Raw genomic sequence first — 56,650 nt, 5'->3', positions numbered from 1 at the left:
CATCACCAATACGATGCCCAGTTCCGCTGCGATACGTTGCGCGCCTGCTTTGGTAGTGAAATTCTCATCATTGCAGGTTAACCCGGACAACCAGTACAGCACCGGAGGCGGTTCATTATCCTGAGTCGGCGGAAGAAAAATGCTGAATGTCATGGCGCAGTTTAGCGTGGCGGCATGATGACGCCAGCGCTGCTGCCAGCCGCCAAAACATCGGTGCTCTTCGAGCATTTCCATGCGGGGGCTCCTTTTATAGTGAACCTGATAAGGTATGCAGATTCTTCATAATACAGATTATTCACCGCGTTGTGAGTAACTTTTACTTCCGTAATACATTAACTTGCTTCATCATTTAAATAACGTTGTGTTAACAAATAGGGGCTTTGTTCTACCATCATTCTCTCGCCGGATAAAGATGTCATGAAAGGCCGTGACAATTTCAACAATTATGGGTGTGAATACTGGATTATGTGCGCTACCTCACGCACAATAATCACACTGTCACAATATTGACAAACTTTGCCCCATGCAGGGCAGAGGCGCCACACCTGCAGGAGAACACGATTAATGCCATCACTCAGTAAAGAAGCGGCCCTGGTTCATGACGCGCTGGTGGCCAGGGGGCTGGAAACGCCGCTGCGACCGCCTATGGATGAATTAGATAATGAAACGCGAAAACGCCTTATCGCAGGGCATATGACTGAGATTATGCAGTTGCTGAATCTTGATTTGAGCGATGACAGTCTGATGGAAACGCCGCATCGTATCGCGAAGATGTACGTTGACGAGATTTTCGCCGGTCTCGACTATGCCAATTTCCCAAAAATTACCCTCATTGAAAATAAAATGAAGGTAGACGAAATGGTCACCGTCCGCGATATCACGCTGACCAGCACCTGTGAACATCACTTCGTGATCATTGATGGCAAAGCGACCGTCGCATATATCCCCAAAGATTCCGTGATTGGCCTGTCAAAAATTAACCGTATCGTGCAATTTTTCGCCCAGCGCCCGCAGGTTCAGGAACGTTTGACCCAGCAAATTCTGACGGCGCTGCAAACTTTGCTTGGCACCAATAATGTGGCGGTATCCATTGATGCGGTACATTACTGCGTGAAAGCGCGCGGCATTCGTGATGCGACCAGCGCCACGACGACGACCTCACTGGGCGGATTGTTTAAGTCCAGCCAGAATACGCGCCAGGAGTTCCTGCGCGCCGTTCGCCATCATCACTGAGTAAGGCGGAGACGATGGAGCGTAATGTCACGCTGGATTTTGTACGTGGCATCGCCATCCTCGGTATCCTGCTTCTTAACATTAGCGCCTTTGGATTGCCGAAGGCGGCTTATCTCAATCCCGCCTGGTATGGCGCGATCGTTCCCGAAGACGCCTGGCCTTGGGCGATTCTCGATATCGTGGCGCAGGCTAAGTTTCTTACGCTGTTCGCGTTGTTGTTTGGCGCGGGGCTACAAATGCTGCTTCCGCGTGGTAAACAGTGGATTCAGTCGCGCTTAACGCTATTGGTACTGTTAGGTTTTATCCATGCGTTATTCTTTTGGGACGGCGACATTCTGCTGGCCTACGGTCTGGTCGGGTTAATTTGCTGGCGACTGGTACGCGACGCGCCTTCGGTAAAAAGCCTGTTCAATACCGGCGTACTCCTTTATCTGGTCGGGATTGGCGTACTAGTGCTGCTGGGCGTGGTATCGACTAGCGAAACCAGTCGCGCCTGGACGCCGGATGCTTCGGCAATATTGTATGAAAAATACTGGAAGCTGAACGGCGGCATGGAGGCTATCAGCAACCGGGCGGAGATGCTGTCGAATAGTTTACTGGCGCTCGGCGCGCAGTATGGCTGGCAACTGGCGGGTATGATGCTGCTGGGCGCCGCGCTAATGCGTAGCGGCTGGCTGAAAGGTCAGTACAGTCTGCGGCACTATCGCCGTACCGGGTTTCTACTGGTGGCGTTAGGGCTAATGATCAACCTGCCTGCGGTCATTTTACAATGGCGGCTGGACTGGGCGTACCGCTGGTGCGCCTTCTTATTGCAGGCGCCGCGCGAACTGAGCGCGCCGTTGCAAACGCTGGGCTATGCCGCGCTGATGTTTGGCTTCTGGCCGCAGCTTAGCCAATGCAGACTGACGCTTGCCATTGCCTGCGTAGGGCGCATGGCGCTGACCAATTATCTGCTACAGACGATCATCTGTACCACGCTGTTTTATCAGTTTGGCTTATTTATGGAATTCAATCGGCTGGAACTCTTGTTCTTTGTCGTTCCGGTATGGGCAATAAACCTTCTCTTTTCCGTCATCTGGCTACGTTTCTGGCGACAGGGACCGGTCGAGTGGTTATGGCGCCAACTCACGTTGCGCGCGTCAGGATCATCCAGATAACGCTCTGGATCACATTCATTAACAAAATGGCTGTAACCGTTTCCATCCCTGTGATGTTTCTCACGCAGTCCTGTGCAGGGTGCTGACAAAATAGCCGCCTGCTAACGGGGCATTTGTGAGCATTTTTGAACTCAAACAGGGCAGTGAATATGATCACCATTCGTGATGTAGCGCGCCAGGCTGGCGTGTCTGTAGCGACCGTCTCCCGTGTACTGAATAACAGCGCGTTGGTCAGTCCCGACACCCGTGACGCCGTCATGCAGGCTGTCACGCTATTGGGATATCGGCCAAATGCGAATGCGCAAGCGCTGGCCACGCAGGTGAGCGACACCATCGGCGTCGTGGTCATGGATGTTTCCGATGCCTTTTTCGGCGCTCTGGTGAAAGCTGTGGATCTGGTCGCGCAGCAGCACCAGAAATATGTTCTCATTGGCAACAGTTATCATGAGGCGGAAAAAGAGCGTCATGCGATAGAAGTCTTGATCCGCCAGCGTTGTAACGCATTGATTGTTCATTCAAAAGCCTTAACCGATCGCGAGCTGGGCGACTTCATGGATCAGATCCCCGGCATGGTGCTAATTAACCGTATCGTTCAGGGTTATGCGCATCGTTGCGTCTGCCTCGACAACGTGAGCGGCGCCAGAATGGCGACCCGAATGTTGCTGAATAATGGACATCAGCGCATCGGCTACCTGGCCTCCAGTCACCGTATTGAAGATGACGCGATGCGCAGAGAAGGGTGGTTAACCGCGTTGCAAGAGCAGGGGGTTTCTGCGCCGGAGAGCTGGGTTGGTACCGGCACGCCGGATATGCAGGGCGGCGAGTCGGCAATGGTTGAATTGCTGGGGCGTAATCTGCAATTGACAGCGGTATTTGCTTATAACGATAACATGGCCGCGGGTGCGCTGACGGCGTTAAAAGATAACGGTATCGCCATTCCCTTGCATCTGTCCATCATCGGTTTCGATGATATCCCTATCGCGCGTTATACCGATCCTCAGTTGACGACTGTGCGCTATCCTATTGCTTCTATGGCGAAAATCGCGACGGAACTGGCGTTACAGGGCGCAGCAGGCACGCTGAATATCACAGCGACGCACTGCTTTATGCCGACGCTGGTGCGACGCCATTCAGTGGCGTTGCGGCAAAATGCGGTCATGATCACTAACTGATTACTCACCCCATGTAACCGTTTTCAATCTGTGAGTAAATTCACAGTTTATTAACATTGTGATGGCTATGATGACAACGTTTGTCGCACTGTAACTGATATGTAACAGTTTCTGATCAGTTTTGCTGGGGTATTTCGCTTATAAAAATCATTATCACGATATCCCGCGACTACCGGACACAAAATAAAGAGTTGAATAAATAGGCTACGGCGTTCAGTAACACGACGTTAACTTCCTGAACCGCCGGGCATTTTCTTACGCTATACCCTACATAATAAAACCGGAGCTACCATGAATAAGAAGGTACTGACCCTTTCTGCCGTGATGGCAAGTCTGTTATTCGGCGCGCAAGCGCACGCGGCTGATACCCGTATTGGCGTGACGATTTATAAATATGACGATAACTTTATGTCCGTCGTGCGTAAGGCTATTGAAAAAGATGGCAAATCCGCGCCGGATGTTCAGCTACTGATGAATGACTCGCAAAACGATCAATCCAAACAGAATGATCAAATTGACGTTTTATTGGCGAAAGGGGTTAAAGCTCTGGCGATTAACCTGGTCGATCCGGCAGCCGCCGGTACGGTAATTGAAAAAGCGCGCGGGCAAAATGTGCCGGTGGTGTTCTTTAACAAAGAGCCTTCCCGCAAAGCGCTGGACAGCTATGACAAGGCGTATTATGTCGGGACTGACTCTAAAGAATCCGGCGTGATTCAGGGCGACTTGATTGCCAAACACTGGCAGGCGAATCAGGGGTGGGATCTGAATAAAGACGGTAAAATTCAGTATGTTCTGCTGAAAGGCGAACCGGGGCATCCGGATGCTGAAGCCCGTACGACGTATGTGGTGAAAGAGTTAAATGCTAAAGGTATTCAAACCGAGCAACTGGCGTTAGACACCGCCATGTGGGATACCGCGCAGGCAAAAGATAAGATGGATGCCTGGCTGTCTGGCCCGAACGCTAACAAGATTGAAGTGGTTATCGCGAATAACGATGCGATGGCGATGGGCGCGGTAGAGGCGCTGAAAGCGCATAATAAATCGTCGATTCCGGTCTTTGGCGTCGATGCGTTACCGGAAGCCCTGGCGCTGGTGAAATCGGGCGCGATGGCCGGTACGGTACTGAATGACGCCAACAATCAGGCGAAAGCGACATTCGATCTGGCGAAAAACCTCGCCGAAGGCAAGGGCGCGGCTGACGGCACCAACTGGAAGATTGAGAACAAAATTGTGCGCGTGCCTTATGTCGGCGTGGACAAAGACAATCTGAGCGAATTTACCCAAAAATAACTTTTCCGTTTGTGGGCGCAATTTTGTTGCGCCCTGAAACTGTGGAAGGGTGACGCGCCGTAGAGCGGATAAGGTATTTCCTCTGCCATCCGGCACGGATAGCAATAATTAAAAAGGCCGACAAGGTATCATTATGGTCAGCACGATCTCTCCGTCGTCGGGTGAATATTTGTTGGAAATGCGTGGCATCAACAAATCATTTCCCGGCGTGAAAGCGCTTGATAATGTCAACTTAAACGTTCGTCCGCACTCTATTCATGCATTAATGGGCGAAAACGGCGCAGGCAAATCAACATTATTAAAATGTCTTTTCGGGATTTATCAAAAAGATTCCGGCAGCATTATATTTCAGGGAAAAGAAGTGGATTTCCATTCCGCGAAAGAAGCGCTGGAGAATGGGATTTCGATGGTACATCAGGAGTTAAACCTGGTATTGCAGCGTTCGGTCATGGATAACATGTGGCTGGGACGTTATCCCACTAAAGGTATGTTTGTCGACCAGGATAAAATGTACCAGGATACCAAAGCGATATTTGATGAACTGGATATCAATATTGACCCGCGCGCACGCGTGGGAACGTTATCCGTTTCGCAAATGCAGATGATCGAAATTGCGAAGGCGTTTTCCTATAACGCTAAAATCGTTATTATGGACGAACCAACCTCATCGTTAACCGAGAAAGAGGTTAATCATCTGTTTACCATTATCCGCAAGCTGAAAGAGCGCGGCTGCGGTATTGTCTATATCTCGCATAAAATGGAAGAAATTTTCCAGTTGTGCGATGAAATTACTATCCTGCGCGACGGCCAGTGGATTGCCACCCAGCCGCTGGAAGGGCTGGATATGAATAAGATCATTGCAATGATGGTCGGGCGTTCCCTGAACCAGCGCTTTCCGGATAAGGAAAATAAACCGGGCGAGGTGATTCTGGAGGTGCGTAACCTGACCTCTCTGCGTCAGCCTTCTATTCGCGATGTCTCCTTCGATCTGCACAAAGGCGAAATTCTGGGCATTGCCGGTCTGGTTGGAGCAAAGCGTACCGATATTGTCGAAACGCTGTTCGGTATTCGTGAGAAGTCGTCCGGTACGATCACTTTACATGGCAAGAAAATTAACAATCACAATGCGAACGAAGCGATTAACCACGGTTTTGCGCTGGTGACGGAAGAACGTCGCTCCACTGGAATTTACGCCTATCTTGATATCGGCTTTAACTCATTAATTTCGAATATCCACAATTATAAAAATAAAGTGGGGTTACTGGATAATTCCCGGATGAAAAGCGATACCCAATGGGTCATTGATTCCATGCGAGTAAAAACGCCGGGGCATCGTACGCTAATTGGTTCGCTTTCCGGCGGCAATCAGCAAAAAGTGATCATTGGTCGCTGGCTATTAACGCAGCCGGAAATATTAATGCTGGACGAACCGACCCGTGGTATTGATGTCGGCGCGAAATTTGAAATTTATCAGCTTATTGCGGAGCTGGCGAAAAAAGGGAAGGGAATCATCATTATCTCTTCTGAAATGCCGGAGCTATTAGGAATTACCGATCGTATCCTGGTGATGAGCAACGGTCTCGTTTCCGGCATTGTCGATACTAAAACAACAACGCAAAACGAAATTTTGCGTCTTGCTTCTTTGCACCTTTAAGATCAGGGGCTCCTTATGAGTGTGTTAAATAAGAAAAGTTTTCTTACTTATCTGAAAGAGGGCGGAATTTACGTCGTTCTTTTAGTTTTGCTGGCAATTATTATTTTCCAGGACCCGACTTTTTTAAGTTTGCTGAATTTAAGTAATATTCTGACGCAATCTTCGGTACGTATCATTATCGCGCTGGGCGTGGCGGGATTAATCGTCACCCAAGGGACAGATCTGTCGGCAGGGCGTCAGGTAGGACTGGCGGCGGTGGTGGCGGCAACGTTACTTCAATCGATGGAAAACGCCAATAAAGTGTTTCCGGAAATGGCGACCATGCCGATTGCGGTGGTCATCCTGGTTGTCTGTGCGATTGGCGCTGTGATTGGCCTGGTAAACGGCATCATCATTGCTTACCTGAATGTGACGCCGTTTATTACTACACTCGGCACGATGATTATCGTTTACGGGATCAACTCCCTTTACTATGACTTTGTCGGCGCTTCGCCCATTTCTGGCTTTGACAGCGGCTTTTCCACCTTTGCGCAGGGCTTTGTGGCGATGGGCAGTTTCCGGCTCTCATACATCACCTTTTACGCCCTGATTGCGGTAGCGTTTGTCTGGGTACTGTGGAATAAGACCCGCTTTGGTAAAAACATTTTTGCTATTGGCGGCAATCCGGAAGCGGCGAAAGTTTCTGGGGTAAACGTGGCGCTGAACCTGCTGATGATTTACGCGCTCTCCGGTGTGTTTTATGCTTTCGGCGGCTTACTGGAGGCGGGGCGTATTGGTTCTGCAACCAACAACCTCGGCTTTATGTATGAGCTGGACGCGATTGCCGCGTGCGTCGTCGGCGGCGTATCGTTTAGCGGCGGGGTGGGTACGGTCTTCGGCGTGGTGACTGGCGTCATTATCTTTACCGTCATCAACTATGGTCTGACCTATATCGGGGTAAACCCATACTGGCAGTACATTATCAAAGGGGGCATTATCATCTTCGCCGTGGCGCTGGACTCGCTGAAATACGCGCGTAAGAAGTAGTGGCTAACCCGGCGCAGCGAAACTTTGCGCCGGGCTTCACGCCATGAGCTACAGCGTCAACGCGTGCTCTTTTTCACCTTTTTTAACTCTGACCTCGCCTAAATCAATACAGGCTACCGGGCAGACATGGCCGCACAGCAGACAGCCGACGCATTTTTCAGTGTTGCAGTGCTGGGTGCGGCTGTATTCATCCCACTCCATCGCCTGATGGCCGCCGTCATAACATGAGATATAGCAACGTCCGCAACCGACGCATTTTTCCTGATTAATCTGCGGATAGACGATATAGCTGCGATCCAGATCTTCTGCAGGGATAATATTGTTATTCGCCAGCCCGATTGTAGTCCCTCCGGTTTTTAGTACCACTGCCAGTTAGAGTCTCCGGCCAGTTTTTGCCTTGCATAGGTAACCGGCGGTATGCCGCCAGGTGAGCTATGCGGGCGTTCCTCGTTATATTCCGTTCGCCGGTTTTCTGTTAACTCTCGGACTTCAGACAGCGTTCGGAACAGATACATATCGAGTATTTCTGTTCGTAATGTCTTATTGAACCGTTCGATAAATCCGTTCTGCATTGGCTTTCCCGGTTGAATAAAATCCAGTATGACTCCATGCTGCTCGGCCCACTCCGACAGGACGGCGGCGGTAAGTTCCGGTCCATTATCACTTCGGATAAACGCCGGATAGCCTCTTTCGGCGCTGAGCCGCTCCAAAACGCGCACTACGCGATGCGCCGGGATATTTAAGTCCACTTCGACTGCCTGCGCTTCCCGATTAAAATCATCGGCTACGTTAAACAATCTGAACCGCCTTCCATCCATCAGCGCGTCACTCATAAAATCCACTGACCAACAGGGATTCATGTTAATGGGGACCGCCAAAGGCTGCGGGTTCCGGTTGGGCAAGCGTTTTTTACCCTTGCGTCTGAGGTTTAGTTTTAACCGACAATATATCCGGTAAACGCGTTTCTTATTCCACGATAACCCTGCCTGACGCAGCTTGTTGAACATCAAGCCAAATCCATAGGCCGGATAGTGATGCGCCAGATCCTGTAGCGCCTCGATCACCGGAATATCCCGTTCGGCATTCGGGCGATAATGCAAAAGGCTTTGGCTAATACCAATAATTCGGCCCCCGCGTCGCTCGCTGGTCTGATGTTCCGTCATGACATAGCGCACCAGTTTACGTTTTTCGGGAACCGTTAAAGTTTTTTTGCGACGACATCCTTAAGGATTTCATGATCCAGGCTCAAAGACGCGTACATTTGCTTCAATCGCCGGTTTTCTTCTTCCAGCTCTTTCATGCGTTTGATATCCGGGGACTCCATGCCGCCATATTTGGATTTCCAGTTATCGTAGCTGGCTTCGGAAACACCATTCTCACGACAAACCTCCTTCACATGTCGACCGCCTTCACCTTCTTTCAGGACTCTCAGGATCTGGGATTCGGTGAAACGTATTTTCTTCATAGCGTACCTCCATTGGTCGTATTTTAACCAGAGGACTCTATTAAGCGGTAAGACTAAATTTGGGGGAGACTACAGTCTCTGCTCATGGAGGCCAGCGTAAATCCGTCACACAGACGGTTGCGGCCTGAGAAGTGGGAAGCTTCGCCGTTTACGGCGGGGAGCAGTCACTATATGCTTAACCGAATATCATGAGTATGTAATAAGGGGGGCATTATGAAGCAGCGCATTACGGTCACGGTTGACAGTGACAGCTATTAGTTGCTCAAGGCATACGACGTCAATATCTCCAGACTTGTGAGTACGACCATGCAGCACGAAGCCCGTCGTCTGCGTGCGAAACGCTGGCAGGCTGAAAATCAGGAAGGGATGGCCGAGGTCGCCCTGTTTATTGAAACAAACGGCTCCTTTGCCGATGAAAACAGGGACTGGTGAAATGCAGTTCAGGGTTTACGCCTATAAAAAAGAAAGCCGCTACTGCCTGTAGAGTGACATCATTGACACGCCGGGACGCAGAATGGTGATCCCGCTGGCCAGAGCCCTCCTGCTGTCAGATAAAGTCTCCCGTGAACTGTATCCGGTTGTGCATATCGGGGAGGAAAGTTACCGCCTGATGACCACCGACATTCTAATGTCACTTTTAACCCATTTAGTGATGTCACTTTTTCTGGCATGAAGGATCCAATCCTCAGGCCATGGGGACATCAGGATGCTTGTAACCATGTCAGATAAAGAACTCAGCCGGATCAACGTCATTCAGTCAGTTGTTGAAAAACGTATGCTCCGGCGTAATGCCGCCCATCAGCTGAATAATTGGCTCAGGACAAGATGGATGAACTGGAACGAAGTGGAAAACGGGACAGGAGTAAAAAAATGCCTAAGCGACGTGCACAGGCCAGTGTTCAGGAACAAATGAGGGCCATCAATCCCGTACTGGCGAACCCGAAAGAGTTCAGAGCCAGTCTGAAACGTCACTCGGCCCGCAGCACGACGATGCCCGGTTTCGCGCGCATGTATTCCAGAAACGGCGAATCCACCACTTTTCTGTTGGCGGCCAGCGAAGAGGCATTCCTGAACCATACCTGCCCGTCGTGGCGAACCACGATACCCACATGCGAAACGTCCAGCCCTTCAAGCGGAGAGTAGACGCCGACATAATCCCCGTTTCTCATCTGGTCCAGCACCTGCTGACTGATGGCCTTTCCGGGAATGTAATTTATTTTACGGGAATGAATGCCCAGACCCGGAATGTACTCCCCCCCGTCAGGTTTACGGTTAAGCTGTTTGTCCGCAGTGGCATAGTCAGGGCTGATATCCGGCGTGACGTCCCGGGCATTGCGTGGTGTGGTGGCAAACCAGTCAGAGAAGAAGTGCCGGCGGCTGAGGTAGTCAACGTTCCCTCCGGTGTAACGAACCTCTGTAAGATTATGCAGGAACGATTTCTGATCATGGCTGCGGGTCAGGGCCTCAACGTAATCTGCTAGGGTAAAGCAGTCCACGCCGTTGAAATTCACGACAAGCGATTCGGGAGTGTCGGGCCCGCCGATAAGTGTATCTGCCTGGTAAGGCGTACCGAGAAAAGCAGATGACACGCGGCTGATAACTTCCCCGTGATTTTCACCTGAAGAAGGGATGACATCCGAGCGAATAATCTTGTTTACTTTTTCTGCCGTAACGCTGTCCATGATAGTCTGATATTTTTCTGGGCCGGGCGCGGCACAGGCCGTCAGATACGCCGACATAAATAAAACCGTCCATACTTTTACTTTCATAATCTCTTTCTTAAAGGTAAAAATCTCACCTGTACCTTTAAGGAAGATGATTGTAATAGATACAAAAAAGTGCTATCGGTTGATCCTTGGTTGAAAGATCAGGAATCGGATGGTGCGGAATGTGAAGGCTATCACGCGACCTGACTCTCTTTCGTTTTTGCAGGGTTATCTTGTGGGGGCTGATTGCTCAGTGATGCCTGACTGCGAGTGGTTGTCGGAAATTTCGGCGGTTCCGGCGTAGAACCCCAGATTGATGGTTGTGACCACCACTGGTTCGAGAACCGTGCACCCGCCTTTTCCGCGCGTTTTACTCCCAGGCTGATAAATCTGCATGGCGGTCTGCTGTTCAAAATCGGTAATAAAACGCTGTAGACGCGCAATATCAATAGGCTTATCTATCCCGGAGCGCGTACATCCGCGCTGACATAATTTTTCCGTTGGACAGACTCTGGCGCAGACGGCGCCAAGCGCGTTATTTTTCCGGATAGTTTCCGCTGCGCCTTTAAAATTACGGAAATAAAGAGAACGAATAAATTTCCCCGGATCGGTTTGCGCCGGACAATCCTGACTACAGGGGGCATCGTGACATAATAAACAGCGGGAAGCCTCTTTTATTGCCAGTAATGGCGTAAACCAGACGTGAGTTCATCCAGATAATTTTCTTGCGGCATATAATCTTCCTTAATGCTTGAATAAATTAAGGCGAAACGCAAACAACGCGTTTTTATGATCCAAAATCTACAGCCAGCCTAAGCATTGAAAGGAAGGGGCTCTGTGAAAGTATTCACAAAAAAATGAAACCAGAATGCAAAACAGCATTTGTTCCTTACATCATAATAATTATTATTCTCAGTTTTAAGGTGATAATAAATAGATTAACGATAAAAAAGAAAATAAAAAATCATTCCAGTAAATAAAAAACCACACCCGGTATAAAGAAAAAGATAAGACCAATATTGTATGGGATCGGCATGGCGATAGACATAAACCGGTTCTCGCGTATTTTTGACAATTTTATCTACCGCGCCGGTTCGCCAGCCTTTCCAGGCTTCACGGAAACAAAAAAGAGGGAGTAGCAGAAAGGCTAAGGCGACAAATATTGTCTGTACATCCATGATCATTTCCCTTTTTTCTTTTCCAGTTCAAGCAATTGTTCTGGCGTAACTGCCGGATATCCCTGGGCGTCGTTCGGCACCTGATGCTGCGTTGGGATCGGTACTAGCGGGCCTAAAAAACGTGGTTCGCGTTTAAAAATATACAGATCCGCCAGAGCGCTAAAACGGGCGCCAAATTCGCGCAGGCGTACTGTCAGCATATTTTTGGGCGAAGGTACCGCATAACACTGCGCCTGAATGCCCATATGTAGCGCGATAAACAAGGCGCGTTCACAGTGGAAACGCTGAGTGATGATAATAAAATCGTTAGTATCAAAAACCTTGCGGGTACGCACAATGGAGTCAAGCGTCCGGAAGCCAGCATAATCAAGCACGATATCGGCAGGATCGACGCCCGCCGCGATAAGGTCTTTACGCATGGTCATCGGTTCGTTATAGCTTTGCAGGGCGTTGTCGCCGCTGAGCAGCAGATAATTGACTTTGCCGCTGTTGTAGGCGTTTAACGCGCCCTGAATACGGTAACGGTAATACTGATTAATCACGCCCTTGCGATAGTATTTGGCCGTTCCCAGTACCACGCCAACCTGGCGGTAGGGGAGATCCTGCAATTCGTCATAGATATAGGGCGCCGTTTTCCAGCTCATCCACCGATCGAGGCCAAGCACCGTCAGCAGCAGCAAGCCTACCAGGAACAACAGGCTGTAAAACACGCGCTTTAACATGCAGGAACTCGATACCAGGATGAAAGTGCAATCAGGCTACTGTACCCGAAGACGTAGCGCAAGAAACCGCCGTCTGATTGCGGAGATTTTCAGCATCATAGTCAGATGCCAAAGTATACATGTTCTAAATAGCTGCGCGGAATAGTAGATCACTTTGAGGGAACTCAGCCCGGATTGTGCGATCTGATCAATCGACAAACCAACCATAATCACCAACCAGACTGAACAATGCCGAACATAGCATCAATCCCCCGTACTGAACGACGCCTGATGCAGAAAACTATTCATAAAACGCATGACAAAAATCATGCCCGCAGACTGACTGCTATCCTGATGTTACATTGGGACGAATGCGTCAGCGATGTCGCCAGAACGCTTTACTGTGCCCGCTCATCAGTAGGGCGCTGGATTAACTGGTTTACACTGTCGGGTATTGAAGGTCTCGTCTCTTTACCTGCGGGGCGCGGACGTCAGTGGCCGTATGAACATATCTGTGCGTTGCTGCGCCAACTGGTAAAACACACGCTGGGCGATTTTGGTTATCAGCGTTCCCGCTGGAGTACGGAACTGCTGGCAATAAAAATCAACGAGATAACCGGATGTCAGTTACATGCCGGAACACTCCGTCGCTGGCTGCCTGCGGCCGGGCTGGTGTGGCGAAGAGCCGCTCCCACACTGCGTATCCGCTATTTATGCCAGAGACGTGCGTCTATGTAAATAAAAGCGCGTTGCGTCAGATACAATGATGTTCTCAGGCACTCTCAAGCAAAACGGTTTCGCGGAAGGAAAGCACTTTTATGAGTGTCGCAATGATTTTTTCGTTTACCTCGTTGCCCAGACTCAGACATGACGCATCTCTTTTTCGTAACGTATTCAAGTAAGTAAGGAAAGCAGCAAACTCTTCGGGGATACTTTCTAATAAAGCGGGATTAAAATTACCATAATAGATATGGTCTATGGCTGTCAGGCATATCTGTTTATCCTTTTCTTGTAAAATAGCGCGATGTCCGCGCGCGCAAGCGCTAATGACCTCTTTTAATATATGCACTTGATCACCTGGTTGTGTTCTTCGTAGATTTATCGCGTAAGCGAGTCTGTCTGAACAGCTAAATAATCGCTGGGTAATGACCCCCGTACTCTTAAGATCTACCAACAAGGCTATCGTTTGTACAGTAATCTCCTCATTGCCAGCCAGGTAAGCCGTCCTTTTTAATGCTTTTCCGTCAACTGACGTACCTTCGTATGGATTTTGATACAGCAAAAGATTCAATGTATTTATAATAAACATTAACATCATTTCTGGAGCTGTTCCCTTACCTACACTTCGCATAATTGTGCCAGATAAAGATGAGAACAAACTTAACCCCTGAGTCAGGACCCGTTGTGTTGTCTTGAATGCAGCTTCTTGAGCGATAAACTTCTGCGCCGCTTTCTCGTTACTTGATGAACCAAATTTGTATGCTTGATACCAGCTTTCACCTAATATAATTAAGACGATAGGGATATCTACATAGCTGATACCTCTTCCTACATGTCGAAGTATTGTTCCTACCGACATTGCACCGCTTAGCATTACAAGCGGTGCAATCGCTAATAGCGTGCTCGCCAGGCATAATGTGAGTCTGGCAACAACGGATCCCGTCACCGCACGTTTCTCTATGCACTGATTTATTTCATCTCTTAACTTAGGATACTGGTAAAAAATAGTTGGGAAATGGAAGAGTAATGCAGATATAACGTCGCCAAAGAGTTTAACTTGCGATAAGTTTAATGAGAGGATACTATTAAAGAAAGCATCCGGTTTCATAGTTATTGGTGCGGGTGGTTCTGTTGGTATTGTTTCGCGTATTAAAGCCGCATTATTATATTTTCCATCAAAAAAAAGCGCCTGTAGCAGAAGATGAAAACTAATATTCCCACCCGCTCTGAAAGAATAGGGTAATAAATTTTCCACACATTTATGCAATGACATGTATGCTTTGTAAAAATAGCCAGAGCGCTCATAAACGTGTCTGTATTGTTCAGCGTACATTCTCATTATTTGGCGGACTTTTTCGGCGTTATCACTCTCTGCTGGCATGATATCACCGACGATATCATCTAATTGATACTGATAAGAACACGTTAAAATCTTCAGAATTTTAGCATCAATCTCAAGGCATACATCACTGGCGTCTGCTTCACGAGGAGAGAGAATTTCTTCAGGGATCGTGACACAGGTATCCCTGGTTTCGGTGTATGTGATTTCGTCGTTGACAGCGGGTATCCTGTCATCAGGGATTTTTATTAAACAATCACCGTATTGATTGACAGCCGTTTCTGAAACTGTCGCTTTTGTTCCCATTGCATCCAGAAGGTCGTTTAACGTTAACGTAGAACTATTCCGCGTTATCAAGCCCAAACTGTCTGAGTTAATCGGTTGGAAGAGGCGGTTTTCGGCGCTATCGAGAGTATCATTAAGTGTTAACGTCGAACTGCTTCGGCTCGATGCACCCCGATACTCCGAGCTAGCAGATTGGAAAGATCGGTCTTCTGCGTGATCCAGGAGATCATTTAAGGTTGAAGTTGAACTACTGTGACCTATTAATGGCAGATCCGCTGGATTTATCGTCTGGAAAGATCGGTTATTTACATTGACGACCTTTTGAACAGAATCATCCTGCATGAAGGACATATCAATAAGCACATACTCTTTATTTCCAACTGGCCTCGGCATGTCTTATTCCCCGGTTGTTGGTGATTGTATGTCGCTCTGTATCGCCCGTAACCGCAAGTAGTCCCGCAGGAGGTAAAGACTTTATTTCCTTTCATTTGTGGGCGCTAAGCGTGATGGGAGCCGTGATATTACTAAGTTTATTTAAGATAGCCCCCTTGTTGAGTATTATTTACGGGCGCTAGTCATAAATCAAATTGCGTCCAGTATTAGGGGATATGTTATTTACCGGTTTACAGCGGTTACAATAATGTAGATCGGTGCTGGCGTAGGCGCCATCAGTTTTATACCTGACGGCGTTATTTGATGGGAGAAAGAGTTAGCCGAGAAGCACGCGGTCAATATTATGGCAGCCTAACGCTTTTAGCGTTGCGGCGGTGGCATCCCATTGAATTAATGCCGCATCGCCTTTTTCCGCCAGAATCGCACGCTGAATATCCGGATAATCGTAGCCATGGAGACTCAGCAGGTTTAGCGCGCCTTGCAGCGGGGGAAGCGTTGGGTTAAATGCGGCGTTTTCCGCATAGCTGCCCGTAAAAATACGGCCATCTTTGCATTCCAGCGCCACGCCGCTCGGCGACTGGCTATAAGGCATGTGGCTCTTATTGGCCGCCGTAATCGCTGCTTGCGTTAGCGTATCGCCCGTTAACGCGAAGCCATGATCCTGCTCGTCCATCAGCAACGTTTTGATCTCCAGATCTTTTGGCCCGAAAGCGTCAGGCAGATAATCGCGTAGCGTATGCGGCGCGCGGCCCGGCAGATGAATGCGCAGATCCAGACCGCTATTCAACTCGTTCATAAACTGGCGGCAGTGACCGCAGGGCGTGTAGTTAACAGTGACGGCGGCGAGCCCTTTTTCGCCGCATAGCCAGGCGTGGCTAATCGCGCTTTGTTCAGCATGAACGGTTTGTTGCATGGTGGCGCCCAGGAACTCCATATTCGCGCCGAAATACCAGTTGCCGCTGACGCCGCGCGCAATTGCGCCGACGTTAAAATGGGATAAATCGGTACGGGCGCAGGCTGCCGCCAGGGGTAACAGCGCGAAAGCCAACGCGTCTTCGTCCAGTCCCGTTGCGTTTTTAAGCGTCGAGACCTGCTCTGCGGCCAGCATGGCGGGAAAGTGGTGGTCCGCCAGGATAGGGGCCAGCGCTGATTGCAAATTATCCGCAAGTTGGGCAAAAGCAGTTTGAAAACGTGGATGCATGGCGTTGCCTCATATCAATGTAATGGAACCGTAGTTTACGGGCCTGTCATGTCTTAATATGTGATGTATGTCTCATTGCTTATGCAACTTATGAAACTTAAATGAAAAATGCGCTACGCATCGCAAATTTTAACCCGGTCTTTTGCCCCGTCGTTAGCGCATTACCGCCAGAATAAGTGGAAACAAAAAGGGCGCTGCCAGCGAGGTAATAATGCCGCAGATCACCAACGCCAGAGAGCTAAACGCGCCTTCCTGGTAATCCAACTCGGCGCAGCGCGCGGTACCGAGCGCATGTGAGGCAGTACCCATTGCCAGCCCGCGCGCGGCTTTAGTACGGATGCGCATCGCGTTTAACAGCGTGTGGCCAAACACCGCGCCCAGAATACCGACAAAAATCACGCACACCGCGCTGATAGCGGGTATGCCGCCGATGCTGCCGCCAACCGCCATCGCGATAGGCGTAGTAACGGATTTGGGCAGTACCGATGCCGCGATTTCAGGCGTTGCGCCCATCAGCAACGCGACGGATGTCCCCGTAATCATCGCCACCATGCTGCCGACAAAACAGATGCTAATAATGGATTTCCAGCGCGCGCGAATCTGGTGCAACTGTTCATAAAGGGGATAGGCCAGCGCCACCACCGCTGGTTGCAGCAGATCGTTAAGTACTTCGCTGCCTTTGAAGTAGTGATCGTAGGGAATACCGGTCAGCAGCAGAAAAGGAATAATGACCACCATTGCCACCAGCAGTGGGTTCAGCAACGGCATTTTAAAATGTGCCGCCAGCCTGCGGGCGGCAAAAAATACCGCCAGCGTCAGCGGCAACGACCACCAGATATATGACATCATTTCTTCGATCCTTTCTGCCCAACCACGTTGCGTTCACCGTGTATCAGGTGTGAACTCCAGCTCACCACCACAAAAACGACCAGCGTACTGATAGCGCAAGAGACCACCACCGGGCCGAATTGCGCGCGCAATAAATCAAAATATTGCATAACCCCGACGCCAATCGGCACAAACAGCAGCGCCATATAACGAATCAGTACATAGCAGCCGGGGTTAACCCATTTTGCTGGCAGAATTTGCAGCGCCAGCAAAACAAACAGAATTAACATCCCGATAATGCTGCCGGGAATAGTGATGGGAAGCAGCGATGCAATGAAAATGCCTGCGTACAAACAGGCATAAATCAAGACAAAAGCGCGTATATATTGCCAGATAATATTCAGTGACTTACTCATGTTTAAAGCCCTTGATGAGATGGATTTATCATACAATTAAACGTTAAAACGTGCTACCGATCACATCATGAATTCTTAGCATAGTGGGTATAGACAGCAGGAACATCGGGCAATGTCCCTGGTCGGCGGCGTTAAACCTGGGCTAAAAAATATAAAAAGCGACTCAGGGCCAAAGACGGCGTCTCATTCTTACGGCAGAACATCCCTACGCTGCCTTTTTGCTCAATTTTTGGCAAGTTTAAAATCGCCAGTTGCCCCTGGCTGGCATAGCGTTGCGCCAGCCGTAAAGAAAGAATAGAGATCATATCGCTGCTTTGCAGCAAACTGGTGCTGACGTTCATTGACGCCGATTCGATGGTGTTTTCCGGGAGCATCACGCCGTTATCGACGAGGGCGTTATCAATACTGATACGAATAGGCGTGCCGGTTGGCCAGACTATCCACCGCCAGTGCGCCAGATCGCTCCACGCAATCTGCGCTCGCGCGGCCAGCGGATGGTGCGGACGCGCCACAAAGCAGACCGGCTCGGTATAAAGGACCTGATAATTAAGCGGCAGTTGCAGGGCGCGCCCGCCCACGCGGCCTACCACCACATCCACCTGGCCGACAAGCAGATCGTGCAGCAGCGGCGTCATTACCTTCTCTTCAATATTCAGATGCAGCGTCGGCATCTCATTAAGTAGGCTAAGAATCGCCTGCGATACGCAGTCAGTCGCTACGGGCGAACAGCCAATCTTCAGACTGCCAACCAGACCGCCCTGCTTGAAGCGGGCAATTTCATATTCTGAGCGCTCCAGATCGTTAATTAAGCGCTGGGCGTGCTGGAGCAGTAATTTGCCACCTTACGAGGGGCGCAACCCTTTGCTGTGGCGCTCAAAAAGTGTGATGCCTATATCATCTTCGAGTTGAGATAACCACTTTGATAACGCCGGCTGGGAGATATTAATCATCCGGGCGACGTGCGTCAGGTTGCCCTGTTCGCCCAGCGCAACCAGCGTTTGCAGGTGATGTAATTTCAATTTCTGCGCCCAGTTCGCCATCCGCTATAACCTCCAGGTTATGTCTCTGCCTGAAAAGCCATTGTACATTTTATCGCTTGCTCTACAAATTCGTAACATAACAAACATAAAAACAACATCCACCTCCCTGCACTGAGGCATTAACTATGACTCAACGACGTGATCTACAAGCCCTTATTCATGCCGCGCCCGTCGGCAAAATGCAGTGTCGCGTTATCATCTGCTGTTTTCTGGTGGTCATGCTCGACGGTTTCGATACCGCCGCGATTGGCTTCATCGCCCCGGATACTCGTACCCACTGGCAGCTAAGCGCCAGTGAACTCATGCCGCTGTTTGGCGCAGGGTTGCTGGAGCTTACGGCTGGCGCGCTGCTATGCGGGCCGCTGGCGGATCGCTTTGGCCGCAAGCGGGTTATTGAGCTTTGCGTGGCGCTATTCGGCGCATTGAGCCTGCTTTCCGCTTTCTCGCCGGATATAGAAATCTTGGTGCTGTTGCGCTTCTTAACCGGTTTGGGACTGGGCTGAGCGATGCCGAATACCATCACCATGACGTCGGAATACTTGCCCGCTCGTCGACGCGGAGCGCTGGTCACGATGATGTTCTGCGATTTTACGCTGGGGTCGGCGATGGGGTCGTATGGCGTGGATCTGAACTGCGGCTGGACTAAGTTTATGAAGGATCAACTTAGTACAATAGCTTCATCCAATAATTTGAACTAGATCATCACCGCAAACTAAATGTTCTATATGCGTAATGGTATGATGAAAAAAAAGGTCAGTGGAGGGAAGCTCGGTGGATAAAGCCTTTTGTACTATTGATGAGCAGGAATGGACGGCTGAGGCATTTTACGCGCTGCCCACTGCTGAAATTCAATCAAAAAGACGTAGTTTACTGTGTACCGAATGTAGTGGAGATGCATGGTTTAGACGGTCTAGTTATGGAAATGATGCACCGCATTTTTGTGCCCATCACCAGGAAAACTGCTCATTAGGTACTTCATATGAAGCAGTGGGCGAGGGTAGCAATGATAAGGCATTACCAGTATCAGATACTGATAGTGGCTTGGTTATAGATCTCGATTTAACTCAAAGCTATGATATTGACGTGAAACTGGCTGAACAAACCTCCGAAGCTACACCTGTAGGACAGAGGTTTACGGGTGAAAAATCTAACGACGGTGGCAGTGTAAAATATCCAGCACATTTTACTTTGAAACGATTGCTCTACAAATTAGTACAATCAAAAGGGCAATGTTATTTAGAAAAGAAGATTGGCTTCAAAGGTCAGGATTTTAGTGATTTACCAGAGAATGGTGCTGAACTATTTGTTGAATTTGCAAATGTTAAGCCATGGATGGATGGAGCACGGAGGATCTTTTGGGGATTCATCAGTGATGTCGGGCAAACGAATGATGGGAAAATTTGGTTAAACGCGGGTAATATTAAATCAGGTTTAAGTGTTTGTATTCAGCAAGATATAGCTAGTGCTTTCAGAGAACAATTTAAGGTAGTCAACAGTCTAGACGAGTTGGATGGCTGTCATGCTCTAATTATTGGTAAATGTTTGTATGCAACAACTGGTAAACCGATTCTATGGTGCGGCGATCTTAGCTATGTTGTACTTAGAAGGTATAAATCTGATCAGGAATTATAGCACCAGCTTCTAGAGTAATAATGTCCATTTTGAATTTTTCAGGAAATACATGCGAGTATTACTAGCTCCGATGGAAGGTGTTCTCGACTCGTTAGTGCGAGAGCTTTTAACTGAAGTAAACGACTACGATCATTGCATTACAGAGTTTTTACGTGTAGTAGACCAGTTATTGCCGGAAAAATCCTTTTATCGATTATGTCCTGAATTGCACAATCATAGCCGCACTAAATCCGGCACTTTAGTCCGTATCCAACTGCTGGGGCAGCACCCAGGTTGGCTTGCGGAGAATGCCGTTCGTGCTGTTGAGCTGGGTTCACATGGTGTCGACCTTAATTGCGGATGTCCTTCAAAGCTCGTTAATGGCAGCGGTGGTGGGGCTACTCTTCTCAAAGATCCAGAACTGATCTACCGTGGCGCAAAAGCCATGCGTGAAGCTGTGCCTGCGCATTTGCCGGTGACGGTAAAGGTGCGCCTGGGGTGGGACAGCGACGCGCGGCAGTTTGAAATTGCCGATGCTGTGCAGCAGGCCGGCGCCACTGAACTTGTTGTTCACGGACGGACGAAAGAAGATGGCTATAAAGCTGAATGCATTAACTGGTCGGCAATTGGCGAAATCCGCAATAGATTAACGATCCCAGTGATTGCTAACGGTGAAATCTGGGACTGGCAGAGCGCGCAGGCATGTATGGCGACCAGCGGCTGCGATGCGGTGATGATTGGCCGTGGGGCGCTAAATATTCCTAACCTGAGCCGGGTGGTGAAGTATAACGAGCCGCGTATGCCGTGGCCGGAAGTGGTGACGTTATTACAAAAATATACCCGACTGGAAAAGCAAGGCGATACCGGTTTATATCATGTCGCGCGTATTAAACAGTGGCTGGGATATTTACGCAAAGAATATGTCGAGGCGACTGCGCTCTTTCAGTCGATTCGTGCGTTAAACCGTTCGTCCGAGATTGCAAGGGCGATTCAGGCCATCAAAATCTAATCTCCACAGCTTCCAGAAAGTGTGCCGGGCAGACGTTATCGCTCCCCGGCGCAGGCATCAGAAAATCATCTTAAACACGCCCGTTACCACTAACAGCCCAATCAGAAAAATAATTAAAATTGCCCATAGAAGAATTTTCATTGTTTGTCCCTTTATTGGTAAATACAAACAAAGTATAGGAAAGTATTAAGCCATCTGCTGTTTCGCTGGACACGGCGGCGTTTAACCGATGAAGGCCGTCGGCGCGTATTACAGTAAAATTGTTCACTTATTAACGGGTTAGCAAGGCTTTGTATTGCAATATTAGATTAAAAAATGTATCGGGTGAAATTATTTACTAATCATATAAATTTCGAAATATGTCTTTTATTGTCTGGTGATGTATTGCCACGCGTAACTAAAAAATAGATCGCCGTAAGACGTACTCTCTGCGCACCTTTTTTTATCAGAACACCTCCATGAATCGTAATACTTTCCTTGCCGCGACAGCGAGCTTACCGCTTTTTATTTTGCTGGCGGGCTGTGCTCCCGTGCACGATACCCATCAGTCGCTGACACAGCAGACGCCCTCTTCTCATATTGATTCCACCTTGCCGACGGCGTTGAAAAACGGTTGGCCGGACAGCCAGTGGTGGAAGGCATATCACGATGCCCAGCTTGACGCGCTGATTGATAATGCCATACAGCATTCGCCGGATATGCAGGTGGCTGAACAGCGTATCCAACTGGCGGAAGCGCAGGCGAAAGCGGTTGAGGCGCAGGACGGTCCGCAGCTCGACTTTTCTGCCGACGTCGAGCGCCAGAGAATGTCCGCGGAAGGGCTGATGGGACCGTTCGCGATTACCGATCCCGCGGCGGGGACGACCGGGCCGTGGTATACCAACGGCACATTCGGCCTGACGGCAGGCTGGGATCTGGATTTATGGGGAAAAAACCGTGCTGAAGTAACGGCGCGGATCGGGGCGGTCAAAGCGCGCGAAGCGGAGCAGGAACAGACCCGGCAACTGCTGGCAAGCGGTGTGGCGCGACTCTACTGGGAGTGGCAGACGCAGGCGGCGCTGAAAAATGTGCTAACACAAATTGAGCATGAGCAGCAAAACGTAGTGGCGGTAAACCGGGAGTTGTATCAACATGGTATTACCTCTTCCGTCGAAGGGGTTGAGACCGATATCGACGCCAGCAAAACCCAGCAGCAGCTTAATGACGTCAACGGGAAAATGAAGGTTATTGAAGCGCGGCTCAGCGCGTTAACCAATACGCAATCGGCGGCGCTAAAGCTACGTCAGGTGAGTCTCCCCGCCGTTGAAAGCCAGTTACCGTCGCAACTGGGGTATTCGTTGCTGGCGCGTCGAGCGGATCTGCAGGCCGCGCACTGGTACATTGAATCCTCGTTGAGCAGTATTGACGCCGCGAAGGCAGCGTTTTATCCCGATATCAATCTGATGGCTTTTTTACAGCAGGATGCGTTGCATCTGAGCGATCTGTTCCGCCATTCCGCGCAGCAATATGGCATTACCGGCGGGCTGACGCTGCCGATTTTCGACAGCGGCAGGCTGAATGCCAACCTCGATATCGCCAAAGCGCAAAGTAACCTTTCTATCGCCAACTACAACAAAGCGGTAGTGGATGCGGTTAATGATGTGGCGCGCACCGCCAGTCAGGTAGAGACGCTGGCGCAGAAAAATCAGCATCAGCAGCAGATTGAGCATGACGCGCAGCGCGTGGTTGGTCTGGCGCAAGCGCGCTTTAATGCCGGCATTATCGCGGGTTCCCGCGTGAGCGAGGCCAAAATTCCGGCACTGCGCGAGCAGTGTAACGGCTTACTGTTGCAGGGCCAGTGGCTGGATGCCTCAATTCAGCTTACCAGCGCGCTGGGCGGCGGTTATCATTCCTGATTTTTCCGGATGATTCAGACAGGGTTCCTATACTTAGGCTGTGTATGATTCATCCGGAGAGGACTATGACCAAAGTTGCAATTGTAACGGCATCAGATTCGGGAATTGGCAAAACGTGTGCGTTGTTATTAGCACAAAACGGTTTTGATATGGGTATCACCTGGCATTCCGATGAACGCGGCGCGCAGGAGACGGCGAAAAAAGCGGCGCAGTTTGGCGTGCGAGCAGAGACCATTCATCTTGACCTGAGCCAGTTGCCCGAGGGCGCGCAGGCCATTGAACATCTTATCCAGCGCCTGGGGCGCGTTGATGTGCTGGTCAATAATGCCGGGGCGATGACCAAATCCGCGTTTATTGATATGCCGTTTACGCAGTGGCGGCAGATTTTTACCGTGGATGTCGACGGCGCGTTTCTCTGCGCGCAGATCGCCGCCCGGCATATGATTAAACAAGGAGAGGGAGGGCGCATTATCAACATCACCTCCGTCCATGAGCATACGCCGCTCCCGCAAGCCAGCGCCTATACCGCGGCAAAACATGCGCTGGGCGGATTGACTAAATCCATGGCGCTGGAACTGATTGAGCATCATATTTTGGTCAACGCCGTCGCGCCAGGCGCTATCGCCACGCCGATGAATGATATGGATGACAGCGACATTGAGCCGGGATCGGAACCCTCGATCCCTATCGCCCGACCGGGTTCTACGTATGAAATAGCCAGCCTCGTCGCCTGGCTGTGTTCGGAAGGAGCAAGCTATACCACCGGTCAGTCGCTGATTGTCGACGGCGGGTTTATGCTGGCGAATCCGCAATTCAACGCAAAATAAACGCCGGGGCCGGATGGCGGCGTTATGCCATCCGGATACCATCGGGTTTAACGGGCCTCCGCTTTGCCGCGTCTTTTCAGCCACCAGCGCACGCCAACCACCAGTACGACGGCCAGAATCAGCCAGACCCCGTGTTTGAAATGCTGATCGAGATCGTGCAGCCATGGTGCGATCACCTCGCCGCCAAGATATCCCAGCGTGGTAAACAGCAGCGCCCAGACCAGCGCGCCGAGAATATTCAGCGGCATAAAAATTTTAGGCGGCAGTCGGCTGGCGCCAATCAGTAGCGGGCCAACCACCCGGAATCCGTACATAAAACGCGTGCCGATCACAAACAGATAGGGATGGCGTTGGATCATTTTTTGCGCGTGACGAATCTTCGTATGATAACGTGAGAAACGACGCAGGATTTTCCCGCCATAGCATCGTCCCAACAGGTAAAGCAACTGATCGCCCATCATCCCTCCCAGCGCGACGGCCGCCGCCACCAGCGGAAATTTGAGCAATCCCTGATGCGCCGCGACGCCGCCCAACAGGGTAACGGTTTCACCTTCGGCCATACTGCCGATAACCAGCGCCGCATAGCCATAATGCGTAATAAGCGTGTTGATATCCATGCGTAAACCACCTCCGGCATTAAGCATACACCCTGGCAAGAGGCGTGCGCGGCAAAGCCGACGTTTTGCCGGAGACTATTTCGCCATTGTTCATAAAATAACCAGAAACTGAATTATACTTGAACATACTGACATCTGAGACAGCAGAAGGGGGCAGTATGAACCATGTATGGGGACTTTTTTCCCATCCCGATCGGGAAATGCAGGTGATCAAAAGCGAAAACGAAACCGTTTCGCATCACTATACGCACCATGTTTTGCTGATGGCGGCGATTCCCGTCGTCTGCGCCTTTATCGGCACGACGCAAATCGGCTGGAATTTTGGCGACGGCAATGTGTTACAGCTCTCGCTGTTTACCGCTTTTGCGCTGGCGGTCTTGTTCTACGGCGTGATGCTGGCGGGCGTCGCGGTGATGGGACGCGTCATCTGGTGGATGGCGCGAAACTATCCGCAACGGCCCTCGCTTGCGCGCTGTATGGTTTTTGCCGGCTATGTCGCGACGCCGCTGTTTTTAAGTGGTCTGGTGGCGCTCTATCCACTGGTATGGCTATGCGCACTGGTCGGCGCTGTCGCGCTCTTTTACACCGGCTATTTGCTGTATTTGGGTATTCCGACTTTCCTTAACATTAATAGAGAGGAAGGATTAAGCTTCTCCAGTTCGACGCTCGCTATCGGCGTACTGGTCCTGGAGGTGCTACTGGCGATCACCGTGATCCTTTGGGGATACGGCTACCGCCTGTTCTGATGCAAAAAGGGCTGGCGTAAAAGCCAGCAATGCCGCATTTGCTGACGATTCTTCTGTAGCGGCAACGCTGGCGTGCCGCTATGATGCCACTGCTAGCTTGAGTAAAATCTTAGCTCAGGCGGTGTGCGTTACGACGCGCGTGAATCATTATCAGAAATCTCATCATGCTGAAATTCCGAGCTTCATTCCTGAGCCTTGCTCTGATGTTGGCCGTTCCTTTTGCCCCGCAGGCCGTGGCGAAAACGGCAGCGACAACCGCGGCGTCTCAACCTGAGATTGCCTCCGGTAGCGCAATGATTGTTGATCTCAACACCCATAAAGTGATCTATTCGAACCACCCGGATCTGGTGCGTCCGATTGCCTCAATAACCAAATTAATGACGGCGATGGTCGTGCTCGACGCGCGATTGCCGCTGGATGAAATACTGAAGGTCGATATCAGCCAGACGCCGGAGATGAAAGGGGTTTACTCCCGTGTACGTCTGAACAGCGAAATTAGCCGCAAAAATATGTTGCTGCTGGCGTTGATGTCATCCGAAAACCGTGCGGCGGCAAGCCTGGCGCACTATTACCCTGGCGGTTATAACGCATTTATTAAAGCGATGAATGCGAAGGCGAAAGCGTTGGGTATGACGCATACCCGCTTCGTTGAGCCGACGGGGCTGTCGATTCATAACGTCTCGACCGCGCGGGATTTAACAAAACTGCTGATTGCCACGAAGCAATACCCGCTGATTGGCCAGCTAAGCATCACGCGCGAAGACATGGCGACATTCTCGCATCCGGCGTATACGCTGCCGTTTCGCAATACCAACCATTTGGTCTACCGTGATAACTGGAATATCCAGTTAACGAAAACCGGCTTTACCAATGCGGCGGGGCATTGCCTGGTGATGCGTACCGTGATCAATAACAAACCGGTCGCGCTGGTGGTCATGGACGCGTTCGGCAAATATACCCACTTTGCGGACGCCAGTCGCCTGCGTACATGGATTGAAACCGGTAAAGTCATGCCCGTTCCGGCTGCCGCGCTGAGCTATAAAAAGCAAAAAGCCGCGCAAATGGCGGCAGCCAGCGCCAGTGCCGGGGCGCAAACCGCACAGAACGATTAGGACGCCGTAGGCCCGGCAGGCATCGCGCCGCCGGGCATTCACGGTAAACCGCACGGTGTTAATGCGTCTCGTCGGGCGTATTTTCCTGCCAGAATTTCCGCTTACTCGTTTTGCCGATACCGGGGTTCATACTGTTGGTCGGGTCATTTTGCCGATAAAAACGCGTCAGCGTTTCCGGCGCTTTATACAGATGTCCAACGTTGTGCTCTGCCGGGTATTGCGCCCCGCGCGCCTGCAACAGCTCCAGCATTTGCGCTTTCAGCGCATGGACGTCGACGCCTTTCTTCACGATATAGTCCTGATGAAAAACGTGGCACATAAAGTGGCCGTAATAGAGTTTATGTACCAGTTGGCTGTCGATTTCCGGCGGCAGATGCTCGAACCAGTCGGTATCGTTGCGGCGCAGGGCGATATCCAGCGCCAGGATATCTTCCACTTCATCGGCGTGTACGGCCTGATAACGAATCGCCGCGCCAGCAGCGGCGAAGCGGTGCAGGAAGGCTTTGCTGCCTTCTTCCGGCGTACAGGCGAAGAAACCGCCCTCAGCGGATTTAAAAAATTCATTCAGCCAGCGTTGCGCTTCTGCGACGCCGTCACCCGCCATTTTTAACAGCAGATGATGCTCATATTTATCGCGCCAGTTTTTCATCCGCGGCGGCAGATGGCTGGGAAACAGATGGCCGAATTTCTGCATCGCGCGGTCGGTGAAATGCGGACGGAAAAATTTTACTTTTTCCAGCATCGCATCGGTTCGGCCTTTTAGCGTGAAAAAGAACGGCATCTTGTCGGTGCCAAGTTTATCGATCATCAGAAAGGTATCTTTACCGTACTGCTCCGCAATATCGTAGATATCGCGATGCATATATTCTCCTGCCACCGGCAGATTGTTGAAGTTCGCCAGAATATGCCGACGGATTTCAGTCAGTACCGCGGGCTGATTGGTGCCGATATAAAAAACCTGCTGATTTTTTTCCGCTGCAAAGGTATCAAGGCGAACGGCAAAAACCGCCAGTTTTCCGGCGCAGCCGGAAGATTCAAACAAACGGTCCGGGTCGGCGTTATAGCGGGCGGGCGTATTGGCGTTGATATCTCGAACCCGCGTCACGTAGTCGTGATCGTGCGCATGACGACCATCGTGGCGCACATCCTCATCTTTAATCCGTTCGTCATCCAGCTTGCTCAGGATCTGCTCCGGCGTGTGCCCAAGATCGATACCCAGATGATTGACCAGTTGCAGTTTGCCTTGCTCGTCAATACGGGCAAAGAGCGACATCTCGGTATAGGCCGGACCGCGCTGCACCAGCGAGCCGCCGGAGTTATTACAGATGCCGCCGATGACCGACGCGCCGATACACGATGAACCAATCACCGAGTGCGGTTCACGGCCCAGCGGTTTAAGCGCTTTTTCCAGCGAATAGAGCGTCGTACCGGGCCAGGCCAGAACCTGTTGGCCGCTATCCAGTAAGTGCAGCTTATCCAGTCGCTGGGTGCTGATAATCACAATATCGCGATCGTAGTCGTTGCCGTTCGGCGTGGAGCCTTCCGTCAGACCCGTGTTGGCGGCCTGCATCAGAATAATTTTGTCAGCGTTAACGCAGGCGTTGAGCACACGCCACAGTTCCAGTAATGAACCAGGGAAAACAACGGCCAGCGCGTCGCCCTGACCGGAACGGAAACCTTTGCGATAGCGGGCGGTTTTTGCGGGGTCTGTCAGCAGGTGAGAATGGCCTACCAGGCGGGCCAGCTCATTCAGGAACGTTTTATTATCAGTCATTGTTATGGAAGACATTCTCCACTCCTTGTGGTGGGACAAAATATCAGCGTTAAGCATAGCGCTTTGTATGACAATACGCTTTCTCATTCAAATTATCTCTGTATTGGCGGTATTCATACGGTCTATCCATCGTTTTCTTCCGGTAAATGTTTTGAAAATTAAGAGAATACCCTTCGCTTTCTTCTCCTCTCCCGTTTAGGCTTATGGCAAACTGCAGTTTTTATTCTGTTTTTACCTCCCCGTCGGGATAAAGATGAAAGAGAGACTTAACATGAAATGGTTATGTTCAGTAGGTGTTGCTGTAAGTCTGGCGATACAGCCAGCATTGGCGGAAAACCTGTTTGGCAATCACCCGCTGACGCCGGAAGCGCGCGACGCATTTGTTACCGATTTACTTAAGAAAATGACTGTCGATGAAAAAATAGGTCAGCTACGTCTGATTAGCGTCGGCCCTGATAACCCGAAAGAAGCGATTCGCGAGATGATCAAAGACGGGCAGGTAGGGGCGATTTTCAATACTGTCACTCGTCAGGATATCCGGCAGATGCAGGATCAGGTGATGGCGTTGAGCCGCCTGAAAATCCCTCTCTTTTTTGCCTATGACGTGGTACACGGCCAGCGAACCGTCTTTCCTATAAGCCTCGGTCTGGCTTCTTCTTTTAATCTGGATGCGGTAAGAACCGTAGGTCGCGTATCGGCGTATGAAGCGGCGGACGACGGTCTGAATATGACCTGGGCGCCGATGGTGGACGTCTCCCGCGATCCGCGTTGGGGGCGCGCCTCCGAAGGCTTCGGCGAAGACACCTACCTGACCTCTATCATGGGCGAAACCATGGTGAAAGCGATGCAGGGTAAAAATCCGGCAGATCGCTACTCGGTGATGACCAGCGTGAAACATTTTGCCGCCTATGGCGCCGTTGAAGGCGGTAAAGAGTATAACAGCGTAGATATGAGTTCCCAGCGTCTGTTTAATGACTATATGCCGCCATACAAAGCGGGACTGGATGCGGGCAGCGGCGCGGTGATGGTGGCGCTAAATTCACTGAACGGCACGCCTGCGACGTCAGATTCCTGGCTACTGAAAGAGGTCCTGCGCGATGAGTGGGGCTTTAAGGGGATTACCGTTTCCGACCACGGCGCTATTAAGGAACTGATTAAACACGGTACGGCTGCCGATCCGGAAGACGCGGTGCGCGTGGCGCTGAAGTCAGGGGTGGATATGAGCATGGCGGATGAGTATTACAGCAAATACCTGCCGGATCTGATTAAGTCAGGCAAAGTGACGATGGCGGAACTGGACGACGCGACGCGCCATGTGCTCAACGTAAAATATGACATGGGGTTGTTTAACGACCCGTATAGCCATCTGGGGCCGAAAGAGAGCGACCCGGTGGATACCAATGCCGAAAGCCGCCTGCATCGCAAAGAGGCGCGGGAAGTGGCGCGGGAAAGTCTGGTGCTGCTGAAAAACCGGCTGGAAACGTTGCCGCTGAAAAAATCGGGCACCATTGCCGTTGTCGGGCCGCTGGCCGACAGTCAACGTGATGTGATGGGAAGCTGGTCTGCCGCTGGCGTCGCGGATCAGTCGGTGACGGTGCTGGCGGGTATTCAGAATGCCGTTGGCGATGGAGCGAAGATCCTCTATGCCAAAGGGGCCAATATCACTAATAATAAAGGTATTGTCGATTTCTTAAACCTGTATGAAGAGGCGGTGAAAATCGATCCGCGCTCGCCGCAGGCGATGATTGATGAGGCGGTTCAGGCGGCGAAACAGGCCGATGTGGTAGTAGCGGTGGTGGGCGAGTCGCAGGGGATGGCGCATGAAGCCTCCAGCCGTACCGATATCACCATTCCACAGAGTCAGCGCGACTTAATCACCGCTCTGAAAGCCACCGGTAAGCCGCTGGTACTGGTATTAATGAACGGCAGACCGCTGGCTCTGGTAAAAGAAGATCAACAGGCCGATGCGATTCTGGAGACTTGGTTTGCCGGGACGGAAGGCGGCAACGCCATTGCCGATGTGCTGTTTGGCGATTACAACCCGTCAGGCAAACTGCCGATGTCCTTCCCGCGTTCGGTGGGACAAATTCCGGTCTATTACAGCCATCTCAATACGGGACGACCGTATGATACTGAAAAGCCGAACAAATATACCTCACGTTATTTTGACGAAGCGAATGGCCCGCTCTATCCGTTTGGTTACGGTCTAAGCTATACCACGTTTACGGTGTCTGACGTCACGCTCTCCGCGCCGACAATGAAACGCGACGGCAACGTCACGGCCAGCGTAGAGGTGTCGAACACCGGTAAACGCGAAGGGGCAACGGTCATCCAGATATATTTACAGGATGTCACGGCGTCAATGAGCCGACCGGTAAAGCAATTAAAAGGTTTTGAAAAAATCACCCTCAAGCCTGGCGAACGTAAAACCGTGAGTTTCCCGATTGATATCGAGGCGTTGAAGTTCTGGAATCAACGGATGCAATACGACGCGGAACCCGGTAAGTTCAACATTTTTATCGGCGTAGATTCCGCCCGCGTTAAACAGGGATCGTTCGAACTACTGTAAGCCTGCCGTCAACAGGGCACGATATCGGCGCCCTGTTTTGCAATGACTTTTCTCTGTCAGCCTTTTATTGCCAGCAACGTCACTGAAACAGCCGGAAAATCCCAGGTTAAACGCAGACTTTTCAGCTATGCTTTTTCCTCAAGTCTCTGATAAAGGCCGTAAAAGGAAGAGGAAAGCATCATGACGATCTCAAAGGTATGGGTAAGTTCGCTGGCGTTGCTGGCGACGGTGAGTTTACCTCTACAGGCGGCATCGCCCGTGACGGTCGGGTCAAAGATTGATACCGAAGGCGCGCTGCTCGGCAACATAATTTTGCAGGTACTGGAAAGCCACGGCATTAAAACGATCAATAAAATTCAACTGGGGACGACGCCGGTCGTTCGTGGCGCGATTACCGCCGGAGAGCTGGATATCTATCCGGAATACACCGGTAACGGGGCGTTCTTTTTTAAAGATGAAAACGATCCGGCATGGAAGAACGCAAAGCAAGGCTTTGAGAAAGTCAAAAAATGGGATGCAGAGCAGAATAAGCTTGTCTGGTTGACGCCTGCGCCGGCAAACAACACCTGGACCATAGCGGTACGCCAGGACATGGCCGAAAAAAATAAACTCTCCTCGCTTGCCGATCTCAGCCGTTATCTGAAAGAGGGCGGCACTTTTAAACTGGCGGCGTCTGCGGAATTTATCGAGCGGGCGGATGCGCTGCCGGCGTTTGAAAAAGCCTATGATTTTACCTTGAATCAGAACCAGCTATTGTCGCTGGCGGGCGGCGATACGGCGGTAACGATTAAAGCCGCCGCGCAACAAACATCCGGCGTTAACGCCGCGATGGCCTATGGCACCGATGGCCCGGTCGCCGCGCTGGGGCTGCAAACCCTGAGCGACCCGAAAGGCGTTCAGCCTATCTATGCGCCCGCGCCGGTAGTGCGTGAATCGGTATTACAGGCCTATCCGCAGATAGCCGACTGGCTGCAACCCGTTTTCGCCAGCCTTGATGAGAAAACTCTGCAACAGTTGAACGCCAGAATCGCCGTAGAAGGGCTGGATGCGAAAAAAGTCGCCACAGATTACCTCCGACAAAAAGGGTGGGTGAAGTAGTCTGTGAGTGACGTTGCCAAAATCACGGTTAATCGTGTGCTGTTGCTGTTGGTTGTTCTGACACTGCTTGCTGTCGCGCTTCCTTTTATTAATTACGCCCCGAATCGTCTGGTGAGCGGCGAGGGGCGCCGGTTATGGGAGATCTGGCCGGCGACCATCTGGATGCTGGCCTGCGCGGGATGCGCGCTGTTTACGCTGTGCTTTGTACCCGGTAAACGCGGCAGCGTACTGACGCTGATACTGGCGCAGACGCTCTTCATTGTCATGCTGTGGGGCGTCGGCAGGGCGGCGACGCAGTTGGCGCAGGAGGGCAGTCCGCTGGCGCGCACCAGTCTGGGAAGTGGATTGTGGCTTGGCCTCGGTCTGACGCTGCTGGCCTGTAGCGATGCGATCCGCCGTATTACCGTTGGGCCGCTGTGGCGCTGGTTGCTGCACGCGCAAATTGTCATTGTCCCGCTGGCGCTGCTGTTTTCAGGCACGTTCGACAACCTCTCGCTTCTGAAAGAGTATGCCAATCGCCAGGATGTTTTCGATGCCGCGCTGGTTCAACATTTGATATTACTGGCGGGCACGGTGCTGCCGGCGCTGGCGATCGGGCTGCCGTTGGGCGTCTGGTGTTATTTTTCCGCCTCGCGCCAGGGGCCGGTGTTTACCGTACTGAATGTGATCCAGACCATTCCTTCCGTCGCGCTGTTTGGCCTGCTGATTGCGCCGCTGGCCGGACTGGTGAAACAGTTTCCGTGGCTTGCAACCTTCGGCGTTGCGGGCACCGGCATGACGCCTGCGCTGATAGCGCTGGTGCTCTATGCGTTATTGCCGCTGGTGCGCGGCGTGGTCGCCGGGCTCAACCAGGTGCCGCGCGATGTGCTGGAGAGCGCAAGGGCGATGGGGATGAGTAGCGGTCAGCGTTTCAGACACGTTCAACTGCCGCTGGCGCTGCCGGTTTTTTTACGTAGCCTGCGGGTAGTAATGGTACAGACAGTGGGAATGGCCGTCGTCGCCGCGCTGATTGGCGCGGGAGGCTTCGGCGCGCTGGTGTTTCAGGGGCTATTGAGCAGCGCCATTGATTTGGTCCTGTTGGGCGTCATCCCGGTGATTGCGCTGGCGCTAGTGATCGACGCGCTGTTTGATTTATGGATCGCGTTTCTGAAGGGAGCAACCGATGATTGAATTTAACCATGTCAGTAAAACCTTCGGCGATCACCAGGCCGTCAACGACCTTAATCTGCGCTTTAGCGAAGGCAGCTTTTCGGTGTTGATCGGCACCTCCGGTTCGGGAAAATCGACCACGCTGAAGATGATTAACCGACTGGTAGAGCATGATAGCGGAACGATCCGTTTTGCCGGAGAAGAGATTCGCAGCCTGCCGGTGCTTGAACTGCGCCGTCGCATGGGCTATGCCATTCAGTCAATCGGCCTTTTTCCCCACTGGACGGTCGCACAAAATATCGCCACCGTGCCGCAACTGCAAAAGTGGTCGCGCTCGCGGATTAACGATCGTATTGATGAGCTAATGGTATTATTGGGTCTGGAAAGCGCGCTGCGCGATCGCTATCCGCATCAGTTGTCCGGCGGGCAACAGCAGCGGGTCGGCGTCGCGCGAGCGCTGGCTGCCGATCCGCAGGTATTGCTGATGGACGAACCTTTCGGCGCGCTTGATCCGGTGACGCGCGGCGCATTACAGCAGGAGATGACTCGTATCCATCGGCTGCTGGGGCGTACCATCGTACTGGTAACGCACGACATCGACGAGGCGCTGCGCCTTGCCGACCATCTGGTGCTAATGGACGGCGGTAACGTTATCCAACAGGGCGCGCCGCTTTCCATGTTGACCTCGCCGGAAAATGATTTCGTGCAGGCGTTTTTTGGCCGCAGCGAGCTGGGCGTTAGACTGCTTTCGTTACGTAGCGTAGGCGATTATGTACGACGGCATGAACGGCTTAACGGCGACGCGCTGGTGGAAGGTATGACGCTACGCGATGCGCTATCGATGTTTGTCGCCCGTCGGTGCGACGTCCTGCCGGTGGCTAATCAGCAGGGCGAGCCCTGCGGTACGCTCCATTTCCGCGATCTGCTTTCGGAGACGTCCCCCCGTGAAACGACTGTCTGATCCGCTTCTCTGGCTTATTGTTCTGTTTTTGCTTCTGCTGTTTGGCTTGCCTTATAGCCAGCCGCTTTTCGGCGCGCTGTTTCCCGATTTGCCGCGTCCGGTCTACCAACAGGAGAGTTTTGTCGCCCTCGCGCTTGCCCATTTCTGGCTGGTGGGTATCTCAAGCCTGTTTGCCATCGTGGTGGGAGTCGGCGCAGGGCTTGCGGTCACGCGGGAAAGTGGGAAGGAGTTTCGTCCCCTGGTGGAGACTATCGCCGCCGTCGGGCAGACTTTTCCGCCGGTCGCGGTGCTGGCGATTGCGGTACCCGTAATGGGTTTTGGTCAGCAACCGGCAATTATTGCCTTAATCCTGTATGGGGTATTACCCATCCTGCAGGCGACTCTGGCAGGGCTGGGCGCGGTGCCAGCCAGCGTGATAAGCATTGCCAGCGGTATGGGAATGAGCCGTCGCCAGCAGTTGTATCAGGTCGAATTACCGCTGGCCGCGCCGGTGATTCTGGCGGGCATCCGAACCTCGGTGATTATCAATATTGGTACGGCGACCATCGCCTCAACGGTGGGGGCCAGTACATTAGGCACGCCGATTATTATCGGGCTTAGCGGGTTTAATACGGCTTATGTTATCCAGGGGGCGGTGCTGGTGGCGCTGGCGGCGATCATTATCGATCGCCTGTTTGAAAGGCTGACGCGCGCGCTCACCCGGCACGCAAAATAAAACTGTAACCTGCCAGCATTACGCCGCCGATGCCGCCGATAGCCATCAACAGGAAAAGTGTGATCACCCCGATTTTCGCTAAGCGCATTATGTACTCCTTATGTTAATAAAAGGAGTATACATTAAAGCGAATTTGTTAGCTGCTGTTTAAGCGCCAAGGGGATGAATGTCGCGCCCCTGGGCGCGCCATGCCGAGAGTTGCTGCTGCTGCGCCAGCGTCTGGTTTTCTCCGCACCATACCAGCAATGTCTTGCCGTCAAACAGCTCCGGGCGAAGCTGGTTAAGCGAATGCGCAAGCACATCAATCCGCCATCCCTGTTGGCTGGCGACCCAACCTTCCAGCCACAGACGAGTGGTGTCATGGATATTCCAGCCGACCACCAGCGCATCTTTTCCTTGTTTCTTACGCGCAGACGTCAGGCAAAGCGCAATATAGTTGATCAGTATGCCGTCAAGAATACCGAGCAGCGCCTGAAGGGCGGGGTGTTGGTACTGTAATCGTCGCCGCAACGGAACGAACAGGTGAGTAGTCAATGTTTGGGCTGGGTAATCCTGACCGCGTTCTTTAATCCACAGCCGCAGACTGTGCAGATTATTGCTTTGCAGGTAATGCAGTAGGATTTCCTGCTGTTCGCGCCAGCCGTTAGGTTGATCGCTACTGTCGCTACTGAGCAGTACTTTTACTTTACTGACCTGTACGCCATTATCTATCCAGCGCTTGATTTCACGGATTCGGTCGATATCGGCATCATTAAACAGGCGGTGACCGCCATCCGTTCGCTGTGGTTTTAAAAGTCCATAACGTCTTTGCCACGCGCGCAACGTGACAGGATTGATATCACAAAGCAAAGCCACTTCACCAATTGTGTAAAGCGCCATCGTTTTACCCTTGCTCGCGAGGTCCCAGTTTAACTTTAGACGCTCTTTTACGAACCAGGAAGTTTTGCCTGTTTTTTATGCATTAAAACGCGAAGTAGCAGGTTGCGGCGCGGTGATTAAGTGATCGTACTCACGAATTCATATTTTTATGCAACAGTTCAAAGAAAGTTAACCGTACTCAATGTATGTTACGCGCTTTTAATTGAAGTGTGGTTTGCGGGTATGTACGAGTTTAATCTGGTGTTGCTGCTGCTTCAGCAGATGTGCGTGTTTCTGGTCATTGCGTGGCTAATGAGTAAAACGCGCCTGTTCATCCCGCTTATGCAGGTCACGGTTCGTCTGCCGCACAAGCTTCTGTGCTACGTCACGTTTTCTATCTTCTGCATTATGGGCACTTATTTTGGGCTGCATATTGAAGATTCGATTGCCAATACCCGTGCGATTGGCGCGGTGATGGGCGGTCTGCTCGGCGGGCCGATCGTCGGTGGGTTGGTCGGCCTGACCGGCGGGTTGCATCGGTATTCTATGGGCGGTATGACGGCGCTGAGCTGTATGATTTCCACTATCGTCGAGGGGCTACTGGGCGGGTTGGTACACAGCGTTCTGATACGTCGCGGACGCCCGGACAAAGTGTTTAGCCCGCTGACGGCGGGAGCGATTACGTTTGTTGCCGAACTGGTGCAGATGCTGATCATTTTACTGATAGCCAGACCGTTTGATGATGCCCTGCATCTGGTCAGTAATATTGCCGCGCCGATGATGGTGACGAATACCGTCGGCGCCGCGCTGTTTATGCGTATTTTGCTCGATAAGCGCGCCATGTTTGAAAAGTATACCTCGGCATTTTCTGCTACCGCGCTGAAGGTCGCCGCGTCAACAGAGGGGATTCTGCGTCAGGGATTTAACGAAGTGAACAGTATGAAAGTGGCGCAGGTGTTATATCAGGAGCTGGATATCGGCGCCGTCGCCATCACCGATCGCGAAAAACTGCTGGCGTTTACCGGTATTGGCGACGATCACCATCTACCGGGAAGACCCATTTCATCAGGGTATACGCTGAAAGCGATTGAAACCGGAGAGGTGGTTTATGCCGATGGCAACGAAGTGCCGTATCGCTGTTCGCTGCACCCGCAGTGTAAACTCGGTTCGACGCTGGTGATCCCGCTGCGTGGCGAAAATCAGCGAGTAATGGGCACCATTAAATTGTACGAAGCGAAAAACCGACTGTTCAGCTCAATTAACCGCACGCTGGGGGAGGGCATTGCGCAGCTTTTATCCGCGCAGATCCTGGCCGGGCAGTACGAACGGCAGAAGGCGCTACTAACGCAGTCAGAGATCAAGCTGTTGCACGCGCAGGTGAATCCGCATTTTCTGTTTAACGCGCTGAATACCATTAAAGCGGTGATTCGCCGTGACAGCGAACAGGCCAGCCAACTGGTGCAGTACCTTTCGACCTTTTTTCGCAAAAATTTAAAACGTCCGTCGGAAATTGTCACGCTGGCCGATGAAATCGAACATGTAAACGCTTATCTGCAAATTGAAAAAGCGCGTTTTCAGTCTCGCCTGCAGGTTCAGCTTGATGTGCCACAAACGCTTTCATGTCAGAAATTGCCGGCGTTTACGCTACAGCCGATCGTCGAGAACGCGATTAAACACGGTACATCGCAACTGCTTGATACCGGCAACGTCTCTATTCGCGCCCGGCGCGAAGGGCAGCATCTGATGTTAGATATTGAAGATAATGCGGGGCTGTATCAGCCTTCCGCCAGTAGCAGCGGGCTGGGGATGAGTCTGGTGGATAAACGTCTGCGCGAACACTTTGGCGATGATTATGGTATTAGCGTGGCCTGCGAGCCGGACTGCTTTACCCGAATTACATTACGACTTCCACTGGAGGAGGACGCATGATTAAAGTGCTGATTGTGGATGATGAGCCGTTAGCGCGGGAAAATCTGCGGATTTTGCTCCAGGGGCAGGATGACATTGAGATTGTGGGGGAGTGTGCGAACGCGATAGAAGCGATTGGCGCGGTACATAAGTTGCGACCTGATGTGCTGTTTCTGGATATTCAGATGCCGCGTATCAGTGGACTGGAGATGGTAGGCATGCTTGATCCGGAGCACCGCCCGTATATTGTTTTTTTGACCGCGTTTGACGAATACGCCATCAAAGCCTTTGAAGAACACGCTTTTGATTATCTGCTCAAGCCGATAGAAGAGAAGCGGCTGGAGAAAACGCTACATCGTTTGCGCCAGGAGCGCAGTAAACAGGATGTGTCCTTGCTGCCGGAAAACCAGCAGGCGCTTAAATTCATTCCCTGTACCGGACACAGTCGGATCTATTTGTTGCAAATGGATGATGTCGCCTTTGTCAGTAGCCGGATGAGCGGCGTTTATGTGACCAGCAGTGAAGGGAAAGAGGGGTTTACCGAGCTGACGTTGCGCACGCTGGAAAGCCGGACGCCGCTACTGCGTTGTCATCGTCAGTTTCTGGTGAATATGGCCCATTTGCAGGAAATTCGGCTGGAGGATAATGGGCAGGCAGAGCTGGTTTTACGCAACGGTCTGACGGTTCCGGTAAGCCGCCGTTATCTGAAAAGTTTAAAAGAGGCGATTGGCCTGTAAAAGACTGTTAGAATATCGTTTTGCCATAGAAACGACCGAAGGCCTCATGCTGAGTAACGATATTCTGCGTAGCGTGCGCTACATTTTAAAAGCTAATAATACCGATCTGGCGCGTATCCTGGCGCTGGGTAACGTTGACGCTACGCCGGAGCAGATTGCGGTCTGGTTGCGCAAAGAAGAGGAAGAGGGGTTTCAGCGTTGCCCGGATATCGTGTTGTCCTCATTTCTCAATGGACTCATTTATGAAAAACGCGGCAAAGATGATTCGGCGCCTGCGTTGACGCCGGAGCGCCGTATCAACAACAATATTGTGCTGAAAAAGCTGCGTATTGCCTTTTCGCTAAAAACGGATGATATCCTGGCGATACTTACCGGCCAGCAGTTCCGCGTCTCGATGCCAGAGATCACCGCAATGATGCGCGCGCCGGACCATAAGAACTTCCGCGAATGCGGCGATCAGTTTCTGCGTTATTTCCTGCGTGGTCTGGCGGTCCGTGAACACGCGGCGAAAGCCTGAGCTGGGTTGTCGTTTCTGTCTGAAGTGATGCGATGCCGGATGGCGATGCCAGCGTCTTACCCGGCCTACAAATAATGCTGCGGAATGTAGGCCTGATAAGCGCAGCGCCATCAGGCAATGCCAACACGATGTACGTTGTCGGCACGCCTGGCGATTATTTCGCTTCTTTAAAACCAGCGGCTTCCAGCAGCGTCAGGGTTTGTTTCATGCTGATACCCTTACTGGTATTGCCAGACACGACATTCCTTGTAACGCCTTAAGGTCTACTTTTTCCATATCTACAGAGACATTTTCCTGCGCATAGGTATCGCTTATTAAGGAAAAAGTTCAAATGCCGGGGGATGGGACGATAATGGATGCCAGGCCGGATTAACCTGATAAAAAAGCCGGAGCATGCTCCGGCTGGTTGTTTATTTCACCTGCTGGCCAGGCTTCGCGCCGTCATCAGGGCTTAACAGGAAGATATCTTTCCCGCCAGGGCCTGCCGCCATCACCATTCCTTCCGAGACGCCAAAGCGCATTTTACGCGGCGCGAGGTTGGCGACCATTACCGTCTGGCGACCAATCAGCGCCTGCGGGTCGGGGTAGGCGGAACGAATGCCGGAGAAGACGTTACGCTTCTCGCCACCCAGATCCAGCGTCAGACGCAGCAATTTGTCGGAGCCTTCCACGAACCCGGCGTTTTCAATCAGCGCCACGCGCAGATCGACTTTCGCAAAATCGTCAAAGGTGATGGTTTCCTGAATCGGGGAGTCCGCCAGCGGGCCGGTCACCGGCGCAGCGGCAGCTTTCACTTCTTCTTTTGAGGCGTCGACCAGCGCTTCGACCTGTTTCATGTCGATGCGGTTATACAGCGCCTTGAAGGCGTTGATTTTATGGCCCAGCAACGGCTGCTGAATACCCTCCCAGCTCAGTTCGCAGTTGAGGAAAGCCTCAACGCGTTCAGAAAGCGTCGGCAGCACCGGTTTCAGATACGTCATCAGCACGCGGAACAGGTTAATGCCCATGGAACAAATGGCCTGCAGGTCAGCGTCGCGGCCTTCCTGTTTAGCAACCACCCACGGCGCTTGCTCGTCAACATAACGGTTAGCGACGTCGGCCAGCGCCATAATCTCACGGATAGCTTTGCCGAATTCACGGCTTTCCCATGCTTCGCCAATCGCCGCAGCGGCGTCAGTAAAGGTTTTATACAATTGCGGATCGGCCAGTTCAGCCGCCAGCACGCCGTCGAAACGCTTATTGATAAAACCGGCGTTGCGGGAGGCCAGGTTAACCACTTTATTGACGATATCGGCATTGACACGCTGGACAAAGTCTTCCAGGTTCAGATCGATATCATCGATACGCGAAGAGAGTTTGGCAGTGTAGTAGTAGCGCAGGCTGTCGGCGTCAAAGTGGTTCAGCCAGGTGCTGGCCTTAATAAAGGTGCCGCGCGATTTGGACATCTTCGCGCCGTTCACCGTGACGTAGCCGTGAACGAACAGGTTGGTCGGCTTACGGAAGTTGCTGCCTTCCAGCATGGCAGGCCAGAACAGGCTGTGGAAATAGACGATGTCTTTGCCGATGAAGTGGTACAGCTCGGCATCGGAGTCTTTTTTCCAGTACTCTTCAAAGCTGGTCGTGTCGCCGCGCTTATCGCACAGATTCTTAAAGGAACCCATGTAGCCAATCGGCGCATCCAGCCAGACGTAGAAGTATTTGCCCAGCGCATTCGGGATTTCGAAACCGAAGTAAGGCGCGTCGCGGGAAATGTCCCACTGCTGCAGGCCGGACTCAAACCACTCCTGCATTTTATTCGCCACCTGCTCCTGTAGCGCGCCGCTGCGGGTCCACGCCTGTAGCATTTCGCTGAATGACGGCAGGTCAAAGAAAAAGTGCTCGGAGTCACGCATTACCGGCGTCGCGCCGGACACCACCGATTTCGGCTCGATAAGTTCAGTCGGGCTGTAGGTCGCGCCGCACACTTCACAGTTATCGCCGTACTGGTCTGCGGATTTACATTTCGGGCAGGTGCCTTTCACAAAGCGGTCCGGCAGGAACATGCCTTTTTCCGGATCGTAGAGTTGAGAGATAGTGCGGTTCTTAATAAAACCGTTCTCTTTCAGGCGCGTATAAATCAGCTCGGACAGCTCGCGATTCTCGTCGCTGTGCGTTGAGTGGTAGTTGTCGTAGCTAATATTAAAACCGGCGAAATCCGTCTGGTGCTCATGGCGCATTTCACCGATCATTTGCTCCGGCGTAATACCAAGCTGCTGCGCTTTCAACATGATCGGCGTGCCATGAGCGTCATCGGCACAGATGAAGTTAACCTCATGACCGCGCATTCGCTGGTAACGGACCCAGACATCAGCCTGGATGTGCTCCAGCATATGGCCGAGGTGGATAGAGCCGTTGGCGTACGGCAGCGCGCACGTTACCAGAATTTTCTTCGCGACTTGAGTCATAGTGGGTATTACTTCTTCTGTTGTAAAAAAGGGCTTTGATAGTACCAAAAGGGGCATTATTAAGTAAGTACTAACCTATGCTCTTCATGTAAACTAAGGCACGAGTTATTCGTTATTTATACCAAAAAAGGAGTCGGGATGAACGAACAATCCCAGGCCAAATCACCAGATACATTGCGAGCGATGGTCGCCGGGACGCTGGCGAATTTTCAACACCCCACCCTGAAGCATAACCTCACCACGCTTAAGGCGTTGCACCATGTCGCCTGGATGGACGATACGCTGCACGTTGAGCTGACCATGCCGTTCGTCTGGAACAGCGCGTTTGAGGTATTAAAAGAGCAATGCAGCGCCGATCTGTTACGTATTACAGGCGCAAAAGCGATCGACTGGAAACTGTCGTACAATATTGCGACGCTGAAACGCGTCAAAAACCAGCCTGGCATTAATGGCGTGAAAAACATCATTGCCGTCAGCTCCGGTAAAGGCGGGGTGGGTAAATCATCTACGGCGGTAAACCTGGCGCTGGCGTTAGCGGCTGAAGGCGCAAAGGTCGGGGTTCTCGATGCCGATATTTACGGTCCGTCGATCCCAACCATGCTTGGCGCAGAAGATCAGCGCCCGACATCGCCAGACGGTACGCATATGGCGCCGATTATGTCTCACGGCCTGGCGACCAACTCGATCGGCTATCTGGTGACTGACGACAACGCGATGGTATGGCGCGGCCCAATGGCCAGTAAGGCGCTAATGCAGATGTTGCAGGAGACGCTGTGGCCGGATCTGGATTATCTGGTACTGGATATGCCGCCGGGAACCGGGGATATTCAGCTAACGCTGGCGCAGAACATTCCCGTCACCGGCGCGGTCGTGGTCACTACACCGCAGGATATCGCGCTGATCGACGCCAAAAAAGGTATCGTGATGTTCGAGAAGGTGGAAGTGCCGGTGCTCGGCATTGTGGAAAATATGAGTATGCATATTTGTAGCAACTGCGGCCATCACGAACCGATCTTCGGCACGGGCGGCGCGCAGAAGCTGGCGGAAAAATACCATACTCAGCTTCTGGGTCAGATGCCGCTGCATATTAGTCTGCGTGAAGATCTCGATCGCGGTACGCCGACGGTGGTTAGCCGTCCGGAGAGCGAGTTTACCGCGATCTATCGCGAACTAGCCGATCGCGTTGCGGCGCAGCTTTACTGGCAGGGTGAAGTGATTCCGGGTGAGATTGCCTTCCGCGCGGTGTAATTTCTGGCGTTAAATCTTATTCACCGCATCAATGATATATTGATGTGGTGAATATATGGAATGGAAAAGCTGCGTAATATTGTTTATCCTGCCTGTATAATCCATGTCTTTTTCTGAATAATTCGCCTCAATGCATCATTTGAATTGATCAAACCTATCTCATTAATCTACCATTCCAATTGGTTTTAGCAGGGACGTTAATACATAATTCAACGGAAAAATGGCTTGTACGCTGTTTTCCACTTAAAACAGGAATAATGAACGCAATGAAGAAAAGTTTATTCTTGGGATTTATAACTCTGGCTTATGGAATGAGTTTACAGGCTTTGGCTTCTGATACGGCAACCTTAACCATTACCGGGAGGGTTGTTGAACCAACATGCAGTACTGATGTTGTGAATAATACGGTGCAGCAGCGATGTGGTCAGACTCTTCACCATACAGATATTAACAATGTTACCCCCACTCCTGCACAAGGCATTGTTACTGAAATTGTCGCTGTTCCTGGGGATTCCACACGACAGATAGTGTTAAATCGCTACGACTAAGAAAATATATTGTTTATTAAGCCTCTATCATTTTAATGAATGATAGAGGCTTTTTTATTTGCGATACAAATAATCATTGTCAATTAATTACGCTAATTTATTAAATTTTAAAATAGTACTCACCTTCACTTATTTGCTACAACTATATTGATATTTGTAACTTGTTTTAAATCAATAAAACAACACGTTTACATTGCAGTAACGTTTTTGGTGTGCGAATTTAAATCCAAGAGTTAACCCTCTTAACAAATAGAAATTATTTTATTAAGGAAGATACTATGAAACGTTCAATTATTTCTGCTGCTGTACTGTCTGCTGTATTTATGAGTGCTGGGGCGTTTGCTGCTGATACGGATTCTGGCGTATTGAATATTAATGGTAAGGTAACCGGAACTTCATGTCAGTTTGTTGATGGCGCGACAGAGGCTACAATTACATTGTCTAGCATTCCGGATTCTTTATTCAATGAGGTTGACGTCGGGAATGATGTTACGTATGGAGAGGGGCGTGCCAGTTCACCATTGCAAATTAAATGTGCAAACGCTTCAAATGTTAAGGTTTTCATTTCTGCTAATGACGTTGACAATAACGATATTATTATACCTACTATTGGCTTTGCTACTGGAGTAGGTTTTAAACTGTTCCATAACAATAAATCGATTGCTAAATCTGGAAGCGAAGGTATTCCTTTAAGTGACTTTCCAGCAGCAGAAGATGGTGTATATAAACTCGATCTTGCAGCTCGTTACGCTAAAAGGACAATGGCGGTAACCCCTGGTGATGTAAATGCCACTGTGACTCTGAAAGTTGTTCAGGAATAAATTATAACCGGCAGTATTGTACTGCCGGTAGTTAATCTGAAGGGATAATGAATGAAAGGATTTTACGCATTAATTATATCATCAATCATTATGCCCGCCCATGCGGGAATTGTGATCTACGGTACTCGCGTTATCTACCCAGCAGATAAAAAGGAAGTATTAGTCCAGTTGATGAACCAAGGGAACCGATCTTCACTGGTTCAGTCATGGATTGATGACGGCGACAGTTCTTTACCGCCGGAAAAAATTCATGTGCCATTTATGATTACACCTCCGGTTTCAAAGGTGGCTGGAAACTCAGGCCAGCAGTTGAAAATTAAAAAAATGGCAAATATGTTGCCTAACAACAAAGAAAGTTTATTTTTCCTCAATGTACTGGATATTCCACCGAACAATCCAGATAATGTAGGAAAGAATGTGCTCAAGTTCGCGATGCAGAATCGAATTAAACTATTTTATCGGCCGAAAGGGATTTCGCCAGTTAATATGCATACGTTTCAAAAACTGTCTATGAAACGTAACGGCAGTATTTATTCCATTAAGAATGATGCCGCTAACTGGATCACAGTGACGGAAGTAAAAGCTAATAATGTTAAAATAAATAACGAAAGTATTATGCTTGCACCGCTCTCCAGTGCAGATGTGGCATTAAAAAGTGCTAATGCCAATCAGTATAAAATGACCATTATTGACGATCACGGTAATTATATTAGCGATAACGTCAGCTTAAAATAACAGGAGCTGGTTATGTTAAGGATGACTCCGATTGCTTCGGCGGTATTACTGTTGCTACTCGGCATTGATGCCCATGCCGCAGAAGAAACGTTTGATACAAATTTTATGATGGGTGGAATGAAAGGTGAGAGGGTTTCTGATTTTCGCCTCGATGATAACCAACCCCTGCCAGGCCAATATGATATTGACATCTACGTCAATAAACAGTGGCGTGGTAAGTATGATATTACTGTTAAGGATAATCCGGATGACACCTGTTTATCCCGCGATGCATTAACGCGTCTGGGAATAAATATACAAGCGTTGGACAAGCAGAATGAATGCCCAACCTTGAAGCAGGCGGTACAAGGGGGCAGTTATGCCTGGAATATTGGCACGTTTCGTCTGGATCTTAGCGTTCCGCAGGCGTTTGTCGATGAACTTGAGCAAGGGTATGTTCCTCCGGAAAACTGGGATCGTGGCATTAATGCCTTCTATACCTCGTACTATGCCAGCCAGTATTACAGCGACTATAAGGATTCTGGCAACAGTAAAAGTACCTACGCGCGTTTCACCAGCGGGTTAAACCTGCTGGGCTGGCAGCTGCATTCCGATGCCAGCTATAACAAAACCGATGACAGCAGCGGGGAGTGGAAAAGCAACACCCTGTATTTGGAGCGCGGCATCCCGCAAATTCTGGGCACTCTGCGTGCCGGGGATATGTATACCTCATCAGATATTTTTGATGCGGTGCGTTTTCGTGGCGTACGGCTGTATCGCGATATGCAGATGCTGCCGAACTCAAAACAGAATTTTACGCCGCTGGTGCAGGGGATTGCGCAAAGTAACGCGCTGGTCACCATTGAACAGAACGGTTTTGTGGTTTACCAGAAAGAGGTTCCGCCAGGCCCGTTCTCTATTGCGGATTTACAGTTGGCAGGCGGCGGTGCGGATCTTGATGTTAGCATCAAAGAGGCTGACGGATCGGTAACAACCTATCTGGTGCCCTATGCTGCGGTGCCCAATATGTTGCAGCCGGGTGTTTCAAAATATGATTTTGCGGCAGGGCGTAGCCATATCGAAGGCGCCAGCAACCAGACCGATTTTGCGCAGATGAGCTACCAATACGGGCTGAATAATCTCTTAACGCTGTACGGCGGCACCATGCTGGCGGATAACTACAATGCATTTACGTTGGGTACTGGCTGGAATACGCGTATCGGCGCGATTTCCGTCGATGTGACACAATCGCATAGCAAGCAAGACAATGGTGATGTGTTTGACGGGCAAAGTTACCAGATTGCCTATAACAAGTATTTGACGCAAACCGCCACCCGTTTTGGGCTTGCTGCCTATCGTTACTCGTCACGAGATTACCGAACGTTTAACGATCACGTTTGGGCCAATAACAAAGACAGCTATCATCTTGATGAAAATGATGTGTACGACATTGCGGATTATTATCAGAACGATTTTGGTCGTAAGAACAGTTTTTCGGTTAACGTCAGCCAATCTTTGCCGCAGGGCTGGGGCTCTGTATCTTTGAGCACGCTGTGGCGTGATTATTGGGGGCGTAGCGGTAACAGTAAAGATTATCAGCTGAGCTATTCCAATAGCTGGCAACGGATTAGCTATACCTTTTCCGCCAGCCAGACTTACGATGAAGATCATCACGAAGATAAGCGTTTTAACGTCTTTATCTCTATTCCGTTCGATTGGGGAGATGATATTAGCGCTCCGCGCAGGCATTTGTATGTGTCTAACTCAACGACCTTTGATGATGACGGCTTTGTCTCTAACAATACCGGGCTTTCCGGCACCGCAGGCAATCGCGATCAGTTTAACTATGGGGTGAATCTCAGCCATCAACGGCAGGACAGCGAGACAACGGCTGGCGGTAATCTTACGTGGAATGCGCCAGTTGCGACGCTTAACGGCAGCTATAGTCAGTCGTCTAAATATACACAAACTGGCGGCAGTATTTCCGGGGGGCTGGTGGCCTGGTCTGGGGGCATGAATTTAGCCAACCGACTGTCGGAAACGTTTGCCGTGATGCATGCGCCGGGTCTGGAAGGAGCGTATGTTAATGGGCAGAAATACCGCACCACCAACCGTAATGGCGTGGTGGTCTACGATGGTTTAACGCCGTATCGTGAAAACCACTTGATGCTGGATGTTTCCAACACTAATAGTGAAACCGATCTGCAAGGGAATCGGCGTAATACAGCCCCATATCGGGGGGCAGTCGTTCTGGCGACGTTTGATACCGACCAACGTAAACCTTGGTATATCCGGGCGCAGCGTCCCGATGGTTCACCGCTGACCTTTGGTTACGAAGTAGAGGATATTCATGGACACAATATTGGCGTGGTAGGCCAGGGAAGCCAGCTCTTTATTCGTACCAATGAAGTACCGCCGGAAATAAATGTGGCGATTGATAAACAACAGGGACTTTCATGCTCAATCACTTTCGGCAAAACGATTGATGAAAGTAAAGTTTATATTTGTCGGTGAGGAATGTCATGAGATATTTATTGATGTTGTTTATGATTTTTATATCTTCAAATTTGCAAGCGTATTGTTATATTATAAATCCGGAATCTGCTAGTAATACAAAAATAGAGGATGTAATTGAAATTAAATTAGATAGCAGGAATGTTTTTGAAAAAGAAGTATCAATGGTATTTCCAGATTCTTTCTCTGGATTCCATTGTATGGGAGGGACTGCTGTAGAAAACCGCTTTAAGACAACGTATTCAAGTAGTAAGGGGGCGACTGTAAGATATAAAATAAATGATGGTAGCGGACATAGGTTGTATGTTGATGTGACATTGTTTGTTGATGGTAGCCAAACAGGAAAACAAAAAGCCAATAAGACTTCTCAAGCTAGTAAACTAAACAATAACTTAAAATACAAGGTGTTGGCTAAGGTGGTAAAAGTGGAGGCAGATGATAATACTATTGAAGCCAAATCTGCAGGTGAAGCTTTTTTGTTAGGAAATTATATCAAAGTCAAACCATTGGATTGTCATGGTGCAGTTATTTGTAAACATGATAACACCAGCCATGAATATAGTTTTAAAGTGCCGATAAAAATATTTTTTACTAAGACAACATGTTCTTTGTCTAATAATGAGATTACATTGCCTCCTATTTCATTAAGTGATCTGTTGGCTGGTAATGCTCAGGTCGAATACTTTCCTAATGCACTGAAATTTACATGTGATGGAGGGCTGGGAATGACGACAAGTATTGTAAATTATCATTTTTCTGCCGTTTCAGTAACCAATGGAGATTATTTGAAAAATGAATTAACAAGCGCCGATAGTGCAAAAAATGTTGGGTTTAAAATTTTCCTTAATGATAACCTTATTCATGTAAACTCTGATGAGAAAAGGCAACTGTTAGGGTATAATAAAGAAATGACTGAAGCTTCAGAACTGAAACTGGGTGTACAATACTATAAATATGGTAACGTCCAACCGGGTAATGTAAAAAGTAGTGTTTATATTATTACAAGTTATCAGTAATCAATGCTAAGCACACTCTCCTTAACGGAGAGTGTGCTTTTTTATCGATGATAAAAAATCTCGCCATCATAGGCTTTGATGATTTTTCCATCGGTATCGTTAATCAGTACATACGCGCCGCCCATATAGGTCCAGTGAGTACCGGCATCTGGCGCGGGCAGATTACGTAATTTCCACTGTTTAATATTATACTCATCGGTGCGGTACATCTGCGGAACGGTATCGCCGGGCTTGAAGTGGGTGAAGTCGGCGATAAAACTTTTTAACTCATATTGTTCAATGCCCGTTGTCGCGGGGGCGGCCCACGCAAAACTGGTTGCAAGCAACAGCGCGCAAGGCAGCAACTTACTTTTCATACTTTTACCCTCCACATATGCGGGTCAGTTAACATCGTGTGTATCATTTCTGCTGGTGGCGTATCTGACAAGCGCTATTTTGTTATCTCACGCCCCTTTTCGTAAAAAGTGTAAACGAAAGCGTCGTGCAGCAACATATCCGCCAGCAAGTTTGCCAGAACCGAATGGGTTTTGAGAACTATTTGATAACGCTGAAATTATCGTCCGCCGCTGGCTGTAAATTTACATTGTCTGGCGCAGACAGTATGCTTAATAGCGAAACCCCGCTTAACACGGCGGGGCTTGACGACTCGGGGTGCCCTTCTTTGTGAAGGCTGAGAAATACCCGTACCACCTGATCTGGATAATGCCAGCGTAGGGAAGTCTGACACTGCTCGTGTCCCTTCTTCACGCGGGCAGGAGCTGAACCATGCAGCCTGACCTGCACTGCCGCACGCTTGCGGCGCATACGTTAAAACACTTTCGCGCGCTCTCCCCGCTTACGCACTGTATGACGAATGACGTCGTACAAACGTTTACCGCCAATACGCTGCTGGCGCTGGGCGCTTCACCCGCCATGGTGATTGATCCTGTCGAGGCCAGACCGTTTGTCGCCATCGCCAACGCCTTGCTGGTTAATGTCGGAACATTAACCGCCTCACGCGCTGAAGCGATGCGTGCGGCGGTAGAAAGCGCTTATGCTGCCAAAACGCCGTGGACGCTTGATCCTGTCGCAGTAGGCGCGCTGGAATTTCGTCGGCGATTTTGCCTGGATCTCTTGTCCCTGCGCCCGGCGGCAATACGCGGCAATGCCTCGGAAATCCTGGCGTTATCCGGCATGGCGCTGGGCGGACGCGGCGTAGATACCACCGAGGCGGCGTTGGCCGCCTTGCCTGCGGCGCAGGCGTTGGCGCGTCAGATAGACTGCATCGTTGTGGTTACCGGAGAGATAGATTATGTCACTAACGGTCAGCGCACGCTGAGCATTCCCGGCGGCGATCCGTTAATGACTCGCATTGTAGGCACTGGCTGCGCGTTGTCGGCGGTCGTCGCCGCCAGTTGCGCGTTACCGGGCGCCGCGCTGGACAATGTCGCGTCGGCCTGCTGCTGGATGAAACTGGCTGGACAGGCCGCGGCAGAGCGTAGCGAAGGGCCGGGCAGCTTCATCCCGGCTTTTCTTGATGCGCTCTATCATCTGGATGTGGAGGCGGCCAATGCAACGAATTAACGCGCTGACGATTGCTGGCACCGATCCCAGCGGCGGGGCCGGTATCCAGGCGGATCTTAAGACCTTTTCCGCGCTGGGCGCGTATGGCTGTTCGGTCATCACCGCGCTGGTGGCGCAAAATACCTGTGGCGTACAGTCGGTGTACCGGATAGAGCCGGACTTTGTCGCCGCTCAACTTGATTCCGTGTTCAGCGATGTGCGCATTGATACCACGAAAATCGGGATGCTGGCGGAAACCGATATTGTCGAGGCCGTGGCGGAACGATTACAGCGCCATCATGTGCGTAATGTGGTGCTGGATACGGTCATGCTGGCAAAAAGCGGCGATCCGCTGCTCTCGCCCTCTGCGGTAGAAACATTGCGCGTCCGGCTGTTACCGCAGGTATCGCTGATTACCCCTAATTTGCCGGAAGCCGCAGCGTTGCTGAATGCGGCCCATGCGCGCACGGAACAGGAGATGCTGGCGCAGGGGCGGGCGCTACTGGCGATGGGGTGTGAGGCGGTATTGATGAAAGGCGGGCACTTAGAGGATGCGCAAAGCCCGGACTGGCTCTTTACCCGCGAGGGCGCGCAGCGCTTTAGCGCGCCGCGCGTTATCACTAAAAATACGCATGGGACGGGCTGTACGCTGTCGGCGGCGCTGGCGGCGTTACGGCCCCGGCATCGCAGTTGGGGAGAAACGGTAAACGAGGCGAAGACATGGCTTTCGGCGGCGCTGGCGCAGGCAGACACTCTGGAAGTAGGGAAGGGTATTGGTCCGGTACATCATTTTCATGCGTGGTGGTAGTATACTGCCTACAGACCCGTCGTCAGGAAAAGATAAATGGAACAAGCGCATACCCAGCTCATCGCGCAACTGAATGAACGAATTTCAGCGGCGGACAATACGCCGCTATACATGAAATTCGCCCAGACGGTAAAGGATGCCGTGCGCAGCGGTATTCTTGAGCATGGTAATATTTTACCTGGCGAACGCGATCTCAGCCAGCTTACTGGTGTCTCGCGCATCACGGTACGCAAAGCGATGCAGGCGCTGGAAGAAGAGGGGGTGGTTACTCGCGCCCGCGGCTACGGTACGCAAGTCAATAATATCTTTGAATATTCCCTGAAAGAGGCGCGGGGATTTTCCCGGCAGGTTGTCTTGCGCGGCAAAAAACCGGATACGCTATGGGTTAACAAACGCGTGGTAAGCTGTCCGGATGAGGTCGCGCAGCATCTGGCGATTTCCGCAGGCAGCGACGTTTTTTTACTCAAACGTATTCGTTACGTTGATGAGGATGCAGTGTCTATTGAAGAGTCCTGGGCTCCCGCGCATCTGATTCATGATGTCGACGCGATTGGCATTTCTTTGTATGACTATTTCCGTAGCCGGCACATTTACCCTCAGCGTACCCGATCTCGCGTCAGCGCCCGGATGCCGGATGATGAGTTTCAGTCGCATATTCAAATGGACGGCAAAGTGCCGGTGCTGGTGATTAAGCAGGTGGCGCTCGATCAGCAGCACCGGCCCATTGAATACCGCATTAGTTATTGTCGCAGCGACCTATACGTTTTTGTGTGCGAGGAGTAGCGCTTCGCGCGTGGGCGCGCAGTCGCCGCCGCGATGCCCTACCACCCAGCCACCGCATTACCCAGCAGTACGGCATCTGCGAGCGACCAGCCTGACGCCAGTCCTGCCAGCACACCGCCAGCATGGTTGTCGCCCGCGCCGATCTTACGCCGTGCAGCAAAATACCGAGGAACGGCAGGGCGTAAGTGAAATACGTCTCTGCGCCCCATAGACAAAAAAGCCGTAACGGATCGCGGCGGTAATAAGACCAACTAATAACATCTTTTTAATACCAAAGCGTTGAGTAAAAAAGGCAGCGCCAGCACTTTTTGCGCCGAGAAAAAACGATCGGTAACGGAGCCGACCCGAATCGGCGACAGGATCGCCGCAATGAAGGTACAGGCATAAGACCAGCGTATTTCACTGGCGGAAAATCCGCTTTTATTTAGCCATAGCCACAGGGGGACGAACTATGCACCCCAGATAAACCACGCCACGAACAACATGAACGACAGTTTAAAGGTCGTTTTCATTTTTGAATTCTTCATGACAGGTAAGATACGTCACGACAATACCATTTAATAATACCTTTTAAATACCATTGAGCGTTAATTTTGACCGATCTAACACTTTTTCGTACGTGAATCGAGCCAGCAGATAGCGCTGAAAAATGCGCTAAAGTTGGCAAAAATGGTCGGTCAGTACCAGGCTTATTGCGACCCGCAATCTGCGGGGCAGGACTATTCACCTTCCGATACCCTATCGGAACTTACGGGAGCATAGCTATGACTGATATTGCTCAGTTGCTTGGCAAAGACGCCGACAGCCTTTTACAGCATCGTTGTATGACCATTCCTTCCGATCAGCTTTATCTTCCCGGCAAGGATTACGTTGACCGGGTGATGATTGACAATAATCGTCCACCTGCCGTTCTGCGTAATATGCAGACGCTCTATAATACTGGACGCCTGTCGGGAACAGGATACCTTTCGATACTGCCCGTCGATCAGGGGGTGGAGCACTCCGCCGGCGCCTCTTTTGCGGCCAACCCGCGCTACTTTGACCCAAAAAACATTGTTGAATTGGCTATTGAGGCCGGCTGTAACTGCGTGGCCTCTACCTACGGCGTACTGGCCTCGGTTTCACGGCGCTATGCGCACCGTATTCCGTTTTTGGTCAAACTGAATCACAACGAAACATTGAGCTATCCGACAGAGTACGATCAGACCCTGTACGCCAGCGTTGAGCAGGCGTTCAATATGGGGGCTGTGGCGGTAGGCGCGACGATCTATTTTGGTTCGGAGCAGTCTCGTCGCCAGATTGAAGAGATCTCCGCCGCTTTTGAGCGTGCGCATGAGCTGGGCATGGTGACCGTATTGTGGGCTTACCTGCGTAACTCTTCCTTTAAAAAAGACGGCGTAGATTATCATGTATCTGCTGACCTGACGGGTCAGGCCAACCATCTGGCCGCCACGATTGGCGCGGATATTGTGAAACAGAAAATGGCTGAGAATAACGGCGGTTATAAAGCGGTCAACTTCGGCTATACCGACGATCGCGTATATAGCAAACTGACCAGCGATAACCCGATTGATTTGGTACGTTACCAGTTGGCGAACTGCTATATGGGACGCGCCGGGCTTATCAACTCCGGCGGCGCGGACGGCGGCGACACTGATCTCGGCGACGCGGTTCGTACCGCTGTTATCAATAAACGTGCCGGGGGGATGGGGCTAATTCTGGGACGTAAAGCCTTTAAGAAATCGATGGTGGATGGCGTGAGGCTGATTAATGCCGTGCAGGATGTCTATCTGGATAGCAATGTCACCATCGCCTGAGTCCTGGTGGAGAAAGGCCGGATGCGGGCGCATCCGGTCAGCGATACGTATTATTAACGCAGTAGCGGGCAGTCCGGCGGCAGCCGACAGCGTAATGCGCCAGGCAGTACCTCAATATGAAACTCTTGTCCACTGAGCGGTTCTCCATCCAGATTAAACGTGATTTCATGTGGCGCATGGATATCAAACCACGCTGAGGCGCCGTCAATAATATTCTGATTGTCGTCTGACTGCGTCAGCGTGGAAAACAGCGCCGGCAGCAGCTCTTCGCCAGTAAAAATCCGTAGTTGTAACAGCCCGTCGTTAATCAGCGCGGTGGGGCATAATTGCTGTCCACCGCCTGCCTGACGTCCATTGCCGATGCCGATCACCAACGCATTCCCTTGCCAGTGAAAGTTTTCACCTCGAATTTCGCAGCGGTCAGGTTTCAAGGTATCCATTCTCATCAGACCGTGGATAAGATAGGAGACACCGCCCAGCGCGGCTTTGAGTTTTTCCGGTGTTTCGGTAGTAATGCGGGTGCCAAAACCGCCTGTCGCCATATTGATAAAAGAGGTTTTATCGTTGACCCTGGCCATATCAATTTCCATCGCATTTCCGGCAATCGCCAGTTTCAGCGCTTTGTCCAGCGCCTCAGGAATGCCGGCGCTGGTGGCAAAATCATTGGCGGTGCCTAGCGGCAAAAGGCCCAGTGCGGGGACCACGCCGTCGCGGATCTGGATTAGCGCGGTAGACACTTCATTAATGGTGCCGTCGCCGCCGCCGGCAATCACCGTATCAACGCCCAGCCTACGGGCTTCATCAACGTAACGTTGCGCGTCGCCTTTTTCCCAGGTTACCCGAACGTGAATCTGTATGCCTTCGTCGCGAAGCAGAGTTATGGCCTCACGTAGCGGCTGATTATCAGCGCTTTTGCCATTGAGGATCAGTAAGCTGTCGGGGAAGTTAGCCATCCGTTATGCCTTAATATGTTGAACAACCACCTCCAGAAAGTGTATAGCAGAAATGAAAAAGCGAGGTCAGAACAGGATGAAAATTGAAATGTTGCGCACGTATTGCCTTGCCGTTTTTTCCTGGTATACGTAGCGGTAAGCGAAACATGGCTTAAGGCGAACGGTGCCAAGAAAGATACGAACTCAATTGTATACGGCGCAGTATGCGCGTTGAGTATCGCTTGTGGTACTGAGAGAAAACCGCCCGGGGCAGATGATAATCAGACAGATATATCTCCTGTGATTAACGAAACGGTGGATTAACCAGATGACTGTACATTAGTGTTGAGTATTAATATTTAAATATAGCAATATCGGATAAAAACCTGATATTTATTATCAAAGGTGTTTTTATATAGCATAACATCGAAATATTATTTAGAATATTTAGCAGAAATAAAGCGCGCTATTAGAAACGCACTATACTATCTCTATGAAACAAAACGTATATAGATGATGGCTTAGAGAGATGTCTTATAGCCGCTACTTTACCTAAAAAGGGGCAGGAAACTTCACTTTTCTCATAAACACAATTGAAATAATACGGCCATGTGAGTATTTTCTACTTAGAGAGAGAATGAAAGGGGAATTATATGAATGTTAATACAGACGTTAATGGGCAAACGCCATTGCTACCTCCTGGACGGCGTGATCGTGATGAAGAAAAACCAGTAGCTGAAATTGTTGAGTTTAACGCTTACGGCAATAAACCCAGGTGCTTAATGTGTCTGGGAACCTCTGCATCGGTTACAGGTGTTTTAGGTGGGGTATGCTCGGCAGCCGTCGCCAGTGTAAGCAGTGGTGCTGCATATAATACCGCCTTGACGGTTTTAGGCGCATCGATTGGCGTGGCTAGTATTGGTATGATGGGAATATGCACCGGATTATACCTTGGCGCAAATGCCATTAGAAGATATCCAGCTTATCCATAAATTTATAAACGCGGTAAGCCATTGTGGTTCTTATGCAGATAGTGGTTTATGTTAGCTTGACTAATATTCTATATCACCTTTTTGATATAATCACACAGGGTTGTCACTATTTAACATTAATAGAGAAAAAACTCATTCAGGAGATGAGTCTATGCTTTTAAGTGCTCAGATTAGAGCCTTGTATCTTATATGGGAAATTTTTGTAATATGGGGTTGTTATGTATTCAAGAGCCGATAGTTTATTAAAGGAATTTTCAATAAAATTAAATCTGGATTCCATTGCTTTTGATGAAAACAGATTATGCTCATTTCTTATAGATAAGCGTTACCATATCTTAATGTCAAGCACTAACGGTGAGTATATAATGATATACGGTTTTTGCGGAAGGCTTCCGGATAATAATAACCTTGCATTTGAGTTCCTCAATGCTAATTTGTGGTTTGCAGAGAATAATGGGCCACATTTGTGTTATGATAATAATTCACAATCGTTATTATTAGCTCTCAACTTCTCACTCGATGAAAGCACTGTAGAAAAACTTGAACGTGAAATTGAGGTAGTCATTAGGTCAATGGAAAATCTGTATCACATTTTACAGGATAAAGGCATAACCCTGGATGCTAACTATACGTGACGATGATAATTATAAGTAAAACACGATCATAACGGTTTCCTGCAGGAGCTGGCAGTTAAACAGTTGGTTCTCATACTCCCTCATTCTGTTAATTTTCGTTGGTAGCCTGTTTCAGAATGGTTTTCACACGTCGTGCCCCATTACTGTGTCATTTCCTGGTCGCTTCAGAACGTTATGCCCTGAGTCTGACTGGATGTGGGGGGATTTTTACTTGCTGGCTGGCAATTACCATGGATGTCACTATAAACCTAAGCTATCATTTGCGCTTTTGTTAATGTGATCAATGTTTGGATGTAGCGAGAAGTACAGCTTTTTTCATTGAATTACGCGTAAAAAATAAGCCTGCGTAAGGGAGATTACGCAGGCCAATGAGGTGGTTCCTGGTACAGCTAGCATTTATGGATTATGTTTTTCAGCGCCTTGAATAGTACCCGCATTGAGCGAAGCGGTATGTGATCAATTTCTAAGAATCTTCCCGCCATAAAAAAATAACCGCAATTAACTACTTGGCATGGGGGTTACGCGTTGATTCGCCTGAGAAATTACGCATCAAAAGCGCGTAGCCCAGCGTAACGTCCTGCGGGACGGGCATCCACACGGTATAGCCATCGCCAGGCGCGACCGGCATAGCTTCGCCTTTGGCGTTCTCCATCTGTTCCAGGGTGAAATTGATATTTCCTTGCGGCGTCATCAGCTCCAGACTATCCCCAACTGAGAATTTGTTCTTTACCGCCACGGCTGCCAGCTGGCCTTTTCGCTCGCCAGTGAACTCGCCGACAAATTGCTGGCGTTCAGAAACGGAGTACCCGTATTCGTAGTTCTGGTAATCGTCGTGCGTATGGCGACGCAGGAAACCTTCGGTATAGCCGCGATGGGCCAGACCTTCCAGCGTTTCCAGCAAAGTGGGGTCGAAGGGTTTACCCGCAGCG

The 56,650-nt window shown here is 50.6% G+C and carries 53 protein-coding genes, 10 pseudogenes and 1 riboswitch (2 of these 64 only partly in view); of the genes and pseudogenes, 38 read left to right on the top strand and 25 right to left on the bottom strand.

Going from position 1 to position 56,650, the window contains the following annotated elements; genetic code table 11:
* A protein-coding gene (fghA, locus tag F4V61_RS17575) for an S-formylglutathione hydrolase (RefSeq protein WP_080161312.1) crosses the window boundary here: on the bottom strand, positions 1–234 show its 5' portion. Its footprint begins 624 nt before the window's first position; 234 of the gene's 858 nt are visible here — the first part of the coding sequence; the start codon lies at positions 232–234; its stop codon lies beyond the left edge, outside the window.
* Between the two features lie 330 nt (positions 235–564).
* On the opposite strand from fghA, the gene folE reads away from it, so the two are divergent.
* From folE to mglC, 6 genes are all read left to right on the top strand, one after another.
* Positions 565–1,233 carry a GTP cyclohydrolase I FolE gene (gene folE, locus F4V61_RS17570; RefSeq protein WP_038395281.1) on the top strand — a complete coding sequence of 223 codons (669 nt, stop codon included), beginning with the start codon at positions 565–567 and terminating at the stop codon, positions 1,231–1,233.
* A 14-nt stretch (positions 1,234–1,247) separates the two neighbouring features.
* Positions 1,248–2,390 (top strand): DUF418 domain-containing protein YeiB, encoded by a 1,143-nt coding sequence (gene yeiB, locus F4V61_RS17565; protein WP_058819121.1) that lies wholly within the window; start codon positions 1,248–1,250, stop codon positions 2,388–2,390.
* A 149-nt stretch (positions 2,391–2,539) separates the two neighbouring features.
* Positions 2,540–3,562, top strand: a complete 1,023-nt coding sequence (gene galS / locus F4V61_RS17560) for an HTH-type transcriptional regulator GalS (RefSeq protein ID WP_038395314.1) — start codon at positions 2,540–2,542, stop codon at positions 3,560–3,562.
* Between the two features lie 291 nt (positions 3,563–3,853).
* The gene (gene mglB, locus F4V61_RS17555; protein ID WP_001036954.1) at positions 3,854–4,852 is read left to right on the top strand and encodes a galactose/glucose ABC transporter substrate-binding protein MglB; all 999 of its coding nucleotides are present in this window, start codon (positions 3,854–3,856) and stop codon (positions 4,850–4,852) included.
* Between the two features lie 133 nt (positions 4,853–4,985).
* The gene (gene mglA / locus F4V61_RS17550; protein WP_000255142.1) at positions 4,986–6,506 is read left to right on the top strand and encodes a galactose/methyl galactoside ABC transporter ATP-binding protein MglA; all 1,521 of its coding nucleotides are present in this window, start codon (positions 4,986–4,988) and stop codon (positions 6,504–6,506) included.
* Positions 6,507–6,521: 15 nt separating this feature from the next.
* Positions 6,522–7,532: a galactose/methyl galactoside ABC transporter permease MglC gene (gene mglC, locus F4V61_RS17545; protein WP_000114953.1), complete on the top strand. Its 1,011-nt coding sequence runs from the start codon at positions 6,522–6,524 to the stop codon at positions 7,530–7,532.
* 48 nt (positions 7,533–7,580) lie between these two features.
* Here mglC and F4V61_RS17540 read toward each other — a convergent pair.
* Both F4V61_RS17540 and F4V61_RS17535 read right to left on the bottom strand, forming a co-directional pair.
* Positions 7,581–7,871 (bottom strand): annotated as a pseudogene (locus F4V61_RS17540) (4Fe-4S dicluster-binding protein); the annotation flags it as partial.
* A gap of 17 nt (positions 7,872–7,888) precedes the next feature.
* Positions 7,889–8,997, bottom strand: a protein-coding gene (locus tag F4V61_RS17535; protein WP_150363960.1) for an IS3 family transposase whose coding sequence is annotated in 2 segments (ribosomal slippage) — positions 7,889–8,745 and positions 8,745–8,997 — 1,110 coding nt in all. Because the reading frame shifts where the segments join, the coding sequence is not laid out codon by codon here.
* A 258-nt stretch (positions 8,998–9,255) separates the two neighbouring features.
* Here F4V61_RS17535 and ccdA point away from each other — a divergent pair.
* The 3 genes and pseudogenes from ccdA to F4V61_RS17520 all read left to right on the top strand — a co-directional run.
* The gene (gene ccdA / locus F4V61_RS17530) at positions 9,256–9,429 is read left to right on the top strand and encodes a type II toxin-antitoxin system antitoxin CcdA (RefSeq protein WP_012209976.1); all 174 of its coding nucleotides are present in this window, start codon (positions 9,256–9,258) and stop codon (positions 9,427–9,429) included.
* A 58-nt stretch (positions 9,430–9,487) separates the two neighbouring features.
* A pseudogene (locus F4V61_RS22505) lies at positions 9,488–9,622 on the top strand (CcdB family protein); the annotation flags it as partial.
* A 185-nt stretch (positions 9,623–9,807) separates the two neighbouring features.
* Positions 9,808–9,966: pseudogene (locus F4V61_RS17520) on the top strand (ISNCY family transposase); the annotation flags it as partial.
* On the opposite strand, the gene F4V61_RS17515 reads toward F4V61_RS17520, so the two are convergent.
* On the bottom strand, positions 9,966–10,766 hold the full coding sequence (locus F4V61_RS17515; RefSeq protein WP_058819117.1) for a DUF1460 domain-containing protein: 801 nt from the start codon (positions 10,764–10,766) through the stop codon (positions 9,966–9,968). The pseudogene F4V61_RS17520 and the gene F4V61_RS17515 overlap by 1 nt on opposite strands.
* A gap of 207 nt (positions 10,767–10,973) precedes the next feature.
* Here F4V61_RS17515 and F4V61_RS22095 point away from each other — a divergent pair, with 207 nt between their 5' ends.
* On the top strand, positions 10,974–11,138 hold the full coding sequence (locus F4V61_RS22095; protein WP_164504055.1) for a hypothetical protein: 165 nt from the start codon (positions 10,974–10,976) through the stop codon (positions 11,136–11,138).
* Here F4V61_RS22095 and F4V61_RS17510 read toward each other — a convergent pair.
* The 3 genes and pseudogenes from F4V61_RS17510 to sanA form a co-directional block, all read right to left on the bottom strand.
* Positions 11,061–11,437: pseudogene (locus F4V61_RS17510) on the bottom strand (dihydropyrimidine dehydrogenase); the annotation flags it as partial. The gene F4V61_RS22095 and the pseudogene F4V61_RS17510 overlap by 78 nt on opposite strands.
* Before the next feature lie 204 nt (positions 11,438–11,641).
* Entirely contained in the window at positions 11,642–11,887 is a 246-nt protein-coding gene (locus F4V61_RS17505) for a DUF2542 family protein (protein WP_000605181.1), read from the bottom strand.
* The gene (sanA, locus tag F4V61_RS17500; protein ID WP_000920069.1) at positions 11,884–12,603 is read right to left on the bottom strand and encodes an outer membrane permeability protein SanA; all 720 of its coding nucleotides are present in this window, start codon (positions 12,601–12,603) and stop codon (positions 11,884–11,886) included. Before sanA ends, F4V61_RS17505 begins: the two co-directional genes overlap by 4 nt.
* 228 nt (positions 12,604–12,831) lie before the next feature.
* Here sanA and F4V61_RS17495 point away from each other — a divergent pair.
* Positions 12,832–13,290: pseudogene (locus tag F4V61_RS17495) on the top strand (helix-turn-helix domain-containing protein); the annotation flags it as partial.
* A 64-nt stretch (positions 13,291–13,354) separates the two neighbouring features.
* On the opposite strand, the gene F4V61_RS17490 reads toward F4V61_RS17495, so the two are convergent.
* From F4V61_RS17490 to F4V61_RS17470, 5 genes and pseudogenes are all read right to left on the bottom strand, one after another.
* A complete protein-coding gene (locus F4V61_RS17490) occupies positions 13,355–15,319 on the bottom strand; it encodes a hypothetical protein (RefSeq protein WP_001137953.1) in 1,965 nt (654 codons plus the stop codon).
* A gap of 316 nt (positions 15,320–15,635) precedes the next feature.
* A complete protein-coding gene (gene cdd, locus F4V61_RS17485; protein ID WP_058345144.1) occupies positions 15,636–16,520 on the bottom strand; it encodes a cytidine deaminase in 885 nt (294 codons plus the stop codon).
* Positions 16,521–16,673: 153 nt separating this feature from the next.
* The gene (locus F4V61_RS17480; RefSeq protein WP_000987992.1) at positions 16,674–17,369 is read right to left on the bottom strand and encodes a CidB/LrgB family autolysis modulator; all 696 of its coding nucleotides are present in this window, start codon (positions 17,367–17,369) and stop codon (positions 16,674–16,676) included.
* Complete coding sequence (locus tag F4V61_RS17475; protein ID WP_000045715.1) at positions 17,366–17,764, bottom strand: CidA/LrgA family protein; 399 nt, start codon at positions 17,762–17,764, stop codon at positions 17,366–17,368. Before F4V61_RS17475 ends, F4V61_RS17480 begins: the two co-directional genes overlap by 4 nt.
* Before the next feature lie 131 nt (positions 17,765–17,895).
* Positions 17,896–18,804: pseudogene (locus F4V61_RS17470) on the bottom strand (LysR substrate-binding domain-containing protein).
* A 125-nt stretch (positions 18,805–18,929) separates the two neighbouring features.
* Here F4V61_RS17470 and F4V61_RS17465 point away from each other — a divergent pair.
* The 3 genes and pseudogenes from F4V61_RS17465 to dusC all read left to right on the top strand — a co-directional run.
* Positions 18,930–19,415, top strand: a pseudogene (locus F4V61_RS17465) (MFS transporter); the annotation flags it as partial.
* Positions 19,416–19,575: 160 nt separating this feature from the next.
* Positions 19,576–20,436, top strand: a complete 861-nt coding sequence (locus F4V61_RS17460) for a hypothetical protein (protein ID WP_024131822.1) — start codon at positions 19,576–19,578, stop codon at positions 20,434–20,436.
* A gap of 49 nt (positions 20,437–20,485) precedes the next feature.
* A complete protein-coding gene (gene dusC / locus F4V61_RS17455; protein ID WP_024131823.1) occupies positions 20,486–21,424 on the top strand; it encodes a tRNA dihydrouridine(16) synthase DusC in 939 nt (312 codons plus the stop codon).
* A 57-nt stretch (positions 21,425–21,481) separates the two neighbouring features.
* Here the strand turns inward: dusC and yohP are convergent, their stop codons facing one another.
* A complete protein-coding gene (yohP, locus tag F4V61_RS17450) occupies positions 21,482–21,565 on the bottom strand; it encodes a small membrane protein YohP (RefSeq protein ID WP_000698460.1) in 84 nt (27 codons plus the stop codon).
* Positions 21,566–21,882: 317 nt separating this feature from the next.
* On the opposite strand from yohP, the gene mdtQ reads away from it, so the two are divergent.
* On the top strand, positions 21,883–23,319 hold the full coding sequence (mdtQ, locus tag F4V61_RS17445; RefSeq protein ID WP_080161226.1) for a multidrug resistance outer membrane protein MdtQ: 1,437 nt from the start codon (positions 21,883–21,885) through the stop codon (positions 23,317–23,319).
* 65 nt (positions 23,320–23,384) lie between these two features.
* Entirely contained in the window at positions 23,385–24,146 is a 762-nt protein-coding gene (locus F4V61_RS17440) for an SDR family oxidoreductase (protein ID WP_000169621.1), read from the top strand.
* 47 nt (positions 24,147–24,193) lie between these two features.
* On the opposite strand, the gene F4V61_RS17435 is transcribed toward F4V61_RS17440, so the two are convergent.
* A complete protein-coding gene (locus F4V61_RS17435) occupies positions 24,194–24,763 on the bottom strand; it encodes a DedA family protein (RefSeq protein WP_170917948.1) in 570 nt (189 codons plus the stop codon).
* Positions 24,764–24,921: 158 nt separating this feature from the next.
* On the opposite strand from F4V61_RS17435, the gene F4V61_RS17430 reads away from it, so the two are divergent.
* Positions 24,922–25,509, top strand: coding sequence for a Yip1 family protein (locus tag F4V61_RS17430; protein ID WP_001017057.1), 588 nt, complete (start codon positions 24,922–24,924; stop codon positions 25,507–25,509).
* Between the two features lie 164 nt (positions 25,510–25,673).
* Positions 25,674–26,621 carry a D-alanyl-D-alanine endopeptidase gene (gene pbpG / locus F4V61_RS17425; protein ID WP_000911547.1) on the top strand — a complete coding sequence of 316 codons (948 nt, stop codon included), beginning with the start codon at positions 25,674–25,676 and terminating at the stop codon, positions 26,619–26,621.
* 58 nt (positions 26,622–26,679) lie between these two features.
* Here the strand turns inward: pbpG and dld are convergent, their stop codons facing one another.
* Positions 26,680–28,410 (bottom strand): D-lactate dehydrogenase, encoded by a 1,731-nt coding sequence (gene dld, locus F4V61_RS17420; protein WP_038395334.1) that lies wholly within the window; start codon positions 28,408–28,410, stop codon positions 26,680–26,682.
* A gap of 256 nt (positions 28,411–28,666) precedes the next feature.
* On the opposite strand from dld, the gene bglX reads away from it, so the two are divergent.
* The 5 genes from bglX to F4V61_RS17395 all read left to right on the top strand — a co-directional run bounded on the left by bglX (position 28,667) and on the right by F4V61_RS17395 (position 34,887).
* On the top strand, positions 28,667–30,964 hold the full coding sequence (gene bglX, locus F4V61_RS17415) for a beta-glucosidase BglX (RefSeq protein ID WP_080161227.1): 2,298 nt from the start codon (positions 28,667–28,669) through the stop codon (positions 30,962–30,964).
* A gap of 180 nt (positions 30,965–31,144) precedes the next feature.
* Positions 31,145–32,062 (top strand): glycine betaine ABC transporter substrate-binding protein OsmF, encoded by a 918-nt coding sequence (osmF, locus tag F4V61_RS17410; RefSeq protein WP_080161228.1) that lies wholly within the window; start codon positions 31,145–31,147, stop codon positions 32,060–32,062.
* 3 nt (positions 32,063–32,065) lie between these two features.
* A complete protein-coding gene (locus F4V61_RS17405) occupies positions 32,066–33,232 on the top strand; it encodes an ABC transporter permease (RefSeq protein WP_038395340.1) in 1,167 nt (388 codons plus the stop codon).
* The gene (locus F4V61_RS17400; protein ID WP_000569159.1) at positions 33,225–34,172 is read left to right on the top strand and encodes an ABC transporter ATP-binding protein; all 948 of its coding nucleotides are present in this window, start codon (positions 33,225–33,227) and stop codon (positions 34,170–34,172) included. The genes F4V61_RS17405 and F4V61_RS17400 overlap by 8 nt, the downstream gene beginning before the upstream one ends.
* On the top strand, positions 34,156–34,887 hold the full coding sequence (locus tag F4V61_RS17395; protein ID WP_080161229.1) for an ABC transporter permease: 732 nt from the start codon (positions 34,156–34,158) through the stop codon (positions 34,885–34,887). Before F4V61_RS17400 ends, F4V61_RS17395 begins: the two co-directional genes overlap by 17 nt.
* On the opposite strand, the gene F4V61_RS17390 is transcribed toward F4V61_RS17395, so the two are convergent.
* Positions 34,868–34,975 (bottom strand): protein YohO, encoded by a 108-nt coding sequence (locus F4V61_RS17390; RefSeq protein WP_038395344.1) that lies wholly within the window; start codon positions 34,973–34,975, stop codon positions 34,868–34,870. The genes F4V61_RS17395 and F4V61_RS17390 overlap by 20 nt on opposite strands.
* A 59-nt stretch (positions 34,976–35,034) precedes the next feature.
* Complete coding sequence (gene mlrA, locus F4V61_RS17385; protein WP_001240411.1) at positions 35,035–35,766, bottom strand: HTH-type transcriptional regulator MlrA; 732 nt, start codon at positions 35,764–35,766, stop codon at positions 35,035–35,037.
* 222 nt (positions 35,767–35,988) lie between these two features.
* Between mlrA and F4V61_RS17380 the strand changes: the two genes are divergently transcribed.
* From F4V61_RS17380 to F4V61_RS17370, 3 genes are read left to right on the top strand one after another with little or no spacing between them, the layout of a single operon-like run.
* On the top strand, positions 35,989–37,674 hold the full coding sequence (locus F4V61_RS17380; RefSeq protein ID WP_000272842.1) for a sensor histidine kinase: 1,686 nt from the start codon (positions 35,989–35,991) through the stop codon (positions 37,672–37,674).
* On the top strand, positions 37,671–38,390 hold the full coding sequence (gene btsR, locus F4V61_RS17375; RefSeq protein WP_038395350.1) for a two-component system response regulator BtsR: 720 nt from the start codon (positions 37,671–37,673) through the stop codon (positions 38,388–38,390). Before F4V61_RS17380 ends, btsR begins: the two co-directional genes overlap by 4 nt.
* 46 nt (positions 38,391–38,436) lie before the next feature.
* Positions 38,437–38,907: a DUF1456 family protein gene (locus tag F4V61_RS17370; RefSeq protein ID WP_038395352.1), complete on the top strand. Its 471-nt coding sequence runs from the start codon at positions 38,437–38,439 to the stop codon at positions 38,905–38,907.
* Positions 38,908–39,061: 154 nt separating this feature from the next.
* Here F4V61_RS17370 and F4V61_RS17365 read toward each other — a convergent pair.
* Together F4V61_RS17365 and metG are read right to left on the bottom strand one after the other, a co-directional pair.
* A pseudogene (locus F4V61_RS17365) lies at positions 39,062–39,216 on the bottom strand (DUF1307 domain-containing protein); the annotation flags it as partial.
* 101 nt (positions 39,217–39,317) lie between these two features.
* Positions 39,318–41,351 carry a methionine--tRNA ligase gene (metG, locus tag F4V61_RS17360; RefSeq protein ID WP_080161230.1) on the bottom strand — a complete coding sequence of 678 codons (2,034 nt, stop codon included), beginning with the start codon at positions 41,349–41,351 and terminating at the stop codon, positions 39,318–39,320.
* A gap of 138 nt (positions 41,352–41,489) precedes the next feature.
* On the opposite strand from metG, the gene apbC reads away from it, so the two are divergent.
* The 6 genes from apbC (at position 41,490) to F4V61_RS17330 (ending at position 48,212) form a co-directional block, all read left to right on the top strand.
* On the top strand, positions 41,490–42,599 hold the full coding sequence (gene apbC / locus F4V61_RS17355; RefSeq protein WP_038395356.1) for an iron-sulfur cluster carrier protein ApbC: 1,110 nt from the start codon (positions 41,490–41,492) through the stop codon (positions 42,597–42,599).
* Between the two features lie 266 nt (positions 42,600–42,865).
* Positions 42,866–43,147 (top strand): DUF2574 family protein, encoded by a 282-nt coding sequence (locus F4V61_RS17350; RefSeq protein ID WP_001543027.1) that lies wholly within the window; start codon positions 42,866–42,868, stop codon positions 43,145–43,147.
* Positions 43,148–43,425: 278 nt separating this feature from the next.
* Complete coding sequence (gene yehD / locus F4V61_RS17345) at positions 43,426–43,968, top strand: fimbrial protein YehD (protein WP_080161231.1); 543 nt, start codon at positions 43,426–43,428, stop codon at positions 43,966–43,968.
* A gap of 51 nt (positions 43,969–44,019) precedes the next feature.
* A complete protein-coding gene (locus F4V61_RS17340) occupies positions 44,020–44,703 on the top strand; it encodes a fimbria/pilus periplasmic chaperone (protein WP_058345136.1) in 684 nt (227 codons plus the stop codon).
* Between the two features lie 12 nt (positions 44,704–44,715).
* A complete protein-coding gene (locus F4V61_RS17335; protein ID WP_080161232.1) occupies positions 44,716–47,196 on the top strand; it encodes a fimbrial biogenesis outer membrane usher protein in 2,481 nt (826 codons plus the stop codon).
* Between the two features lie 8 nt (positions 47,197–47,204).
* Entirely contained in the window at positions 47,205–48,212 is a 1,008-nt protein-coding gene (locus F4V61_RS17330) for a fimbrial protein (protein WP_080161233.1), read from the top strand.
* A 41-nt stretch (positions 48,213–48,253) separates the two neighbouring features.
* Here F4V61_RS17330 and rcnB read toward each other — a convergent pair whose 3' ends face one another.
* On the bottom strand, positions 48,254–48,568 hold the full coding sequence (rcnB, locus tag F4V61_RS17325) for a Ni(II)/Co(II) efflux transporter accessory subunit RcnB (RefSeq protein WP_038395364.1): 315 nt from the start codon (positions 48,566–48,568) through the stop codon (positions 48,254–48,256).
* A gap of 281 nt (positions 48,569–48,849) precedes the next feature.
* Positions 48,850–48,946: riboswitch (TPP riboswitch) on the top strand.
* A 31-nt stretch (positions 48,947–48,977) separates the two neighbouring features.
* Between rcnB and thiM the strand changes: the two genes are divergently transcribed.
* From thiM to F4V61_RS17305, 3 genes are read left to right on the top strand one after another with little or no spacing between them, the layout of a single operon-like run.
* Entirely contained in the window at positions 48,978–49,775 is a 798-nt protein-coding gene (gene thiM, locus F4V61_RS17315; RefSeq protein ID WP_079798975.1) for a hydroxyethylthiazole kinase, read from the top strand.
* Positions 49,762–50,562 carry a bifunctional hydroxymethylpyrimidine kinase/phosphomethylpyrimidine kinase gene (gene thiD, locus F4V61_RS17310; RefSeq protein WP_079798976.1) on the top strand — a complete coding sequence of 267 codons (801 nt, stop codon included), beginning with the start codon at positions 49,762–49,764 and terminating at the stop codon, positions 50,560–50,562. Before thiM ends, thiD begins: the two co-directional genes overlap by 14 nt.
* A gap of 36 nt (positions 50,563–50,598) precedes the next feature.
* Complete coding sequence (locus F4V61_RS17305; RefSeq protein ID WP_079903795.1) at positions 50,599–51,345, top strand: GntR family transcriptional regulator; 747 nt, start codon at positions 50,599–50,601, stop codon at positions 51,343–51,345.
* Here F4V61_RS17305 and F4V61_RS17300 read toward each other — a convergent pair.
* The 3 genes and pseudogenes from F4V61_RS17300 to F4V61_RS17290 all read right to left on the bottom strand — a co-directional run.
* A pseudogene (locus tag F4V61_RS17300) lies at positions 51,319–51,488 on the bottom strand (PfkB family carbohydrate kinase); the annotation flags it as partial. The gene F4V61_RS17305 and the pseudogene F4V61_RS17300 sit on opposite strands and share 27 nt — an antisense overlap.
* A gap of 1 nt (position 51,489) precedes the next feature.
* Entirely contained in the window at positions 51,490–51,606 is a 117-nt protein-coding gene (locus F4V61_RS22870; protein ID WP_161737396.1) for a nucleoside permease, read from the bottom strand.
* 5 nt (positions 51,607–51,611) lie between these two features.
* Positions 51,612–51,857: pseudogene (locus F4V61_RS17290) on the bottom strand (nucleoside permease); the annotation flags it as partial.
* A gap of 252 nt (positions 51,858–52,109) precedes the next feature.
* Here F4V61_RS17290 and fbaB point away from each other — a divergent pair.
* Entirely contained in the window at positions 52,110–53,162 is a 1,053-nt protein-coding gene (gene fbaB, locus F4V61_RS17285; protein ID WP_000129592.1) for a class I fructose-bisphosphate aldolase, read from the top strand.
* A 53-nt stretch (positions 53,163–53,215) separates the two neighbouring features.
* On the opposite strand, the gene yegS is transcribed toward fbaB, so the two are convergent.
* Positions 53,216–54,115, bottom strand: a complete 900-nt coding sequence (gene yegS, locus F4V61_RS17280; protein WP_079798978.1) for a lipid kinase YegS — start codon at positions 54,113–54,115, stop codon at positions 53,216–53,218.
* Positions 54,116–54,747: 632 nt separating this feature from the next.
* On the opposite strand from yegS, the gene F4V61_RS17275 reads away from it, so the two are divergent.
* Both F4V61_RS17275 and F4V61_RS17270 read left to right on the top strand, forming a co-directional pair.
* The gene (locus F4V61_RS17275) at positions 54,748–55,086 is read left to right on the top strand and encodes a hypothetical protein (protein WP_080161234.1); all 339 of its coding nucleotides are present in this window, start codon (positions 54,748–54,750) and stop codon (positions 55,084–55,086) included.
* Positions 55,087–55,304: 218 nt separating this feature from the next.
* A complete protein-coding gene (locus tag F4V61_RS17270; RefSeq protein WP_058819103.1) occupies positions 55,305–55,721 on the top strand; it encodes a CesT family type III secretion system chaperone in 417 nt (138 codons plus the stop codon).
* 502 nt (positions 55,722–56,223) lie between these two features.
* On the opposite strand, the gene yegQ is transcribed toward F4V61_RS17270, so the two are convergent.
* On the bottom strand, positions 56,224–56,650 hold the final stretch of the coding sequence (gene yegQ / locus F4V61_RS17265) for a tRNA 5-hydroxyuridine modification protein YegQ (protein ID WP_024131826.1). Its footprint extends 935 nt past the window's final position; only the last 427 of its 1,362 coding nucleotides appear in the window; its start codon lies beyond the right edge, outside the window; it ends in the stop codon at positions 56,224–56,226.

The sequence above is a fragment of the Salmonella enterica subsp. arizonae genome (genome assembly GCF_008692845.1).
In the GTDB taxonomy this organism is placed as follows: domain Bacteria; phylum Pseudomonadota; class Gammaproteobacteria; order Enterobacterales; family Enterobacteriaceae; genus Salmonella; species Salmonella arizonae.
This window is presented reverse-complemented; position numbering and strand designations above follow the sequence as displayed.

Excerpts from the sequence above, each read along its gene's own strand:
- bglX (WP_080161227.1), top strand. The coding sequence starts at position 28,667 with ATGAAATGGTTATGTTCAGTAGGTGTTGCTGTAAGTCTGGCGATACAG.
- galS (WP_038395314.1), top strand. The coding sequence starts at position 2,540 with ATGATCACCATTCGTGATGTAGCGCGCCAGGCTGGCGTGTCTGTAGCG.
- F4V61_RS17505 (WP_000605181.1), bottom strand. The coding sequence starts at position 11,887 with ATGATCATGGATGTACAGACAATATTTGTCGCCTTAGCCTTTCTGCTA.
- F4V61_RS17440 (WP_000169621.1), top strand. The coding sequence starts at position 23,385 with ATGACCAAAGTTGCAATTGTAACGGCATCAGATTCGGGAATTGGCAAA.
- dld (WP_038395334.1), bottom strand. The coding sequence starts at position 28,410 with ATGTCTTCCATAACAATGACTGATAATAAAACGTTCCTGAATGAGCTG.
- btsR (WP_038395350.1), top strand. The coding sequence starts at position 37,671 with ATGATTAAAGTGCTGATTGTGGATGATGAGCCGTTAGCGCGGGAAAAT.
- F4V61_RS17370 (WP_038395352.1), top strand. The coding sequence starts at position 38,437 with ATGCTGAGTAACGATATTCTGCGTAGCGTGCGCTACATTTTAAAAGCT.
- metG (WP_080161230.1), bottom strand. The coding sequence starts at position 41,351 with ATGACTCAAGTCGCGAAGAAAATTCTGGTAACGTGCGCGCTGCCGTAC.
- F4V61_RS17480 (WP_000987992.1), bottom strand. The coding sequence starts at position 17,369 with ATGATGTCATATATCTGGTGGTCGTTGCCGCTGACGCTGGCGGTATTT.
- F4V61_RS17475 (WP_000045715.1), bottom strand. The coding sequence starts at position 17,764 with ATGAGTAAGTCACTGAATATTATCTGGCAATATATACGCGCTTTTGTC.
- apbC (WP_038395356.1), top strand. The coding sequence starts at position 41,490 with ATGAACGAACAATCCCAGGCCAAATCACCAGATACATTGCGAGCGATG.
- F4V61_RS17390 (WP_038395344.1), bottom strand. The coding sequence starts at position 34,975 with ATGCGCTTAGCGAAAATCGGGGTGATCACACTTTTCCTGTTGATGGCT.
- mglC (WP_000114953.1), top strand. The coding sequence starts at position 6,522 with ATGAGTGTGTTAAATAAGAAAAGTTTTCTTACTTATCTGAAAGAGGGC.
- sanA (WP_000920069.1), bottom strand. The coding sequence starts at position 12,603 with ATGTTAAAGCGCGTGTTTTACAGCCTGTTGTTCCTGGTAGGCTTGCTG.
- osmF (WP_080161228.1), top strand. The coding sequence starts at position 31,145 with ATGACGATCTCAAAGGTATGGGTAAGTTCGCTGGCGTTGCTGGCGACG.
- thiD (WP_079798976.1), top strand. The coding sequence starts at position 49,762 with ATGCAACGAATTAACGCGCTGACGATTGCTGGCACCGATCCCAGCGGC.
- F4V61_RS17270 (WP_058819103.1), top strand. The coding sequence starts at position 55,305 with ATGTATTCAAGAGCCGATAGTTTATTAAAGGAATTTTCAATAAAATTA.
- F4V61_RS17275 (WP_080161234.1), top strand. The coding sequence starts at position 54,748 with ATGAATGTTAATACAGACGTTAATGGGCAAACGCCATTGCTACCTCCT.
- mdtQ (WP_080161226.1), top strand. The coding sequence starts at position 21,883 with ATGAATCGTAATACTTTCCTTGCCGCGACAGCGAGCTTACCGCTTTTT.
- F4V61_RS22870 (WP_161737396.1), bottom strand. The coding sequence starts at position 51,606 with ATGTTATTAGTTGGTCTTATTACCGCCGCGATCCGTTACGGCTTTTTT.
- F4V61_RS17435 (WP_170917948.1), bottom strand. The coding sequence starts at position 24,763 with ATGGATATCAACACGCTTATTACGCATTATGGCTATGCGGCGCTGGTT.
- mglA (WP_000255142.1), top strand. The coding sequence starts at position 4,986 with ATGGTCAGCACGATCTCTCCGTCGTCGGGTGAATATTTGTTGGAAATG.
- mglB (WP_001036954.1), top strand. The coding sequence starts at position 3,854 with ATGAATAAGAAGGTACTGACCCTTTCTGCCGTGATGGCAAGTCTGTTA.
- yeiB (WP_058819121.1), top strand. The coding sequence starts at position 1,248 with ATGGAGCGTAATGTCACGCTGGATTTTGTACGTGGCATCGCCATCCTC.
- F4V61_RS17400 (WP_000569159.1), top strand. The coding sequence starts at position 33,225 with ATGATTGAATTTAACCATGTCAGTAAAACCTTCGGCGATCACCAGGCC.
- F4V61_RS17340 (WP_058345136.1), top strand. The coding sequence starts at position 44,020 with ATGAAAGGATTTTACGCATTAATTATATCATCAATCATTATGCCCGCC.
- F4V61_RS17380 (WP_000272842.1), top strand. The coding sequence starts at position 35,989 with ATGTACGAGTTTAATCTGGTGTTGCTGCTGCTTCAGCAGATGTGCGTG.
- yehD (WP_080161231.1), top strand. The coding sequence starts at position 43,426 with ATGAAACGTTCAATTATTTCTGCTGCTGTACTGTCTGCTGTATTTATG.
- dusC (WP_024131823.1), top strand. The coding sequence starts at position 20,486 with ATGCGAGTATTACTAGCTCCGATGGAAGGTGTTCTCGACTCGTTAGTG.
- pbpG (WP_000911547.1), top strand. The coding sequence starts at position 25,674 with ATGCTGAAATTCCGAGCTTCATTCCTGAGCCTTGCTCTGATGTTGGCC.
- F4V61_RS17490 (WP_001137953.1), bottom strand. The coding sequence starts at position 15,319 with ATGCCGAGGCCAGTTGGAAATAAAGAGTATGTGCTTATTGATATGTCC.
- cdd (WP_058345144.1), bottom strand. The coding sequence starts at position 16,520 with ATGCATCCACGTTTTCAAACTGCTTTTGCCCAACTTGCGGATAATTTG.
- F4V61_RS17305 (WP_079903795.1), top strand. The coding sequence starts at position 50,599 with ATGGAACAAGCGCATACCCAGCTCATCGCGCAACTGAATGAACGAATT.
- folE (WP_038395281.1), top strand. The coding sequence starts at position 565 with ATGCCATCACTCAGTAAAGAAGCGGCCCTGGTTCATGACGCGCTGGTG.
- F4V61_RS17515 (WP_058819117.1), bottom strand. The coding sequence starts at position 10,766 with ATGAAAGTAAAAGTATGGACGGTTTTATTTATGTCGGCGTATCTGACG.
- rcnB (WP_038395364.1), bottom strand. The coding sequence starts at position 48,568 with ATGAAAAGTAAGTTGCTGCCTTGCGCGCTGTTGCTTGCAACCAGTTTT.
- F4V61_RS17350 (WP_001543027.1), top strand. The coding sequence starts at position 42,866 with ATGAAGAAAAGTTTATTCTTGGGATTTATAACTCTGGCTTATGGAATG.
- fbaB (WP_000129592.1), top strand. The coding sequence starts at position 52,110 with ATGACTGATATTGCTCAGTTGCTTGGCAAAGACGCCGACAGCCTTTTA.
- yohP (WP_000698460.1), bottom strand. The coding sequence starts at position 21,565 with ATGAAAATTCTTCTATGGGCAATTTTAATTATTTTTCTGATTGGGCTG.
- F4V61_RS17430 (WP_001017057.1), top strand. The coding sequence starts at position 24,922 with ATGAACCATGTATGGGGACTTTTTTCCCATCCCGATCGGGAAATGCAG.
- yegS (WP_079798978.1), bottom strand. The coding sequence starts at position 54,115 with ATGGCTAACTTCCCCGACAGCTTACTGATCCTCAATGGCAAAAGCGCT.
- thiM (WP_079798975.1), top strand. The coding sequence starts at position 48,978 with ATGCAGCCTGACCTGCACTGCCGCACGCTTGCGGCGCATACGTTAAAA.
- F4V61_RS17330 (WP_080161233.1), top strand. The coding sequence starts at position 47,205 with ATGAGATATTTATTGATGTTGTTTATGATTTTTATATCTTCAAATTTG.
- F4V61_RS17335 (WP_080161232.1), top strand. The coding sequence starts at position 44,716 with ATGTTAAGGATGACTCCGATTGCTTCGGCGGTATTACTGTTGCTACTC.
- mlrA (WP_001240411.1), bottom strand. The coding sequence starts at position 35,766 with ATGGCGCTTTACACAATTGGTGAAGTGGCTTTGCTTTGTGATATCAAT.